This is a genomic window from Streptomyces sp. NPDC087440 (genome assembly GCF_044744005.1).
GTDB lineage: Bacteria > Actinomycetota > Actinomycetes > Streptomycetales > Streptomycetaceae > Streptomyces.
The window spans coordinates 1-49,006 of sequence record NZ_JBIUXN010000030.1 but is presented as its reverse complement, the minus strand read 5'-3'; the positions used below and the strand labels follow the sequence as shown (position 1 = coordinate 49,006).

At 72.8% G+C, this 49,006-nt stretch carries 47 protein-coding genes, 2 pseudogenes and 1 riboswitch; of the genes and pseudogenes, 23 read left to right on the top strand and 26 right to left on the bottom strand.

Translation table 11 applies throughout. The features are described from left to right. Positions 1-144 precede the first annotated feature (144 nt). Positions 145-420: a GlsB/YeaQ/YmgE family stress response membrane protein gene (locus tag ACIO3O_RS38750; protein WP_401754334.1), complete on the bottom strand. Its 276-nt coding sequence runs from the start codon at positions 418-420 to the stop codon at positions 145-147. 210 nt (positions 421-630) lie between these two features. Here ACIO3O_RS38750 and ACIO3O_RS38745 point away from each other — a divergent pair, with 210 nt between their 5' ends. Both ACIO3O_RS38745 and ACIO3O_RS38740 read left to right on the top strand, forming a co-directional pair. Further along, positions 631-1,035 carry a DUF3099 domain-containing protein gene (locus tag ACIO3O_RS38745; RefSeq protein WP_401754331.1) on the top strand — a complete coding sequence of 135 codons (405 nt, stop codon included), beginning with the start codon at positions 631-633 and terminating at the stop codon, positions 1,033-1,035. Between the two features lie 175 nt (positions 1,036-1,210). Further along, positions 1,211-1,432: a hypothetical protein gene (locus ACIO3O_RS38740; RefSeq protein WP_401754328.1), complete on the top strand. Its 222-nt coding sequence runs from the start codon at positions 1,211-1,213 to the stop codon at positions 1,430-1,432. A 19-nt stretch (positions 1,433-1,451) separates the two neighbouring features. On the opposite strand, the gene moaA is transcribed toward ACIO3O_RS38740, so the two are convergent. From moaA to ACIO3O_RS38725, 3 genes are all read right to left on the bottom strand, one after another. Next, on the bottom strand, positions 1,452-2,441 hold the full coding sequence (moaA, locus tag ACIO3O_RS38735) for a GTP 3',8-cyclase MoaA (protein WP_401754325.1): 990 nt from the start codon (positions 2,439-2,441) through the stop codon (positions 1,452-1,454). A 156-nt stretch (positions 2,442-2,597) separates the two neighbouring features. Beyond that, entirely contained in the window at positions 2,598-4,232 is a 1,635-nt protein-coding gene (locus ACIO3O_RS38730; RefSeq protein ID WP_401754322.1) for a cation acetate symporter, read from the bottom strand. After that, positions 4,229-4,594 (bottom strand): DUF485 domain-containing protein, encoded by a 366-nt coding sequence (locus tag ACIO3O_RS38725; RefSeq protein ID WP_401754319.1) that lies wholly within the window; start codon positions 4,592-4,594, stop codon positions 4,229-4,231. Before ACIO3O_RS38725 ends, ACIO3O_RS38730 begins: the two co-directional genes overlap by 4 nt. Before the next feature lie 240 nt (positions 4,595-4,834). On the opposite strand from ACIO3O_RS38725, the gene ACIO3O_RS38720 reads away from it, so the two are divergent. Next, positions 4,835-6,376 (top strand): S8 family peptidase, encoded by a 1,542-nt coding sequence (locus ACIO3O_RS38720; RefSeq protein ID WP_401754316.1) that lies wholly within the window; start codon positions 4,835-4,837, stop codon positions 6,374-6,376. Positions 6,377-6,450: 74 nt separating this feature from the next. On the opposite strand, the gene ACIO3O_RS38715 is transcribed toward ACIO3O_RS38720, so the two are convergent. The 9 genes and pseudogenes from ACIO3O_RS38715 to ACIO3O_RS38675 all read right to left on the bottom strand — a co-directional run bounded on the left by ACIO3O_RS38715 (position 6,451) and on the right by ACIO3O_RS38675 (position 14,800). Then, positions 6,451-7,494 (bottom strand): zinc-dependent alcohol dehydrogenase family protein, encoded by a 1,044-nt coding sequence (locus tag ACIO3O_RS38715; protein ID WP_401754313.1) that lies wholly within the window; start codon positions 7,492-7,494, stop codon positions 6,451-6,453. Between the two features lie 20 nt (positions 7,495-7,514). Next, complete coding sequence (locus tag ACIO3O_RS38710) at positions 7,515-8,198, bottom strand: lysoplasmalogenase (protein WP_401754310.1); 684 nt, start codon at positions 8,196-8,198, stop codon at positions 7,515-7,517. 209 nt (positions 8,199-8,407) lie between these two features. After that, a pseudogene (locus ACIO3O_RS38705) lies at positions 8,408-9,358 on the bottom strand (sterol desaturase family protein); the annotation flags it as partial. A gap of 92 nt (positions 9,359-9,450) precedes the next feature. Next, positions 9,451-9,711 (bottom strand): Clp protease N-terminal domain-containing protein, encoded by a 261-nt coding sequence (locus ACIO3O_RS38700; RefSeq protein WP_401754307.1) that lies wholly within the window; start codon positions 9,709-9,711, stop codon positions 9,451-9,453. Positions 9,712-9,782: 71 nt separating this feature from the next. Further along, the gene (locus ACIO3O_RS38695; protein ID WP_401754305.1) at positions 9,783-10,496 is read right to left on the bottom strand and encodes a VIT family protein; all 714 of its coding nucleotides are present in this window, start codon (positions 10,494-10,496) and stop codon (positions 9,783-9,785) included. A 25-nt stretch (positions 10,497-10,521) separates the two neighbouring features. Further along, positions 10,522-11,760, bottom strand: coding sequence for an amidohydrolase family protein (locus ACIO3O_RS38690; RefSeq protein ID WP_401754302.1), 1,239 nt, complete (start codon positions 11,758-11,760; stop codon positions 10,522-10,524). Further along, entirely contained in the window at positions 11,760-13,040 is a 1,281-nt protein-coding gene (locus tag ACIO3O_RS38685; RefSeq protein ID WP_401754300.1) for an amidohydrolase family protein, read from the bottom strand. The genes ACIO3O_RS38690 and ACIO3O_RS38685 overlap by 1 nt, the downstream gene beginning before the upstream one ends. Positions 13,041-13,118: 78 nt before the next feature. Next, positions 13,119-14,003 carry an SDR family NAD(P)-dependent oxidoreductase gene (locus ACIO3O_RS38680; RefSeq protein WP_401754297.1) on the bottom strand — a complete coding sequence of 295 codons (885 nt, stop codon included), beginning with the start codon at positions 14,001-14,003 and terminating at the stop codon, positions 13,119-13,121. Beyond that, positions 14,003-14,800, bottom strand: a complete 798-nt coding sequence (locus ACIO3O_RS38675) for an acetoacetate decarboxylase family protein (RefSeq protein ID WP_401754294.1) — start codon at positions 14,798-14,800, stop codon at positions 14,003-14,005. The genes ACIO3O_RS38680 and ACIO3O_RS38675 overlap by 1 nt, the downstream gene beginning before the upstream one ends. A 109-nt stretch (positions 14,801-14,909) precedes the next feature. On the opposite strand from ACIO3O_RS38675, the gene ACIO3O_RS38670 reads away from it, so the two are divergent. From ACIO3O_RS38670 to ACIO3O_RS38640, 7 genes are all read left to right on the top strand, one after another. Further along, positions 14,910-15,563 (top strand): TetR/AcrR family transcriptional regulator, encoded by a 654-nt coding sequence (locus ACIO3O_RS38670; RefSeq protein ID WP_401754291.1) that lies wholly within the window; start codon positions 14,910-14,912, stop codon positions 15,561-15,563. Positions 15,564-15,797: 234 nt separating this feature from the next. Continuing rightward, positions 15,798-18,458 (top strand): MXAN_6230/SCO0854 family RING domain-containing protein, encoded by a 2,661-nt coding sequence (locus tag ACIO3O_RS38665; protein ID WP_401754288.1) that lies wholly within the window; start codon positions 15,798-15,800, stop codon positions 18,456-18,458. A 29-nt stretch (positions 18,459-18,487) separates the two neighbouring features. Beyond that, positions 18,488-19,486 carry a DEDDh family exonuclease gene (locus ACIO3O_RS38660; RefSeq protein ID WP_401754285.1) on the top strand — a complete coding sequence of 333 codons (999 nt, stop codon included), beginning with the start codon at positions 18,488-18,490 and terminating at the stop codon, positions 19,484-19,486. A gap of 122 nt (positions 19,487-19,608) precedes the next feature. Continuing rightward, positions 19,609-19,842, top strand: coding sequence for a hypothetical protein (locus ACIO3O_RS38655; RefSeq protein WP_189821454.1), 234 nt, complete (start codon positions 19,609-19,611; stop codon positions 19,840-19,842). A 111-nt stretch (positions 19,843-19,953) separates the two neighbouring features. Beyond that, the gene (locus ACIO3O_RS38650; protein WP_401754281.1) at positions 19,954-20,778 is read left to right on the top strand and encodes an SURF1 family protein; all 825 of its coding nucleotides are present in this window, start codon (positions 19,954-19,956) and stop codon (positions 20,776-20,778) included. Between the two features lie 111 nt (positions 20,779-20,889). Then, the gene (locus ACIO3O_RS38645) at positions 20,890-22,737 is read left to right on the top strand and encodes a glycoside hydrolase family 15 protein (protein WP_401754278.1); all 1,848 of its coding nucleotides are present in this window, start codon (positions 20,890-20,892) and stop codon (positions 22,735-22,737) included. 4 nt (positions 22,738-22,741) lie between these two features. Then, positions 22,742-23,497 carry an SDR family oxidoreductase gene (locus ACIO3O_RS38640; protein ID WP_401754275.1) on the top strand — a complete coding sequence of 252 codons (756 nt, stop codon included), beginning with the start codon at positions 22,742-22,744 and terminating at the stop codon, positions 23,495-23,497. 215 nt (positions 23,498-23,712) lie between these two features. On the opposite strand, the gene amaP is transcribed toward ACIO3O_RS38640, so the two are convergent. From amaP to ACIO3O_RS38615, 5 genes are all read right to left on the bottom strand, one after another. Continuing rightward, positions 23,713-24,285 (bottom strand): alkaline shock response membrane anchor protein AmaP, encoded by a 573-nt coding sequence (gene amaP / locus ACIO3O_RS38635; protein ID WP_401754272.1) that lies wholly within the window; start codon positions 24,283-24,285, stop codon positions 23,713-23,715. Between the two features lie 7 nt (positions 24,286-24,292). Beyond that, positions 24,293-24,883: a DUF6286 domain-containing protein gene (locus ACIO3O_RS38630; protein WP_401754270.1), complete on the bottom strand. Its 591-nt coding sequence runs from the start codon at positions 24,881-24,883 to the stop codon at positions 24,293-24,295. After that, a complete protein-coding gene (locus ACIO3O_RS38625; RefSeq protein ID WP_401754267.1) occupies positions 24,880-25,242 on the bottom strand; it encodes a hypothetical protein in 363 nt (120 codons plus the stop codon). The genes ACIO3O_RS38630 and ACIO3O_RS38625 overlap by 4 nt, the downstream gene beginning before the upstream one ends. Further along, a complete protein-coding gene (locus ACIO3O_RS38620; RefSeq protein WP_401754264.1) occupies positions 25,239-25,460 on the bottom strand; it encodes a hypothetical protein in 222 nt (73 codons plus the stop codon). Before ACIO3O_RS38620 ends, ACIO3O_RS38625 begins: the two co-directional genes overlap by 4 nt. Positions 25,461-25,611: 151 nt before the next feature. Beyond that, positions 25,612-26,103, bottom strand: coding sequence for an Asp23/Gls24 family envelope stress response protein (locus ACIO3O_RS38615; RefSeq protein ID WP_401754261.1), 492 nt, complete (start codon positions 26,101-26,103; stop codon positions 25,612-25,614). A 172-nt stretch (positions 26,104-26,275) separates the two neighbouring features. On the opposite strand from ACIO3O_RS38615, the gene ACIO3O_RS38610 reads away from it, so the two are divergent. Next, entirely contained in the window at positions 26,276-27,016 is a 741-nt protein-coding gene (locus ACIO3O_RS38610) for a nucleopolyhedrovirus P10 family protein (protein WP_401754258.1), read from the top strand. 93 nt (positions 27,017-27,109) lie between these two features. Here ACIO3O_RS38610 and ACIO3O_RS38605 read toward each other — a convergent pair whose 3' ends face one another. The 4 genes from ACIO3O_RS38605 to ACIO3O_RS38590 all read right to left on the bottom strand — a co-directional run bounded on the left by ACIO3O_RS38605 (position 27,110) and on the right by ACIO3O_RS38590 (position 31,340). After that, the gene (locus ACIO3O_RS38605; protein WP_401754255.1) at positions 27,110-27,901 is read right to left on the bottom strand and encodes an enoyl-CoA hydratase/isomerase family protein; all 792 of its coding nucleotides are present in this window, start codon (positions 27,899-27,901) and stop codon (positions 27,110-27,112) included. Between the two features lie 129 nt (positions 27,902-28,030). Then, on the bottom strand, positions 28,031-28,249 hold the full coding sequence (locus ACIO3O_RS38600) for a helix-turn-helix domain-containing protein (RefSeq protein WP_185035675.1): 219 nt from the start codon (positions 28,247-28,249) through the stop codon (positions 28,031-28,033). Positions 28,250-28,673: 424 nt separating this feature from the next. Beyond that, complete coding sequence (locus tag ACIO3O_RS38595; RefSeq protein ID WP_401754252.1) at positions 28,674-30,272, bottom strand: ABC-F family ATP-binding cassette domain-containing protein; 1,599 nt, start codon at positions 30,270-30,272, stop codon at positions 28,674-28,676. A 186-nt stretch (positions 30,273-30,458) separates the two neighbouring features. Continuing rightward, on the bottom strand, positions 30,459-31,340 hold the full coding sequence (locus ACIO3O_RS38590; protein ID WP_401754249.1) for a hypothetical protein: 882 nt from the start codon (positions 31,338-31,340) through the stop codon (positions 30,459-30,461). A 321-nt stretch (positions 31,341-31,661) separates the two neighbouring features. Between ACIO3O_RS38590 and ACIO3O_RS38585 the strand changes: the two genes are divergently transcribed. Together ACIO3O_RS38585 and ACIO3O_RS38580 are read left to right on the top strand one after the other, a co-directional pair. Continuing rightward, positions 31,662-32,552: a neutral zinc metallopeptidase gene (locus ACIO3O_RS38585; RefSeq protein ID WP_401754246.1), complete on the top strand. Its 891-nt coding sequence runs from the start codon at positions 31,662-31,664 to the stop codon at positions 32,550-32,552. A 108-nt stretch (positions 32,553-32,660) separates the two neighbouring features. Continuing rightward, a complete protein-coding gene (locus ACIO3O_RS38580) occupies positions 32,661-33,086 on the top strand; it encodes a VOC family protein (protein WP_401754243.1) in 426 nt (141 codons plus the stop codon). A gap of 53 nt (positions 33,087-33,139) precedes the next feature. On the opposite strand, the gene ACIO3O_RS38575 is transcribed toward ACIO3O_RS38580, so the two are convergent. The 3 genes from ACIO3O_RS38575 to ACIO3O_RS38565 form a co-directional block, all read right to left on the bottom strand. Continuing rightward, positions 33,140-34,537 (bottom strand): hypothetical protein, encoded by a 1,398-nt coding sequence (locus ACIO3O_RS38575; protein WP_401754240.1) that lies wholly within the window; start codon positions 34,535-34,537, stop codon positions 33,140-33,142. A gap of 112 nt (positions 34,538-34,649) precedes the next feature. Beyond that, a complete protein-coding gene (locus tag ACIO3O_RS38570) occupies positions 34,650-35,780 on the bottom strand; it encodes an alpha/beta hydrolase (protein ID WP_401754237.1) in 1,131 nt (376 codons plus the stop codon). Positions 35,781-35,978: 198 nt separating this feature from the next. Beyond that, positions 35,979-36,641, bottom strand: a complete 663-nt coding sequence (locus ACIO3O_RS38565) for a class II aldolase/adducin family protein (protein WP_401754234.1) — start codon at positions 36,639-36,641, stop codon at positions 35,979-35,981. A gap of 170 nt (positions 36,642-36,811) precedes the next feature. Between ACIO3O_RS38565 and ACIO3O_RS38560 the strand changes: the two genes are divergently transcribed. The 8 genes and pseudogenes from ACIO3O_RS38560 (at position 36,812) to ACIO3O_RS38525 (ending at position 46,540) form a co-directional block, all read left to right on the top strand. After that, positions 36,812-37,624 (top strand): lysozyme, encoded by an 813-nt coding sequence (locus ACIO3O_RS38560; RefSeq protein WP_401754231.1) that lies wholly within the window; start codon positions 36,812-36,814, stop codon positions 37,622-37,624. 167 nt (positions 37,625-37,791) lie between these two features. Further along, the gene (locus ACIO3O_RS38555) at positions 37,792-39,057 is read left to right on the top strand and encodes an anion permease (protein ID WP_401754228.1); all 1,266 of its coding nucleotides are present in this window, start codon (positions 37,792-37,794) and stop codon (positions 39,055-39,057) included. A gap of 13 nt (positions 39,058-39,070) precedes the next feature. Further along, entirely contained in the window at positions 39,071-39,292 is a 222-nt protein-coding gene (locus ACIO3O_RS38550) for a hypothetical protein (RefSeq protein WP_401754225.1), read from the top strand. Between the two features lie 152 nt (positions 39,293-39,444). Beyond that, a riboswitch (cobalamin riboswitch) is annotated at positions 39,445-39,584 on the top strand. Positions 39,585-39,653: 69 nt separating this feature from the next. Beyond that, entirely contained in the window at positions 39,654-40,604 is a 951-nt protein-coding gene (locus ACIO3O_RS38545; protein WP_401754222.1) for a cobalamin biosynthesis protein, read from the top strand. Then, positions 40,601-42,369: pseudogene (locus tag ACIO3O_RS38540) on the top strand (cobyric acid synthase). Before ACIO3O_RS38545 ends, ACIO3O_RS38540 begins: the two are co-directional and overlap by 4 nt. Before the next feature lie 141 nt (positions 42,370-42,510). Beyond that, the gene (locus ACIO3O_RS38535) at positions 42,511-44,583 is read left to right on the top strand and encodes a putative cobaltochelatase (RefSeq protein ID WP_401754219.1); all 2,073 of its coding nucleotides are present in this window, start codon (positions 42,511-42,513) and stop codon (positions 44,581-44,583) included. Positions 44,584-44,585: 2 nt separating this feature from the next. After that, positions 44,586-45,185 carry a cob(I)yrinic acid a,c-diamide adenosyltransferase gene (cobO, locus tag ACIO3O_RS38530; protein WP_401754216.1) on the top strand — a complete coding sequence of 200 codons (600 nt, stop codon included), beginning with the start codon at positions 44,586-44,588 and terminating at the stop codon, positions 45,183-45,185. Then, positions 45,179-46,540: a cobyrinate a,c-diamide synthase gene (locus ACIO3O_RS38525; protein ID WP_401754213.1), complete on the top strand. Its 1,362-nt coding sequence runs from the start codon at positions 45,179-45,181 to the stop codon at positions 46,538-46,540. Before cobO ends, ACIO3O_RS38525 begins: the two co-directional genes overlap by 7 nt. Positions 46,541-46,572: 32 nt before the next feature. On the opposite strand, the gene ACIO3O_RS38520 is transcribed toward ACIO3O_RS38525, so the two are convergent. Further along, entirely contained in the window at positions 46,573-47,316 is a 744-nt protein-coding gene (locus ACIO3O_RS38520; protein ID WP_401754438.1) for a ZIP family metal transporter, read from the bottom strand. 83 nt (positions 47,317-47,399) lie between these two features. On the opposite strand from ACIO3O_RS38520, the gene ACIO3O_RS38515 reads away from it, so the two are divergent. Together ACIO3O_RS38515 and cobC are read left to right on the top strand one after the other, a co-directional pair. Further along, positions 47,400-47,825, top strand: a complete 426-nt coding sequence (locus ACIO3O_RS38515; protein WP_401754211.1) for a cobalamin biosynthesis protein — start codon at positions 47,400-47,402, stop codon at positions 47,823-47,825. Further along, positions 47,815-48,858 carry an Rv2231c family pyridoxal phosphate-dependent protein CobC gene (gene cobC, locus ACIO3O_RS38510; RefSeq protein ID WP_401754208.1) on the top strand — a complete coding sequence of 348 codons (1,044 nt, stop codon included), beginning with the start codon at positions 47,815-47,817 and terminating at the stop codon, positions 48,856-48,858. The genes ACIO3O_RS38515 and cobC overlap by 11 nt, the downstream gene beginning before the upstream one ends. Positions 48,859-49,006 lie beyond the last annotated feature (148 nt).

The window sequence follows — 49,006 nt, the reverse complement described above, 5'->3', positions numbered from 1 at the left end:
GGGGGTTTTGCCCTCCCACTCACAATCACCCCCGGGGGGGGGCTCTCGCGGTGGCCCGGGCGCCCCCGCCCCCCCCCCCCCCCCCGGGGGGCCCCCCCCCCCCCCCCCGGGGGGGGGGGCCCCCGCCGCCGTTGTACGCGCCGCTCAGGCGCGGCTTCTGTTGCCCCGGAGCATGACGTACAGCCAGTCCCCCACGCCGACCACGGCCACCGCGCCGATCAGCTGGAAGATGTGCCGGCCCCAGTCGACGCCCCGGGTCTCGTTGATCCCGAAACGGGCGGCGATCCAGTTGCCGACCACGGCTCCGATCATGCCGAAGATCGTCGTCAGCCAGAGCGGGATCTGCTGCTTGCCCGGGATGATCGCCTTCGCGATCAGACCGAGCACCAGTCCCACGATGATTGCCCACAACCAACTCATGTCGCCTCCTCGTACGGGCGCGGATGTGCGCTGCGATCAAGTCTGGGCGGATACCCCGTACGGCGCATGTCGGACACCGCCGTACGGGGGAGGCATGGTCGGCTTTGCCCAGACTGTACGGGCCCCGCTCTGCCGCCTGTCGGAGGGCGGGCGTACCGTGGAGGAATCCGGGCCGGGGAGCGCCCGGCGCAGGAATCGGGTGGTGGAATCGTGGTGCGGAAGCTGCGCGGGGCCGAGGTCGTACGGATCACCGGAGCCCGCCAGGGCCTCGCGGAGGACGTGCGGGGCAGGCAGCGTCGGTACGTCATCTCGATGTCGGTCAGGACGGTCGCGGTCATCCTCGCTGCCGTGCTGTGGAACGTGGAACGTCATGTGGCGATCGTGGCGCTGGCGCTGGGCGTGCTGCTGCCGTACGTCGCCGTGGTGATCGCCAACGGCGGCCGGGAGAACGCGAAGCCCCTGCCCAGCACCTTCGTGCCCGCCCCGGTGCGGCCCGCGATCGGGCCGCCGCTGGAGGGCACCGTGATGGGGCCCGACGAGGGCCCGTTCCGGGGCACGGGGAGCGCTTCGGAGGCCGCGGGTTCGGTCAACGAGCCCCGGGGACGGACTACTTAGCTCCACCCAAGCTCAAGAAAAGCTCAGATCAATCATGACGTTCCGGTGCACCGCACCCCGTACCCCGTGACATACTTCGTAGGCGCTCCGCATCCCCCGTCGGAGCGACGGACCGACGCCGGGCAGCTCCCCCCGTGGCTGCTCGGCGTCGCCTTTTTGTTTTGGGAATGTTTTTGTGAGCGAAGAGAACCCCGTCTGTTCCGCCAAGGGCTGCCGTGTCGACGCGGTCTGGGTGCTGGCCTGGAACAACCCGAAGCTGCACACTCCGGAGCGCCGCAAGACGTGGCTGGCCTGCGAGGAGCACCGGGAGCACCTGTCGCAGTTCCTCGGGGTACGGGGATTCCTGAAGGACGTCGTGCCGCTGGCCGACTGGGAAGCCCCCGAGCAGCAGGCGTAGCCCCTGTCCGGCGGGCCGCTCAGCCGCCGATCGCCGACATCGGGCGGTCCGGCTGGAGGAAGGTCGGGTCGTCGAGGCCCGAGCCCGCCTTCTTGCCCCACATGGCGACCTTCCACAGCTCCGCGATCTCCTGGTCCGTGGCGTCCGAGCGCAGGGCGGAGCGCAGGTCGGACTCCTCACGGGCGAAGAGGCAGGTGCGGACCTGGCCGTCGGCGGTGAGCCGGGTGCGGTCGCAGGCGCCGCAGAACGGGCGGGTGACGGAGGCGATGACGCCGACCCGGTGCGGGCCGCCGTCGACCGTCCAGCGCTCGGCGGGCGCGGAGCCGCGCTCGGTGTCGCCCTCCTCGGTGAGGGTGAAGCGGGTGCGCAGGGACTGCAGGATGTCCCCGGCGGTGATCATGCCGTCGCGCTTCCAGCCGTGCTGGGCATCGAGCGGCATCTGCTCGATGAAGCGCAGCTCGTAGTCGTTGGCCACGGCCCAGGCGAGGAGGTCGGGGGCCTCGTCGTCATTGAGGCCGGGCATCAGGACGGCGTTGACCTTGACCGGGGTGAGTCCGGCTTCGCGGGCGGCGGCCATGCCGTCCAGGACGTCCTGGTGGCGGTCGCGGCGGGTGAGGGTCTTGAAGACGTCGGGGCGCAGCGTGTCCAAAGAGACGTTGACCCGGTCGAGCCCGGCGGCCTTGAGGGCGGTGGCGGTGCGCTTGAGGCCGATGCCGTTGGTGGTCAGCGACATCTTGGGGCGGGGCGTGAGGGCGGCGCAGCGCTCGACGATCCCGACCAGGCCGGGGCGGAGCAGCGGTTCGCCGCCGGTGAAGCGGATCTCGGTGATGCCCAGTTCGGTGACGGCGATGCGGATCAGCCGGACGATCTCGTCGTCGGAGAGCAGCTCCTGCTTGCCGAGCCACTGGAGGCCCTCTTCCGGCATGCAGTAGGTGCAGCGCAGATTGCACTTGTCCGTCAGTGAGACGCGCAGGTCGGTGGCGACCCGGCCAAAGGTGTCGATGAGCACTGTGGGCCCCCTCCCCGATGGGTGACTGGTGCCTTCGACACTACGCGACGGCACTGACAACGCCTGAGGGCCGATTGCCACGAGTCGCGGCAGGGCCGCGTCGTAGAGTCCTACGACGCGGCCCTGGAGGTTCGTACGGGTACGGACCGTGACCGGTCAGTGGGCTCCGGTGCCGGTGAGGGACTTGACCTCCAGCTCGGCGTACTTGCCCTTGTTCGGCTCCTCCTTGGAGAGGAGCGAGCCGAGCCAGCCGAGCAGGAAGCCCAGCGGGATCGAGATCAGGCCGGGGTTCTCCAGCGGGAACCAGGCGAAGTCGACGCCCTTGAACATCGAGGTCGGCTTGCCGGAGACGACCGGCGAGAACAGCACCAGGAAGACCGCCGCGAACAGGCCGCCGTAGATCGACCACAGGGCGCCCTGGGTGGTGAAGCGCTTCCAGAAGAGGCTGTAGAGGATCGTCGGCAGGTTGGCGGACGCGGCGACCGCGAAGGCGAGGGCGACGAGACCGGCGACGTTGAGGTCGCGGGCGAGGGCGCCGAGCGCGATGGAGACGATGCCGATGAGGACGGTGGCCCAGCGGGCGGCCCGCATCTCCTCCTTCTCGGTCGCCTTGCCGCGCCGGATGACGTTCGCGTAGATGTCGTGCGCGAACGAGGACGACGAGGCGAGGGTGAGGCCCGCGACGACCGCGAGGATTGTGGCGAAGGCGACGGCGGAGATGACGGCGAGGAGGATCGCGCCGCCGGTGGAGCCGGAGCCGCCGCCGATTTCGAGGGCGGCGAGCGGGGCCGCGGTGTTGCCCGCCTTGTTGGAGGCGGTGATGTCGCCCGGCTTGAGGAGGGCGGCGGCGCCGAAGCCCAGGACGATCGTCATCAGGTAGAAGGCGCCGATGATGCCGATGGCCCAGTTGACGGACTTCCGGGCGGCCTGCGCGGTGGGGACGGTGTAGAAGCGGATCAGGATGTGCGGCAGTCCGGCCGTGCCGAGCACCAGGGCGATGCCCAGGGAGAGGAAGTCCAGCTTGGACATCGCGCTGGCGCCGTACTTGAGGCCGGGCTCCAGGAAGCCCTCCTTGCCGCTGTTGGTGGCGGCCGCACCGAGCAGTTCGGAGACGTTGAAGTTGAACTTCAGCAGGATCAGGAAGGTGATCAGCAGGGTGCCCGCGATGAGCAGGACGGCCTTGACCATCTGCACCCAGGTGGTGCCCTTCATGCCGCCGATGGTGACGTACACGATCATCAGGACGCCGACCAGGGCGACGATGGCGATCTTGCCGCCGTCGCTGGTGATACCGAGCAGCAGGGAGACCAGCACACCGGCGCCGGCCATCTGCGCGAGCAGGTAGAAGATCGACACGACGATCGTCGAGGTGCCCGCCGCGGTGCGCACCGGGCGCTGCTTCATGCGGTACGCCAGGACGTCGCCCATCGTGTACCGGCCGGAGTTGCGCAGCGGTTCGGCGACCAGCAGCAGGGCGACCAGCCAGGCGACCAGGAAGCCGATGGAGTACAGGAAGCCGTCGTAGCCGAAGAGGGCGATGGACCCGGCGATGCCCAGGAAGGAGGCGGCGGACATGTAGTCGCCGGAGATCGCCAGGCCGTTCTGGAAGCCGGTGAACTGGCGGCCGCCCGCGTAGAAGTCGGCGGCGCTCTTGGTCTGCCGTCCGGCCCAGACGGTGATGCCGAGGGTGGCGACGACGAACAGGGCGAAGAGGGTGATGATCAGCGTGCGGTGCTCGCTCGCACCCTCGCCCGCGGCGAACTGCCAGCCAAGGTTGTCGAGAGTGGTCATTCTCCGGCCTCCAGGCGGGACTTGATCGCTGCGGCCTTCGGGTCCAGCTTGGTCGCCGCGTGCCGCGAGTAGAACCACGCGATGAGGAAGGTGGTCAGGAACTGGGCGAGTCCGAAGACGAGGGCGACGTTGATGTTGCCGAAGAGCTTGGTGCCCATGAAGCCGCCGGCGTAGTTCGACATCAGTACGTACAGCAGGTACCAGGCGATGAAGGCGACGGTCAGGGGGAAGGCGAACGAGCGATGGGCCCGGCGCAGTTCGCCGAATTCCGCGCTCTCCTGCACCGCGACGAACTGCTCCGTCGTGGGCCCGGGGGGCTGGGTTTCCGGGCCGCCCTGGGGCGGTGGTGCATCGGTGGTCACGGAATCTCCTCGCGACGCGGTCGGAATGGAGGGGGTCAAGGGGACCTCACTGGACGGGGGCGGACGGCTTGCCTCCCCCTGTCAACGGCACGGCGCGCGGGGCGTCTCGGTTCAACGGACGCGTTTTCTTTTCCGAACTCATTGATTGCACCCGTTGATCAGCGATAGCTTCGCTGGTCATGTACCCGTCCAACCGCGGTTCTGCGGTAGGACGTTCGGCACGGATGATGTGGAGATCCCATGGCTCATCTGGGAAGCAGACGGTCTCGCGTACTGGCCCTGCCCGTCGGGCTGGCCCTGACCGCCTCTCTCGGAGTGCTCCCGCTGGCTTCGGCCAACGCGGCGCCCCTGGAGGCCGCGCCCGCGGCAGCCCCCGCGGCGGACGGCCCCAAGCTGTCGTACGTCGTCAACATCGAGGGCGGCAAGTCGACGGCCTCGTCGGTCAAGAAGGCGATAGCCAAGGCCGGCGGCACCGTCGTGATCTCGTACGACAAGATAGGCGTCATCGTCGTCACCTCCCAGAACCCCGAGTTCGGGAAGCAGATCCGCAAGGTGCGCGGTGTCGAGTCGGCCGGTGCCACCCGCACCGCGCCGATCAAGTCGGCGTCGACCACCGACGTCGGCGGCACGAAGGTGCTGACCGAGGCCGAGGCGAAGACCGCGGCGAGCCTGGCCAAGAAGGCCGACGTCGCCCAGGACCCGCTGGAGCCGCTGCTCTGGGGCCTCCCGGCGATCCGCGCCGACAAGGCGCACCAGAAGACCCTGGGTTCCAAGAAGGTCAACGTCACCGTCATCGACACGGGCGTGGACGACACCCACCCGGACCTGGCGCCCAACTTCGACGCGGCGGGCTCCGCCAACTGCGTCGGCGGCGTGGCGAACACGACGCCGGGCACCTGGCGTCCGCAGGCCGGCGAGTCCGACCACGGCACCCACGTGGCGGGCACCATCGCCGCTGCGAAGAACGGCGTCGGCGTCACCGGTGTCGCGCCGAACGTCCGGGTCTCCGGCATCAAGGTCGCCGACGCCAGCGGCGAGTTCTACACCGAGGCCGTCGTCTGCGCCTTCGTGTACGCCGCCGACCACGGCGCGGACATCACGAACAACAGCTACTTCACCGACCCGTGGATGTTCAACTGCAAGGACGACCCGGACCAGGGCGCCCTCGTGGAGGCCGTCGACCGCGCCAGCCGGTACGCCTGGAACAAGGGCACGATCTCCGTGGCCTCGGCGGGCAACTCGAACTACGACCTGGACTCCAAGGAGATCCAGGACGCGTCGAGCCCCAACGACGGGACGCCGGTGCCGCGCACCATCGACCCGAAGAAGTGCCTCGACATCCCGATGCAGCTGGACGACGTGATCACGGTCTCCGCCACCGGTGCGAAGAACCTGAAGTCCTCGTACTCCAGCTACGGCAAGGGCGTCGTGGACGTGGCGGCTCCCGGCGGCGACTCCACCGCCTACCAGGAGCCGGAGGGCCCGGCGGTCAGCGGCGGCATCCTCTCGACGCTGCCGGGCGGCAAGTACGGCTACAAGAACGGCACCTCGATGGCGTCCCCGCACGTCTCGGGCGTCCTCGCGCTGCTGAAGTCGACGCACCCGAAGGCCACTCCGGCGCAGCTGGAGCGGCTGCTGACGTCGCAGGCGGAGTCCACCGCGTGCGGTGAGCCGTACGACATCAACAAGGACGGCAAGATCGACGCCGTCTGCAAGGGCGGGGTGAACGACAACGGCTTCTACGGGGCCGGGATCATCGACGCCCTGCGTGCTGTGCGCTAGGTGACGCTGCGCTTCAGGTGAAACGGTGAGGGGTGCGGGGCCGTCGGTACGGTCCCGCACCCCTCACGCATGTCCTACGGCTTGACCAGGACCTTCAGGGCCGTGCGGGCGTCCATGGCCTTGTAGCCGTCGGGGACCTCGTCGAGCGGGACGGTCATGTCGAAGACCGGGGACGGGTCGATGGTGCCGTTCAGGACGTCGGTGAGGAGTTCCGGGAGGTACGCCCGGACCGGGGCCACTCCCCCGCGCACCCCGATGTTGCGGCCGAACATCACGCCCAGGTCGAGTCCGCCGGCGCTGCCGTGCGGGACGCCCACGTAGCCGATCGCACCGCCGTCGCGGGCGATGGAGACGGCCGTGCGCATGGACTGCTCGGTACCGACCGCCTCGATGACGCAGTGCGCGCCCTGGCCGCCGGTCATCTCCCGTACGGCGTCCACCGCTTCCTCGCCGCGTGCGGCGACGACGTCCGTCGCGCCGAAGGTGCGGGCGATGTCGGTACGGGCCGTGTGCCGCCCCATCGCGATGATCCGCTCCGCGCCGAGCCGCCGGGCGGCCAGCACCCCGCACAGACCGACCGCGCCGTCCCCGACCACCGCCACGGTCGCACCGGGCCGCACACCGGCCCCCACGGCCGCGTGGTGGCCGGTGCCCATCACGTCGGAGAGCGCCAGCAGGGCGGTGAGCAGCCGGTCGTCGGAGGCTGCGTCGGCGGGCAGCTTGACCAGGGTCGCGTCGGCGAAGGGCACGCGCACCGCTTCGCCCTGGCCGCCGTCGGAGCCGACCGAGCCCCAGAAGCCGCCCTCGGGGCAGGACGTCATCAGGCCCTCGGCGCAGAAGTCGCAGGTGCCGTCGGACCACACGAAGGGGGCGACGACCAGATCGCCGGTCCGGAAGGCGCGCACCTCGGGGCCGGTCTCCTCGACGACGCCGAGGAACTCGTGCCCGATGCGCTGGCCCGGCTTGCGGGCCGACTCCCCCCGGTAGGCCCACAGGTCGCTGCCGCAGACGCAGGCGCGCAGGACGCGTACCACCACGTCGGTGGAGTGCTGGACGACCGGGTCCGGGACTTCTTCGACGCGGATGTCACGGGGGGCGTGGATGACGGTGGCGCGCATGGGGGGGGCGTCCTTGCTGGTCAGAGGGCAGTACGCCTTTCACCGTACGTCGCAGTCGCCGCCTCTTCTCGGTGGGGCGCCACAGCCCGCGCCGGTGCGCGCAGAACACCGAGGGCCAGCAGGCACTGGGCCGCCGCGTAGGTGGCCATCACCCAGAAGTCCGGTGCGGGCAGTTGCGGCCACTGGGCCACCCCGGTGGCGATCAGGGTGTCGGACAGCAGGAAGAGCGCGCCGCCGAGACCGGCGTACAGGCCGAGGCCGCTCGCCCGGAAGGCCATGACGGTGAGCAGCAGGCTGTATCCGGCGACCGGGATGCGCAGGTCGGCGGGGAGGTCGGCCCACAGCAGCGCGACCGTGCCGACGAGCGCGAGGGCGTACAGCGCGCCCAGCGGGCGGCGCATCGGTGCGCCTTTGAAGAGCAGCAGGTAGCAGACGTGGCCGAGGGCGAAGGAGCCCATGCCGAGCATGAAGGCGGGGTCCGCGTCGAAGAGCAGCGCGACGTCTCCGCCCCAGCCGAAGAGGAGTGCCGCCACCAGGAGGCGCGGGCCGCCGCGTACCGCGACGTATCCGGCGAGCAGCGGCATCAGCAGCGGCTTGGCGACGGCGTGCACCGTCCAGACGCCCGCCAGGAGACCGCCGAGGTCGACGACGGTGGCGAGGAGGAACGCCGTGAGGAGGGCTCGGGCGAGCCGGTCACGGCTCACGCGGCGGGCTCGGGCTGCTGGGCGGGGGCAGTCCCGGCGGCGGGGACGTCACCGGCGCTGGTGCTCGCGGCGGCAGGAGTGTCACCGGGCCTGCTGCTCGCGACCGCAAGAGTGTCACCGGCACTGGTGCCCGCGACAGCAGGAGTGTCACCGGCACTGGTGCCCGCCACGGAGAAGCTGTCACCAGCACCAGCACCGGCGCTCGCCACGGGCACGCTCGCACCGGCGCTGGTGCTCCCGGCCCTGTCGCCGGTGCCGGTCGCGGCGGCAGCGGTGCCGGTCGCAGCGGCAGCGGCGACGGGGGCCATGTCACCGGCACCGGCGAGAGCCGTCTTCGGTTGCCAGCCCGGGCCGGCGAAGACGCGGCCGGCGCGTTCGCGCCAGGTGCGGGCCGCGCGCACGTCGCGGGCGATGGCCGCGTACTCGTGGGTGGCCACGCGCAGGGGGTTGAAGGTTTCGATGTTCTTCGTCAGGCCGTAGACGGGGCGGTCCGTCTCGGACACGAAGGAGCGGAAGATCCGGTCCCAGATGATCAGGATGCCGCCGAAGTTGCGGTCCAGGTAGCCGCCCTGGGAGGCGTGGTGCACCCGGTGGTGGGAGGGCGTGTTGAGGACGTACTCGAAGGGGCGCGGCAGCTTGCCGACCCGCTCGGTGTGCACCCAGAACTGGTAGACGAGGTTGGCGGAGGAGCAGAAGGCCAGGGCCGCCGGGTGCACCCCGCAGGCGATCAGCGGCAGGTAGAACGGCCACACGGTGAGCGTCGTCCAGGGCTGGCGCAGCGCGGTGGTGAAGTTGAACTTCCGGCTGGAGTGGTGGACGACGTGGCAGGCCCACAGGATGCGCACGACGTGGTGGCCGCGGTGCGACCAGTAGTAGAAGAAGTCCTGCGCGAGCAGCATCAGCGGGATCGTCCACCAGAGCACGGGGATGCGCGCGGGCGTCAGTTCGTAGACCGCCGTGTAGATCGCGACGATCGGGATCTTCCACAGGAAGTCGAAGCCGATGCTGCCGAGCCCCATGGTGATGCTGGTGGCGGCGTCCTTGGTCTCGTACCCCTCGGCCTCGTCGTCGGGGTGCAGGCGGTAGCTGACGATTTCGAGCACGGTGAGCAGGACGAAGGCCGGGATGGACCACAGCACGACATCGGGCAGGTTCGGCATTCCCGCACGATAGGACGGCGGACCGGGGCCCGACTAGGGGTTGTTACCCACAAGTATGTAAGAACTTCCGTCAGGAACCCGGGCGGTCCGGTTCAGGAGTGCGGGCGGTCCGTGTGCCGGTTCTCGTGGTACGTCGGGGACGTGACCAGCGTCAGCAGCCGCTTGTCGATCTCGACGGGGTCGACGAGCTCGGCCAGCACCTGCGTGGGCACGGCGTCGGGGTCGCGCAGGAGCGCCATCAAGAGGTGCTCGGCACCGGTGTGCCGGTGCCCGAGCCCCACGGCGATCCGCCCGGCCTCCGCGACGAGGGCGTCGAATCGGGGCGTGGCAGGGGGAGTTCGCTCTTCTCGCATACGTGCCATGGTGGCCGACCCGCGCCCGGGACGGAACCGTGCGAACCGGCCCGATACGGCGCGCGCGGGGGCTAGGCGCCCGTCGCGCCCAGCAGGGTGCCGACCAGATACGTCACTCCCATCGCCAGCGCCCCTCCGGCCATCGTCCGCACCACGGCCGGTCCCGGCGGCGCCGCGCCGAGCCGGGCGCTCCCCCAGCCGGTGCAGGCGAGCGCCAGCAGGACGGAGACGACCGTCACCGGCAGCCGCCAGGACTGGGGCGGCAGGATGATCGCCAGCAGTGGCAGCAGGGCGCCCACGGTGAAGGCGATGAAGCTGGCCCAGGCGGCGTGCCAGGGGTTGGCCAGCTGGTCGGGGTCGATGTTGAGTTCCATGCTGGTGTGCGCGCGCAGGGCGTCGCGCTCGGTGAGCTGGTGCGCGGCCTGCCGGGCGACGTCGGCGGTGAGGCCGCTGTTCTGGAGGATCTGGGCGAGTTCGGCGAGTTCCTCCTCGGGCTGTTCGCTCAGTTCCTTCTTCTCCAGCTCGACGGCCGCCTTCTCCGAGTCGCGCTGCGTCGACACCGAGACGTACTCGCCCGCCGCCATCGACAGGGAGCCCGCGAGGAGTCCGGCCAGACCGGCCGTCAGGAGGGTGGTCCGGGAGTCGGTGGCCCCGGCGACGCCGACGACGAGGCCCGCCGTGGAGACGATGCCGTCGTTCGCGCCGAGGACCCCGGCCCGCAGCCAGTTGAGGCGGGAGCCGAGGTCCTGGTGGTGCGGCTGATAGGTGTCCGTTTCGTCTGTCATGTCGCGGAGGATGCCACCCGGGCGCTCACCAGACGCGTACCGACCCGCCCGGTGCGAAGGCGGGGCTGGTGGCGTCCGCGGGCACCTCGTCGAGCGGTCGCGCGATCTCCTCGACGCTGGGCCCGACCTTGGCGGCGATCGCGTCGAGGAGCTCCAGGTCGAAGCCGTACACCCGGGCGGCGTTCCCACCGACCATGGCGGCGACCTCCTCCCGCGGCAGTCCGGCGTAGGCAATGCGCAGGCCCTCGCGGGAGTAGGGGGCGGTGCCCTCGTCGTGCGGGTAGTCGCTGCCCCACATGATCTTGTCCAGGCCGACGCGGTCGCGCAGCGGCACCTCGTGGGGGCGCATGAAGCTGGCCCCGACGAAGCAGTTGTCGCGCCAGACCTCGCTGGGGCTGTTGCCCATCGAGGCGGCGAGCCCCGCCCCGAACTTGGATTCCGCGGTCGCCGCCTTCGTCGCCGCCGCGACGAGCCGGGAGTGGTAGTAGTCCAGCATGTCCACGACGCCGGGAATCCACCCGGAGCCCTGTTCGGTGAGGACCAGCTTGAGGTCCGGGTGCCGATTGAACGCGCCGCCGAAGATCAGGTGCCAGAGCGCCCGGTGCGAGAACCACGTCGTCTCGACCATGAACACCGCGCGGGCCGCGGGCTCCTCCCCCAGCGGCGGCGACGCCGACCCGCCGTGGTGGTTGACCGGCACACCCAGCTCCGCGCAGACGGCCCAGATGGGGTCGTACGTCGCCGAGTAGAGCTCCGGGATGCCGGAGCCCGGCGGGGCGCCCGGGAGGAGCACACCGCCCGTCAGGCCCGCTTCGTGGGTGCGGCGGATCTCCCGTACCGCCTCGTCGACGTCGTTGAGGAGGATCTGCGCGACGCCCGCCCTGCGCCCGGGGGCGTCCGCGCAGAAGTCGGCGAGCCACCGGTTGTGGGCGCGCAGTCCGGCCCACCGCTGCTCGTACTCCTCCTTGGTGGGCGCGGGGGCCATCAGGGAGGCGGTGGGGAAGAACGGCGGGATGGTGTTGGGGAAGACGACCTCGGCGACGATGCCGTCGGCCTCCAGCTCGGCGAGACGGCGGGAGGAGTTCCAGTTGCGGTCGGCGGTGTCGGCGAGGAGGTCCTCGTAGGGGTTGGTGTAGGTGGCCGCCCAGGCGTCGAAGTCGGCGTGGTGCTTCTTCTCCAGGTACGGCCTGTAGTCGAGGAGGTCGGCTCCGGCGTGGCAGTCGGCCGAAATCACCGTGTAGTGAGACGGCACAGCCCGGTCCATCACATGACTCCGATCTGCGGGAAGTCGTGCTCGGTGAGCCAGTGGCGGCCCACTTCGCGGGACTTTGCCCACGACTGCTCCACGGCCGCCTGGTCCGCCGGCTGCCCCAGTTCGTCGGGCGTCGGCCCGATCCGCCGGGCCAGCGGCGCCAGCTTCCCGGTGTCGAAGCCGAAGACGTCGGCCGCCGCGAGGCCGAGGATGCGGCGGGTCTCGGTGACGGGGATGTCGTGGAAGGTGTTCTTCAGCCACTCGCGGGTCTTGGGCCAGGTGCCCTCCGGGTGCGGGAAGTCGCTGCCCCAGAGGATGTTGTCGACCCCGATCTCGTACCGCTGGGCCAGCTCGCGCCTCTTGGTGTTCGTCGCGCAAATGAACACCTGGCGGTCGAGGTATTCGCTCGGCGGCCGCTTCAGCTCCTCGAACGGGGAGAGCTTCTTGCCGCCGTGCGCACCGAGGTAGAGGCGGTCCATGAACCACAGCTGGTTCGGCAGCCACCAGCAGCCGGACTCGGCGACGCCGAACTTCAGGCCCGGGTGCCGCTCGAAGGCCCCCGACCAGAGCAGGAACCACAGGGGGCGGGCGGGCCACCAGGTGACCTCGCTGACGTAGATGCCCAGGTGGTCGCCGTACTCGTGGCGGGGCGCTGCGCCGGAGTGGGTGACGACCGGCATGCCGGTCTCGGCGGCGGCCGCCCACACCGGGTCGTAACGCCGGTCGTGGTACGGGGCCTTGTCGACCCACATCGAGGGGATCATCAGCGCGCCGAGCCCGGACTCCTTGGCGCGGTGCACCTCGGCGACGACCTTGTCGACCTCGCCGGTGATCGGCAGCAGGGCGACGCCGCAGTGACGTTCGGGGTTCTCGCCGACGAACTCGGCGAGCCAGCGGTTGTGCGCCTGTGCGCCCGCCATGCCGAGTTCGGGGTCCTGGTCGCCGGAGAGGCCGAGGCCCACGCCGAAGGGGGCGGCGGTCTGGCTGTCGACGGCGTCGGCGTCCGGGAAGACGACCTCGGCGGCCACGCCGTCGCCGTCGAGTTCCTTCAGGCGCTGGGCGGAGTCCCAGCCGCCGCGCAGGCCCTCCTCGTTGTCGTGGAACCACTTGGCGGCGAAGGCTTCGTTGCGGACGCCGAGGCGGGTCATCGCCTCGCGGCGGGCGTCGCGCTGGCCGAGGAAGTCGTCGAAGGCGCGGTGGAAGGCGCTGTCCAGGTAGGGCCGGTACTGCTCGGTGGGCAGTCCGGCGTGACAGTCGGAGGAAATGATCAGGTAGGGGTCTCGTTCGGTCACGTTCGATCACGCTCCTGGGGGCGGAACCGGTCGGAGGGGGTCTCGGAGGAGGTCTCAGTCGAGGTCTCAGAGGGGGTCTCAGTCGAGGATGAATTTTTCGAGGTACGCGGGGTTGGCCCGGTCGAGCATCGACTGCGACCGTGCCCGGATCTGCCGGTCGCTGTGCTCGCTCGCCGGGAGCATCCAGAAGCGGTCCGCCCTGATGCCGTCGACGACGACCCCGGCGACCTCCTCGACCGGGGTGAACTCGATCTCGTGCCCGGCCTCCTTCATCGCCGCCTCCCACTGGTCGAGGCTGCGGTAGGGCGACGTGCGCGGGCGCTCCTTGGCGTACCGCCGGGGGCGGTTGCGGTGCGACTCCCACAGGCCGGTGCGCAGCATGTGCGGACCCGGGAAGAGCACGGAGGCGCCCACCTGTGCCTGCTCCGCCTTCAGGTGCGCGTACAGCGACTCGGTCATCGTCACCACGGCCGCCTTGGTGACGGCGTACACCGAGGCCGTCGGCAGCGGCGCGATGCCGCCGTCGCCGGAGGAGGTGTTGACCACGTGCCCGGGTTCGCCGCCCGCGAGCATCCGGGGCAGGAAGGCCTGGACGCCGTGGAAGACGCCCCAGACGTTGACGGAGAACGCCCACTTCCAGTCGTTGGGCTCGTGCTCCCACATGCGGCCCTCGGCCCCGGACCCGACCCCGGCGTTGTTGCACAGGACGTGCACCGTGCCGAAGGCGTCGTACGCCGCGTCCGCCAACTCCCGTACGGAAGCGGCCTCGCTGACGTCCACGACGCGCGCCAGCACCTGCGCGCCGCCCTCGCGCAGCTCCGTGGCGGCCTTGTCGAGCGCGCCCTCCTCGACGTCCGCGAGGACGACCTTGAGCCCCTCGTCGGCGAACCGCCGGGCCATCGCGAGGCCGATGCCGCTCGCCGCGCCCGTGACGACGGCGACCTGCCCCTGGCGCAGTTCCATCAGGCGCTCCCTTCCGGCGGGCCGTCGAGGATCTGCTGCGGGTCGTCGTAGCGCTGGTGGATGTACGGCAGCAGGGCCTGCGCGCTCACCCGGTCCACGACCCTGCCGCTCTGGTCGCTGGTCTTCTCGCCGAGGGTGATCTCGACCAGGCGGCGCACGGGGAGGTCGGCGACGGGGTCGTACATCGACTCGCGCAGCACGACGTCGCCGGTCACCTGCTCCAGCTTGCGGACCTTCTCGTGCCGGGTGCACTGGACGAGCACCGGGTCGGCGTCGAAGCCGCGACCGTCCACGGCGGGCAGGAACTTGAAGTAGAAGTCGTACTTCTCCACCGGCTCCGGCAAGGGCAGCGGCCCGGAGACCGCGCCGCGCACCTCCACGAAGGCGATGCCGTGCCGGGCGAGGGCGGCGCGCACGGTGAGCCCGTCCCGTTCGACCGTGACCTCGCCGAGCTTCTTGGGCTCGCCGAAGACCTCGCGGCCGCCGATCAGGGCGCGCTCGTGGGTCATCGGCATGACGAGCGGGTACCAGCCCTCGCGCCCGCCGTACTCGGCGGCGACCGCCACCGAGCCCGCGCCCAGCGGATAGCCGGGCAGGTCCACCTTGCTGATGTTGGCGCGCACCAGGGGCCGCCCGGTGGGCTTCAGCGGCGGCGGCAGGACGGCCGCCACCGCGTCGGGGTCGCTCTCCCAGACGGCCACCACACCGGTGGACCAGATGTCGGGGAGCTGGGAGTTCTTGGTGCGGGCCGCCTCGATCTCGGCCTCGGTGCGCGGTCCGTACCGTACGCGTGCCATGTCGTACCACCCTTCGTCGGTCGTGCCGTTCGTGGGGGACGCTGCTGTAACACTGTTACAGCAGCGTCGATGAAGGGTAAAGAGACGTGCACCGACGGAAGTTGAGGCCATGCCGAGAGCGCAGCTCACCCGCGAGGACGTACTGGACGCCGCCACCCGGTACGTCAGGCAGCACGGCCCCGACGCGCTCACCATGCGCAAGCTGGCGGCCGAACTGGGCACGGCGGTCACCTCGATCTACTGGCACGTCGGCAACCGGGAGCAGCTGCTGGACGCGCTCGTGGAGCGGACGGTGCGGGAGATGGGCGCGCTGGTGCCGCGCGGGCGGACCCCGGTGGACCGGGTGGTCTCGGTGGCCCGGTCGCTGCGCCGCGAACTGCGGGCCCGCCCGCACCTGATCGCGATGGTGCACGAACGCGGGCTGACCGAGCGGATGTTCCTGCCCGCCCAGCAGGCCCTGGTGCACGAGGTGCACGCGGCGGGGCTGCGGGGGGCGCGGGCGGCGGCGGTGGTGCGGGCGGTGCAGTTCCAGGTGGTGGGGCACGTCCTGGTGGAGCGGAACCGCGAGCGCGCCCCCGCGCAGTCCCCCGCCGAGGCCGACCTGTGGTCGTCCACGGCCGAGGTACGGTCCCCCGACCCCGCCGAGGACGATCCGGCCCTCGCGAGGGCCCTGGCCCGCCCGGCGGACCCGGAGCGGATCTTCACACTGTCGGTCCGGGCGCTGGTGGGGGCCCTGCTGGAGGCTGAGGGAAAAACCGGCTGAGGGAAAACCGGCTGAGGAAAAACCGGTAGAGGGAAAAACCGGTTGAGGGCATCCGGCCGCCCGCCTAGGATCGGCGGCGCGGGGGCGGCTCCGCGCGTGCTTCCTTCTCACTCACCCTGAATCCGTAGCGTGCCCACTCTCCGCCCCCCTCAAGAGACTTCGCCGCGCCCTCGCGCCGCACTCCGTGCGCGCCCCGGGCCGCGCGCCCCCCGTGCCCCTTCGCGGAAGGCCCCCTTGCCCTCACCCCAGTCCGTGCTGCTGCGCCGCACCCAGACCGTGCACCTCGACTCCGTCCCCTCGGCCGACCCGCGCACCGCGCCCCGGCTTGTCGTACTGGAGGCGGAACTCCTCGACCGGGGCTACGCGTTGACCGCCCCCCTGCATGCCGCGTTCGCCGCCCTCGACCACCTGGACCTGGCCCGCGAGGGCCGCCTCCTGCTGGCCGGCGTCGACGAGCTGCTGGGTTCGCACCGCACGCACACCCCGCTGTACGAGCGCTTCCCGCTGACCGTGCCCAAGGACACCGGGCAGCTCTACGTGAACCGGGTCTTCGCCCTGCTCCTCCAGCGCCCCGACCAGCCCTGCGTGCTGTGCGGCACGGCCGCCACGGTGCACCCCGTCTCGCCCTGCGCGCACCTGGTCTGCCGCTCCTGCTGGGACGGCGCCACCTACGCGGCCTGCCCGATCTGCCACCGCCGCGTCGATCCGGCCGACCCGTTCCTGGTCCCGGCCGCGCCCGCGCCCACGAAGGCGGTACGCAGGGCCTCCCGCCGTGCCGCCTTCGCGGGCGAGGTGCGGCTGCTCTCCCTCGGGACCGACCTCGTCGCCGCCTCGGCCCACGAGGCGCGCGGGCTGATGGCGCGGCAGACCCCGCTCTCGGGGCAGGAGTACGCGGATCTCGCCGCCCTCCTGCCCGTGCTCCCCGCCGACCTCTCGACGCTGCCCGACGACCTTCCCGTACGCGAGACCAAGGCCCTGGTCCTGGGCACCCTGCTGCGCGAGCCGCGCACCGCCGACGCGGCGCGGGCGCAGCTGGGCGAGCGGCTGACCACCGCCACCGACGTGCTGCGCCTGCTGAGCGTGCACTCCGGGGGCAACGCCGCCCTGCTCAAACCGCCGCGCCTGCGGAGCCTGCCGCGCGCCCTGCGCCGGGAACTGCTGTCCGTACTGGACGGGTTGCACCTGGGCTCGCTCATCGAGGACCTGCACCGCCACCCGGGCCCGTGGAAGCGGGCGGCCGAGAGCCTGCACCCGTTCGAGCAGTACGCACGCCACCCCCGGGCCGCGCTCGCCTTCGCGGTGCTGCGCCAGACCGACGCCCACGCCTTCCCCGCGCTGCGGGAACTCGCCGCGCAGCACCGCGCGTGGGTGACCGTCGAGGACGGCCGGGTGCGGGCCGTCACCTGGAGGGGCCAGGTCGAGACGGCTCTCGCCGCCCATGAACTCCCGCGCGCCACCGCACTGTTGCGCCAGCGCCCGGGAGAGCTGCTGCGCCGCCTCGATCACCTGCTGCGGCTGCACGGTGCCCAGGAAGCGGCCGACGACGCCGCTCCGCTCACCGAGGCGCTGACGCACACGCTCCCCCGCGCCGGGGTCGGCGCGCTGCTCTCCGCGTACGGAGCCCTGCGTGCACGCCACCGCACCGGCCCGCGGGCGCGCCGGGTGTTCTTCCCCCGTGGCGAGGTCACGCGTGCCTTCGCGCGGGCGGAGGACCGGGCCCCGCTGCCCGCCGCGCTCACCGCCCGGGTCTGCGGCCTGCTGGAGGCCGAGGTGCTGCGCAGGCTCGCGGCCCGGGAGTCGTACGAGCACGCCGTGCTCGACGAGGCGCTGGAGGACCTCAACGTGCCCTTCGCGGAGCACGCGTCCGCCGCATCGCTGGTCGCGGTGCCCCGCGGCAGCCGCCAGCCGCTGCCGCCGGGCGACGTGCTGCGTCTGTTCCTGCACTGGACCGAACCTGCCGACACCCGGGTGGACCTCGATCTGTCGGTGGCGTTCTACAGCCGCGACCTGACCTTCGTGGGGCTGTGCGACTACACCGCGCTGCGGCACCTCGGGGGTGCGGCCGTGCACTCCGGCGACCTGACGTCGGCGCCCGCGCCCGACGGGGCGACCGAGTACGTCGACCTGGAGCTTCCGCTGCTCGCGCACGCGGACGTCGCGTACGCCCTGCCCGTCGTCTTCTCCTTCAACAACATCGCGTTCGAGACGATGACCGACGCCTTCGCGGGCTTCATGGAGATCGACGGCGGCCGCCCCCGCGACTCCTCCTACGACCCGCGCACCGTCCGCCAGCGCTTCGACCTCGCGGGCGACTCGCAGGTCTGCGTCCCCCTGCTGGTGGACCTGTACCGCCGCGAGGCGCTGTGGACGGACCTGCATCTGCCGCCTGCGGCGGGCTTCCAGAGCATCGCCTCGCACACCGCCGACCTCGGCCGGATCGCCCGCGACCTCACCTCGTACTTCGCCTCGGGAAGCCGTACGACCCTGGGCGACCTCGCCCGCTGGCACGCGGCGGCCCGCGCACCGGAGGTGACCGTGGTGCGCCGGGACGGGGCGCTGTGGACGTACCGGAGCGACGGCAGCGAGAGCGTCGCCGCCTTCGCGGCACGGCTGGCTGCGCTCGAAGTGCCGCAGGAGTACGGGACGTCGGCGGACCTGGAGGGGCTGATCGCCGGGAAGCGGGTGCTGGTGGCCCGGGTGCACGGGGAACCCGTACCGGAGAAGGCGAGCGGCACGGTCTACCGGTTGTTCCCCGGACCGGTCGACGGGCACGAGCACGTGACGCGGGTCACGGCCGGGGACCTCGTCGCGGAACTCGGGCCGCAGCAGCCGGAGGTGACGGGCGAGGGGGCCCCGGGGCCGGGGCCGGAACCGGGCTCCGTGCTGGGCGAATAGGGGACTGTCAGTGTCGGCCCGTATTCTCTGTGACCATGCTCGATGACCAGACCACAGCGGCAGCAACCTGGCCGACCGCCTACCCGAAGGGGTACGCGGTCGTCGACGTGGAGACCACCGGTCTCTCTCGCGACGACCGGATAATCTCCGCCGCCGTCTACCGCCTGGACGCGCACGGCGACGTGGTCGACCACTGGTACACCCTGGTCAACCCCGAGCGGGACCCCGGTCCCACGTGGATCCACGGGCTGACGACCGACGTGCTGGAGGGGGCTCCGCTCTTCCCGGAGATCGCGGCCGAGCTGTCCGAGCGTCTCGACGGCCGGGTCCTGGTCGCGCACAACGCGATGTTCGACTGGTCGATGCTGGCCCGGGAGTACGCACGGGCCGGGCACACCGCCCCGGTGCGGCAGCGGCTGTGCACGATCGCGCTCGCCAAGGAGCTGGCGCTGCCCCTGCCCAACCACAAGCTGGCCACGCTCGCCGCCCACTTCGGCGTCGTCCAGCAGCGCGCGCACCACGCCCTGGACGACGCGCGCGTCCTCGCGGAGGCGTTCCGGCCGAGCCTGCACGCGGCGGCGCAGGGCAACGTACGCCTGCCGCTGCTGGAGTGCCGTCCGCTCACCGAGTGGTCGGACGCGCCCGCCCAGCCCCGGATCGGCTACCAGGCGTCGTACGGGGGCAGCGGCGGCGGGCAGGGCAGTTGGCGTCCCTCCAAGAAGCGGCCCGCCTGCCCGTACCCGAACCCGGGCCGGTACCAGGCGGACAAGCCGCTGATGCAGGGGATGCGGGTGGCGTTCTCCGGCGACACCTCGGTCGACCGCGACCTGCTGGAGGACCGTACGGTCGAGGCGGGGCTGCACGTCGCGACGAGCGTGTCCCGGCTGACCAGCCTGCTGGTGACCAACGACCCGGACTCGGCGACGTCCAAGACCGTCAAGGCGAAGTCCTTCGGCACACCGGTCGTCGACGAGGCCGCGTACACACATCTGCTGCGGGACGTGGCACCGGCGCGGACGGACACGTGACGTCGGACGGACCCTTGGCCTCGGGCAGACCCGTGGCCCCGGACGGACACATGACGTCGGACGGGTGAGTGCCGGGCGTGCCCTGCGCGCCCAGCGCTCCCCCGCACCGCACCCTGTGCCTCATGGCACGATGCGAGGTTTGCGGAAACGACTACGGCATGTCCTTCGAGGTGCACGCACAGGGTGCGGTGCACGTCTTCGACTGCTTCTCCTGCGCCATCCACCGGATGGCCCCGATCTGCGAGCACTGCCGGTGCCGCATCATCGGCCAGGGCGTCGAGGTCGAGGGCCACTGGTACTGCGGTGCGCACTGCTCCCGGGCGGAGGGGAAGGTGGGCATCGTCGACAAGGTCTGAGGCGACACGGTCCGAGGCCACGCCCCCCTCGGCTCCCCCCGACTCCCCCGGCTCCCCCGGCTCGGGCAACCCGCCCACCGGGGGACTTCTCCCGCCAGGTACCGTCAAAGCGTGTACCGCTTCCTGTTGTCCCGGCAGTGGGTGATCCTCACCCTCCTGGCGCTCGTCCTCATCCCCGTGATGGTCGAGCTCGGCTTCTGGCAGTTCCACCGCCACGAGCACAAGGTCGCGCAGAACCAGTTGATCGCCGGGAACCTCAAGGCGAAGCCGCGGCCCGTCGGCGAGCTGACCTCCCCCGGGCACACGGTCCCCGAGAAGGACTTCTGGCGCACGGCGACCGCCACCGGCACCTTCGACACTGCGCACGAGGTCGTCGTACGCCGCCGCACCTCCACCGACGACCAGGTCGGCTTCCACGTCCTGACCCCGCTGAACCTCACGGGCGGCGGCACGGTCCTGGTCAACCGGGGCTGGGTGCCCTTCGCCACCGATCAGCAGGCGTTCCCGCACATCCCGGCCCCGCCCCACGGCGAGGTCACCGTCACCGGTCGGCTCAAGGCCGACGAGACGACGTCCGGCAGCGGCATCAAGGACCTCGAAGGCCTCCCGCCGAAGCACGTCATGCTGATCAACAGCGCGCAGCAGTCCAAGCTGCTGGGCCGCCCGGTGCTCGGCGGCTACCTGGAGCTGACCGCTCCGGTTCCGCCCGGCGGCAGCCCCGAGGTGATCGCCGCCCCCGAGTCCGACTCGATCGGCCCGCACATGGCGTACGCCGTGCAGTGGTGGCTGTTCGCGGCCGCGGTGCCGGTCGGCTGGGTCATTCTCGTACGACGGGAGAAGCGCGAGCGGGACGCGGCGGCGGCCGGGACGGCACAGGACGCCGAGGAGGCCGCCGAGGCCGCCGAGGCCGACGCGCAGGCGCCCGCGTCCGCCTGACCCTCCGCCGGGCGCGCACCGTTGTCCCGTCGGCTGCGCCCCCTGTGACCAGTGTGAACACGTGACCGACCTGACGGATTGGCGCGGCACCCCGCCGGGAACACGCCCTGCGTGACCCAACGCATCGAGGACTACGCGCTCATCGGGGACCTCCAGACCGCGGCCCTGGTCGGCCGCGACGGTTCCCTCGACTGGCTCTGCCTGCCCCGCTTCGACTCCGCCGCGTGCTTCGCGGCGCTGCTCGGCGATCAGGAGAACGGCCACTGGCGGCTGGCCCCCGAGGGCTCGACGACCTGCTCCTCCCGCTCGTACGCGGGCGATTCGCTGGTCCTGGAGACCGTGTGGGAGACCCGCTCCGGCAGCGTCAAGGTCACCGACTTCATGCCGCAGCGCGACCAGGCCCCCGACGTCGTACGCATTGTGGAGGGCCTGTCCGGCGAGGTCACCGTGCACTCCACGCTGCGGCTGCGCTTCGACTACGGGCACGTCGTGCCGTGGGTGCGGCGCACCGACGGGCACCGGGTGGCGGTCGCGGGCCCCGACGCGATCTGGCTGCGGGACGTGTCCCGGGGGGCGGACGGCGGCGCGGGTCCCCGGGTGAAGACCTGGGGTCAGCAGTACAGCACCCGTTCCTCCTTCACCGTGCAGCCCGGCGAGCAGGTCGCGTTCGTGATGACCTGGCACCCCTCGCACGAGCCGAGGCCCGACCTCATCGACCCGTACGAGTCCCTGGCGCACAGCCTGGAGGACTGGGAGGAGTGGGTGGCTCAGTGCACGTACGAGGGCCCGCACCGGGACGCGGTCGTCCGCTCGCTCATCACCCTCAAGGCCCTCACGTACGCGCCCACCGGCGGCATCGTCGCCGCGCCGACGACCTCGCTGCCGGAGGAACTCGGCGGCGTACGGAACTGGGACTACCGCTACTGCTGGCTGCGCGACTCCACGCTGACCCTGGGCGCGCTGCTGTCCGCCGGATATCTCGACGAGGCCGCGCAGTGGCGGGACTGGCTGCTGCGCGCGGTCGCCGGGGACCCCGCCGACCTGAAGATCATGTACGGGATCTCCGGCGAACGGCGGCTTCCGGAGCTGGAGCTTCCGTGGCTGCGCGGGTACGAGAACTCCGCCCCGGTGCGGATCGGCAACGACGCCGCCGACCAGCTCCAGTTGGACGTGTACGGAGAGGTCATCGACTCCCTGTACCTGGCCCGGGAGTCCGGTCTCGCGCCCAAACCGCACGCCTGGAAGCTCCAGCTGAGCCTGCTCGGCTTCCTGGAGACGATGTGGCGCGAGCCCGACGACGGATTGTGGGAGGTGCGCGGGCCACGCCGCCACTTCGTGCACTCCAAGGTGATGGCGTGGGTGGCCGCCGACCGGGCCGTCCGGACTCTGGAGGCCGACCCCTCGCTGCCGGGCGACGCCGCGCGCTGGCGGGCGATGCGCGACGAGGTGCACCGCGAGGTCTGCGAGAAGGGGTACGACCCCGAGCGCAACACCTTCACCCAGTCGTACGGATCGGCGGAGCTCGATGCCGCGACGCTGCTGATTCCGCAGGTGGGGTTCCTGCCGCCGGACGACCCCCGGGTGGTGGGGACGGTGGAGGCGGTACGGGCCGAACTCGGCCGGGACGGCGACTTCATCCGGCGCTACAGCAGCGACGAGGCGGACGCGACGGAGGGCAACCGGGTCGACGGACTGCCGGGCGGCGAGGGCGCCTTCCTGGTCTGCTCGTTCTGGCTGGCGGACGCGCTGCTGCTGACCGGGCGGGTCAAGGAGGCCCGCGAACTCTTCGACAAGCTGCTCGGGCTGTGCAACGACGTCGGGCTGCTCGCCGAGGAGTACGACACGGTGGCGAAGCGGCAGATCGGCAACTTCCCGCAGGCCTTCAGCCACGTCGGGCTGGTGGGCACGGCGCAGGCGCTGGCCAGGGAGGAGGCCCGCGCCGAGAAGGGTGCAGGATAGGCCCATGGATCTTGGACTGAAGGACCGGGTGTACGTCGTCACGGGTGCGAGCCGGGGGCTGGGCTTCGCGGCGGCGAAGGAGTTGGTGGCCGACGGGGCGAAGGTCGTCCTGACGGCCCGCGACGAGAAGGCCCTGGCGGACGCGGCCGGTGAACTCGGCCCGAACGCGGTGGCGTTCGCCGCCGACAACGCCGATCCCGCGACGGCGGCGCGGCTCGTCGAGGAGGCGAGGTCCCGCTTCGGAGGGTTCGACGGGATTCTGATCAGTGTGGGTGGGCCTGCGGCGGGGAGCACGGCCGCGAACACCGACGACCAGTGGCGGGATGCGTTCGAGTCGGTGTTCCTGGGGGCGGTGCGGCTGGCACGGACCGCTGCGGCGGAGCTGGGCGAGGGGGGTGTGATCGGCTTCGTGCTGTCGGCGTCGGTGCACGAACCGATCCCGGGGCTGGCCATCTCCAACGGGCTGCGGCCGGGGCTCGCGGGGTTCGCGAAGACCCTCGCGGAGGAGGTCGGGCCGCGGGGCATCCGGGTGATCGGGCTGCTTCCGGCCCGGATCGACACCGACCGGGTGCGGTACCTGGACTCGCTGGCCGACGATCCGGAGGCGGTGCGGCGGGCGCACTCGGAGCGGATTCCGCTGCGGAGGTACGGGACGCCGGAGGAGTTCGGGCGGACGGCGGCGTTCCTGCTGTCGCCGGCGGCGTCGTACCTGACGGGGATCATGCTGCCGGTGGACGGCGGGGCGCGGCACGGGTTCTGAGGGCCTGTCCGTGCGGCGGGGTGGGTGGTTGCTCGCGCAGTTCCCCGCGCCCCTGACGGCATGCCCTCCGGGCAGCCAAAGACCTGGCGGCGAAGCCGCCCCCTTCCCCCAGCCCCCTTGGGCGGCGGGGCCGCCCCCCGGGGGTGGAACGGGCGGGCAAGGGGGCGGCCCCTCCCGCTCCCGGCCCACCCCGGGAGCCCCCACCCCAACACCGGCTACCGCACCCTCCGCCCCCGCCCACGCCCCCTCACCCGCACCGCCCCCGCCAGCCCCGGCCTCCCGATCGACTCACCCGCCCTCGCCAGCGCAACCTCCTCGACCTCCGTCACCACCTCCGCCGGTACGGCCGTCGGCGTCACCGTCAAAGAGATACGGGCCCGCGGGTCCGTCCGACGCCCCGTCAGCGAGACCGTCGCACGGTCCACGCCGGGGACGGACTCGACCTCCTCCCCCAGGACCCGCTCCAGCGCCCGCCCCCGCAGCAGAACCGACTCCTCCGGTTCCCCGACCCGCACCTCGCCCAGCCTCTTGCGCCGCAGCTGCGCCAGGAACCACCACAGTGCCAGCACCGCTCCCACCGCGAGGGCCGCGATCACCACCGGCCACCACCAGCCCTCGTCCCGCCACCGGGTCCGCCCGGCCGCGCTCAGCAGCACGTCGTCGCGGCCCGAGAAGGGCCACCAGGAGGGGACGGAGATCCCGAGCCCCGCCGTCAGCGCCGTGCCGCCGAGGCCGATCAGGGCCAGGCCGATCAGGCCCAGCAGCACCCTGTTCACCGGGTTGCGCATCCGGTCCTCACCCCCGTTCCACCTTCACCGCGATCGACGGCTCCCGGGCCAGACCCAGGTCGCTCACGCCGACCCGCATCGCCTCACCCACGTCCTCGCGTACGTCGTCCAGTTCGCGGAAGTGGGCGACCGCGCGCACCGTCACCCGGCCCCTGCCCACCCGCACCCGCGCCGCCTGCACCCCCGGCACCTCCATCGCCCGCTCGCGCAGGACCATTGCCGCGGCGCCCCGGTGGAGCCCCGCCCGCACCTGTCCTTCGCCGCGCATCGGCAGCAGCGCGCGCAGGCCCGGTGTCACCGCCAGCACCACCAGCCACAGGCCCAGCGCCACGACCAGGCCCGCGCCGACCTGCACCCACACCTGGCCCAGCGGGCGTTCCGCGAGTGCCTCGGCGAGTTCGCGGCGCCAGCGCATGCCGGGGCGTCCGGAACGTACCGCGATGACGTCGTACAGGAGGAGGCCCGAGCCCGCCAGGAGGGCCGCGGCGGCCACGGCGGCCGGGACGCGCCGGGCGGACCAGAAGCGGGCGCGGGCCGTGGGTCCGCCCCGTACGGCCGGTTCGCGTGCGGCCTCCAGTGTCGGCACGTGCTCGCTCACCGCGTCCTCCCGCTCTCCGGGGCCACCCGGTGCAGCCGCTCGACCAGCACTGTCACCTCGGGAACCTCCATGCCCGCCAACTCGCTTACCCTGCTTGCCACTTGGTGACGCACCGAGGCGCACTGGGCGCCGATGTCGCCGGGGTAGGCGAGTTCCATGCCGATACGGACCCGGGCCGACATGTCCCGTACGTCGACGGTGACGTGCGGCGCCCCGCCGTCCTGCGGCGGCTGCGCGAGGGCCTCCCGTGCGGCCCGGGCGGCGATCTTCGCGACGACCCGGTCGGCGATCCGGGTGGCACCGCGTTCACCCGCGGGGATCGCTCCGGCCGCCGTGGTGGCCGCCGTCGTCCGCGTCACCGCGGCCGGGGCCTGGTCCGCGGCCGGTCCTCGTGGTCGCGGCCCCGGTCGCGCGGGCGAAGGAAGTCGCCCGGGTCCAGGTCGCCGTCGAGGTAGCGGCCCACCATGAGGCCGATCAGCCCCAGCGCCGCGACCACCACGAACGCGCCGAACCCGCCGAAGTACCCGGCGAAGCCGAGTGCGATGCCGACCGCCAGGCCGACCAGGGACCAACTCATCGAACCGTCCTCACTGCCGTGTACCGAACCGCCGTGTACCGAATCGCTGTGTACCGAATCGCTGTGTACGGAACTGCCATGAACGGAACTGCCGCGTGCGGAGGGGTGTCCGCCCGTGTCGTGGCCCCGCGTGCGGCGCCTCCGCGTGCGTTCACTGGAGCCGCTGTTCCGGCTCGTCCTCTTCCTCGTCGGGGAGTTTCACGTCGCCGACCGCGATGTTGACCTCGACCACTTCGAGGCCCGTCATCCGCTCGACCGCCGCGATCACGTTCTCCCGCACCGCCTTGGCCACGTCCGCGATGGAGACGCCGTACTCGACCACGATGTCCAGGTCGAGGGCCGTCTGCACCTCTCCGACCTCGGCCTTCACACCCCGGCTGACCGACTTCGCACTGCCGCCCGGAACCCGGTCGCGGACCGCGCCGAAGGTGCGGGAGAAACCGCCGCCCATCGCGTGCACGCCCACCACGTCGCGGGCGGCGAGTCCGGCGATCTTCTCGACGACGCCGTCGGCGATCGTGGTGCGGCCCCGGGTCGCCGGGTCGCCGCCGCCGCGCTGGGGGGTGTTGGCCCTGGAGGCACTGGAGGGGAGTTCCTTCTCCAGGCCCGCGGGCCTGATGCTGCGCTCTTCGGTGTCAGCCATCGCCGTTTGTCCCTTTCCGGGGGTTACGCGCTCCTGGACTCCGTTGCCACACTAAGTCCGCCTGCCCGATGTCGCGCCTGCGATGCGGCAGGCTGAACCCATGGCAGACCCAGCAGTAGGCCCGGCAGCAGACACAGCACGTGCGGCGTCCGAAGGCGGCTGGCCGCGGGCCGTGCGCAGACGCCTGGGGCTGGGGCGACTGCTCCCGCTCGGCGCGCCCGAAGACGGCTCCTGGCTGGCGGAGAGCGCGGCCGACGCCGTCCTGCGACGGGCCGCCGGACGCCTCGCGGGCGTGGCGCTCGGGACGCTCCGGGTGGGGCTCGCCGACCCGGACGGCCCGCCGCCCGCACCGGCCGTGCCACCGCCTCCGGGGGCGCTGCCGCCGGGACCGCTGCGGGTGGAGGCCGAGTTCGAGGCCTCGGCGACGGAGCCGATCCCGTACGCCGCCCGGCAGTTGCGGGACGCCCTGGCCGATGCGGCGCGGGAGCGGCTGGGGCTCGCGGTGACGGATGTGGACCTGCGGGTCACGGGGCTGCTGGCGGCGACGGGGCGGCAGGCCGTGCCGGACGCGCCCGGCGACGTATCGGATGTACCGGAGGCACCGGGGGAAGCCCCGGCGGAAGACGCTCCGGAAAAGGATGCCCCGGATGCTCCGTCCGGGCGACAGGACTCCCCCGAGGCGGCGGCCGCGCGGGCGGCGGCGGCCGTGCCCGGGGTGCTGCGGCTGACCGGGGTGCTCGGTGCGCCGGTGCACTACGACGGCACGGCGCTGCCCGTGGCCCACGTCCGGGTGGAGCTGGCGGTGGGCGGGGAGCGCCGTGCGGTCGAGGTGGCCCGCGAGGTCCGTGCGGCCGTCGCGGACGCGGTGCCGGGGCGGCCGTCGGTGACCGTGCTGGTCACCGAGGTGGCATAGCGGGTCCCCGGGGCGGCTTAGCAGGTCCCCGGGGCCGCAGGTCACCGAGGTGGGTCGGCGCACCCCGAGGGGGATCAGTCCGAAGGCCCGCGATCAGTCCGAGAGGCCCGCCAGGTCGCGCAGGCGGCGGGCCTGGGCCGCGCGCTCGGCGGTGCGCTGGTCCTCGTACGAACGGTTGGACGCGCCCTGGAGCAGCGCCTTGGTCTCCACGGTGGCGTCCCGGGGCGCGGCGAGGAGGGCGGCGGTCAAGTCCCGTACCGCGCCGTCGAGTTCGTCGTTCGGCACGACGAGGTTGGCCAGGCCCGTGCGCTCGGCCTCGGCGGCGTGCACGAAGCGGCCCGTGGCGCAGATTTCGAGCGCGCGGGCGTACCCGACGAGGCCCACCAGGGGGTGGGTTCCGGTCAGGTCGGGCACCAGGCCGAGGCTGGTCTCGCGCATGGCGAACTGCACGTCCTCGGCGACGACCCGCAGGTCGCAGGCGAGGGCGAGCTGGAAACCGGCACCGATCGCATGCCCCTGGACTGCGGCAATGCTGATGATGTCGGGGCGGCGCCACCAGGTGAAAGCCTCCTGGTAGCGCGCGATCTCGGCGTCGAGGTCCGCGTCGGAACCCCGCGCGAGGTCGAGGAAGGACGGCTCACCGTCGAAGCCTTCCGGGGTGAACGCCTGCCGGTCGAGGCCCGCGGAGAAGGATTTGCCCTCTCCGCGCAGCACGACCACCCGGACGGTCCCGGGCAATGCCCTCCCGGCCTCCGTCAACGCCCGCCACAGAGCGGGAGATTGGGCGTTGCGCTTGGCCGGGTTGGCCAGGGTCACCGTGGCTACGGCGTCCTCGACGGTGAGTTGCACGCCGTCTTTGTCGAGTACGGGGTCGAGAGAAGCCATGGGGTGCCTCCGGGGTCGGTACGGTGCCGTCACCTGTTAAGTGACTGCACAGTAACCACCCGGAGAACCCGGTCGGCCACCGGCCCCGCAGGAGCGGGAAACCGGCCCCGTACGAACGGGAAACGACGGTCAGGCCGTGGCCTTCTTGCCGCGTGTCGCTCCGCCGCGTCCCCGCAGCGTCACTCCGGACTCACTCAGCATCCGGTGCACGAATCCGTAGGAGCGGCCGGTCTCTTCGGCCAACGCCCGGATGCTCGCACCGGAGTCGTACTTCTTCTTCAGGTCTGCCGCGAGCTTGTCGCGCGCGGCGCCGGTAACCCGGCTGCCCTTCTTCAGAGTCTCGGCCACCCGTGCCTCCTCAAGGAAGTGCGCTCTGGACTTCTCATGATCACCCCTCCCCGCGTTCCTGGCCACCCATTCGGCAAGGTCCGTACAACAAGGTTCGCCGTGGAGGAAGTGACGGCCGCCGACGGAATACGGAATTCCGCGTGTCTTTCGCCATACCGGAATCCGGTGACTCTCGGGAATGTCCAGGTCAGCGCCGCAAAACGATCAGTGGCGCGACGAAGGCCCGCCCCGGGGATGGACGGGCCTTCGGTTGCCAGGGGGCGCGCCGGGGTACGAGAGGCCCTCACTCAGATGAAGGATCACGCGTAGGCCGAATGATCCAGCCGAAGTGGATCAGGGCGGGCCCGCTGCCAGCGCTTTTGCCAGGGGGTTATGCCAGGGCCACGTCGCGCGGTCCCCGGTGGGAGCCCCCGGTGGGAGCCGGTCAGGCCAGGGCCACCAGGTCCGCGTAGTCGGGGCCCCACAGGTCCTCGACGCCGTCGGGGAGCAGGATGATCCGCTCCGGTTCCAGCGCGTGGACGGCGCCCTCGTCGTGCGTGACGAGGATGACCGCGCCCTTGTAGGTGCGCAGCGCGCCGAGGATCTCCTCGCGGCTGGCGGGGTCGAGGTTGTTGGTGGGCTCGTCGAGGAGCAGGACGTTGGCCGAGGAGACGACCAGGGTGGCGAGGGCCAGACGGGTCTTCTCGCCGCCGGAGAGGACGCCGGCCGGCTTGTCGACGTCGTCGCCGGAGAAGAGGAAGGAGCCGAGGGTCTTGCGGACCTCGACCAGGTCCAGGTCGGGGGCGGAGGAACGCATGTTCTCCAGGACCGTGCGCTCGGGGTCGAGCGTCTCGTGCTCCTGGGCGTAGTAGCCCATCTTCAGGCCGTGGCCCTCGATGACCTTGCCGGTGTCGGGCTTCTCGGCGCCCGCCAGCAGCTTCAGCAGCGTCGTCTTGCCGGCGCCGTTGAGGCCGAGGATGACGACGCGGGAGCCCTTGTCCACGGCCAGGTCGACGTCGGTGAAGATCTCCAGCGAGCCGTACGACTTGGACAGGCCCTCCGCCATGAGCGGGGTCTTGCCGCAGGGCGCGGGCTCGGGGAAGCGCAGCTTGGCGACCTTGTCGGAGACCCGGACGGCGTCCAGGCCCGCGAGCAGGCGGTCGGCGCGCTTGGCCATGTTCTGGGCGGCGACCGTCTTGGTGGCCTTGGCGCGCATCTTGTCGGCCTGCGCGTGGAGGACCTTGGCCGTCTTCTCGGCGTTCTGCCGCTCGCGCTTGCGCCGCTTCTCGTCGGCCTCGCGCTGCTGCTGGTAGAGCTTCCAGCCCATGTTGTAGACGTCGATGGCGGCGCGGTTGGCGTCCAGGTAGAAGACCTTGTTGACGACCGTCTCGACCAGCTCCACGTCGTGGGAGATGACGATGAAGCCGCCGCGGTAGGTCTTCAGGTAGTCGCGCAGCCAGACGATGGAGTCCGCGTCGAGGTGGTTGGTGGGCTCGTCGAGGAGCAGGGTGTCGGCGTCCGAGAAGAGGATGCGGGCCAGCTCCACGCGGCGGCGCTGACCGCCGGAGAGGGTGTGCAGGGGCTGGCCGAGCACACGGTCGGGCAGGCCCAGCGCTGCGGCGATGGTGGCGGCCTCGGCCTCGGCGGCGTACCCGCCCTTGGTGAGGAACTCCGTCTCCAGGCGCTCGTACTTCTTCATCGCCTTTTCGCGGGTGGCGCCCTGTCCGGTGGACATGCGCTCCTCGTTCTCGCGCATCTTGCGCAGGACGGAGTCCAGTCCGCGGGCGGAGAGGATGCGGTCCTTGGCGAGGACGTCGAGGTCGCCGGTGCGGGGGTCCTGCGGGAGGTAGCCGACCTCGCCGGAGCGGGTGATGGTGCCGCCCGCCGGGTTGCCCTCGCCCGCGAGGCACTTGGTGAGGGTGGTCTTGCCCGCGCCGTTGCGGCCGACGAGCCCGATGCGGTCGCCCTTGGCGATACGGAAGGACGCGTTCTCGATGAGGATGCGGGCGCCGGCGCGCAGCTCGATGCCGGAGGCGGTGATCACGGAAAAACTCCTGTGCGGGGTGTGACGGCGGAAGGTCGGACGGGCGGGCTCTGTGCTTCGACGCCGCTAATGCGCAAGGAGAGGTGCCATACGGCCCAGTCTAACGGGCGTTCGCAAGCTCTTTTCGGGGCCTCCCGGGGGCTCTCCCCGGGGCCTTGCGGGAGTTCCTTTCGGGCCTCGTGGACTTCAACCGCGTGGGCCGGGGGCTGATTCCCCGCGGCCCCCGCGGTCGGGTGTGCCGGGGTCCCGGTCGTGGGCGGTGCGGCCGTTGCCGAGGGGGTTGCGGCCTGGGGTGATGCGGCCGAGCGCGTCGACGGGGACGAGCTGGTCGGTCCAGGGGGCGGGCTCCGCACAGGGCTGGGCGACCAGCAGGACGTGGCCCCGGCGGACTGTGCGGGAGGGCACGAAGTGGCAGCCGCGCTGGGCGGGGAGCACCCAGCGCAGGTCGCCGTCGACGGTGCGGTACGCCGCGATGTGGTGCGGCGTGAGCACCGCGAGCATCTCGGCGGCCGGGTCCAGGGGCTGGAGGACCCCGGCGGGGCGGCCGTCGAAGGCGGGGATCGCGCGGTGCCAGCGGACGGCGCGCCCGTCGCCGCGCACGGTGTCGGTGACCAGGCCGTCGCTCCAGAGGGCGAAGAGGTGGCCGGGCGCCGCGTGCACGGTCAGCGGTCGGTGACCCGTGCGGGTGTACGTCCAGCGGGTGCGCCCGGAGGTCGTGTCGTACGCCTGGACCTGGGCGCCCCGGATGCGTACGGCGGGATCGGGGGCGACCGGGGCGCGGGGGCTCTCGGGCGCGACGAGGCGGTCGCCGTAGGGGGCGGGGCGGGTCTGGTGGGCGGCGGTGAGCAGGGGCACGGCCAGGAGGGCGGCGAGGACGGGGAGCAGCAGCCGGGCGGGGCGGGTGCGCAGGGCGGCGGCCAGGTGGGCGAGGCGGCGGCGGGCGCGGAGGCGGGCGGTGCGCAGAGGGGTGGGGCCGCCGGTGAGGGCGCGGCGGGGGCGGCGGGGGCCCCTGCCTTGTCCGGGGGCTCGTCCGTGGGCTTGTCCGGGGCCTTGTCGAGGGTCGGTCATGGGTGTCGGGTTCCCCCTTGTGCCGCGGTGCCCCGGGGGTGGGCCCGGCTTGGCTCAGAACGTATCGGCGTGGGCGGCGGCGCGGGGCCCGCTCCGGCGGCGACACGTCGGGGCGCGGGGGCGGTGGTCCCCCGTTCGGCGGTGCCTCCGTGGCGCACACAAAGGGGCAGAAGGGGGTGAATGGGCTGATACTCGGCGCAAGGTGGCGGAGCGCCGTCACCGGGCCGGTCGGGACGAGAACCGGTCAGGCAACGGCCGGCAGGACGCCGGTCAGGGCAGCGGCCGGTCCAGGCAGCACAAAGCAGAGGGTGGTGTGGCCCCGTGCAGTTCGACGACGACGCCAATCTGGACAGCTCGGAGGTCCGGGACGTGCGCGGCAGTCGCATTCCCGGCGGAAAGGCCACGATCGGCGGAGGCATCGTCGGTTTCATCGCCCTGATCATGGGCGTGCTGTTCGGGGTGGGCCCGGACCAGCTGGGACTGTCGTCCGGCGAGCAGCAGCCCGGCGGCTCGGCGTCCGCGCAGGCGCAGGTGCAGGAGGGCTGCAAGACGGGCCGGGACGCGAACACCAGGGAGGACTGCCGGATTCTGGGTGTGGTCAACAGCGTCCAGGACTTCTGGCGGGCGGAGTTCGCGCGGCGCAATGCCCGGTACTCCGACGCGAAGACGGTGTTCTTCTCGCACCGGGTGCCCACGGCGTGCGGCACGGCCTCCTCGGCGGTCGGCCCGTTCTACTGCCCGGGCGACCGGCAGGTCTATCTGGACCTGGGCTTCTTCGACGAGCTGCGGACGAAGTTCGGCTCCACCGGCGGCCCGTTCGCGCAGGCGTACGTGGTGGCGCACGAGTACGGGCACCACATCCAGAACACGATGGGCACCCTCAGCCGCTCCCAGGACGGCCGCCAGGGCGCGAACAGCAACGCGGTGCGCGTGGAGCTCCAGGCGGACTGCTACGCCGGGGTGTGGGCGCACCACGCGACCCGGACGCCGGACGAGAAGTCCGGGAAGCCGCTGATCACGAAGCTGACCGACGTCGACATCCGGGACGGGCTCGACGCGGCGGCCGCGGTCGGCGACGACCGCATCCAGGAGAAGTTCCAGGGCCGGGTGACGCCGGAGAGCTGGACGCACGGGTCGGCGGCGCAGCGGCAGCAGTGGTTCTACAACGGCTTCCGGACGGGCGACATGGCGCAGTGCAACACCTTCCGCTAAGTCGCCGAATGTGGCGTTTTTGCTGGTCGGGGCCGATTGTCAGACCCCCCTGCAAGACTGTGTCACAGGTCACAGAACGTGGCCCGACCGGATCGAGGGGTGAGAGGCATGTCTGAGGCAACGACCGGCGTACCGAGCGTGTACCCGACCCTGCTGTACCGGGACGCGAAGGCCGCCATCACCGTGCTCACCGAGGCCTTCGGCTTCACCAGGGGCTCGGTGTACGAGGGCGAGGGCGGCGTCGTCGAGCACGCCGAGCTGAGTCTGGGCAACGGCTCGGTGCTGCTGGGCAGCACGGGCCGGGGCGGCCCGTTCGACGCGGCGATGAAGGACGCGGGCCCGTCCGGGGTGTACGTCGTGGTGGCGGACGTGGACGCGCACCACCGGCACGCCGTGGAGCACGGGGCGGCGCTCGGGGTGGAGATCCTGATGCCGCCCACCGACCAGGACTACGGCGGCCGGGACTACATGGCCCGGGACCCCGAGGGCACCATCTGGTCCTTCGGGACGTACGTGCCGGGAGCCCACGGCTGAGCCCCCGGCAGGGGTGAGGCGGGTCGCGCCGCCGCCTCACCCGCTCCGGTCTCCTACGCGCCGCCGGTGTGCACCTGGAACGCCGCCCGGCGCACGGCCTTCGCGAGGGCCGGGTCGGGGTGGGCGGCGGCGAGCGCGACCAGGACCTGCACGGTGCGCGGGTGCCCGACGGCACGGACCGCGTCGAGCAGGGCGGGGACGGTGCCCTGGACCGCCGATTCGAGGTGGCGGACCAGCAGTTCGCTCTCGCCGTGGTCGGCGACGGCCGCGGCGGTGTCCACCCACAGCCAGGTGGACTCCTCGCGGGTGAGCCGGTCGTGGGCGTCCTCGGGGTCGACGCCCTCGTGCTCCGCCAGCCACAGCAGGGCGTACGGGCGCAGGGCGACCTCTTCGGCGGCGGCACGGACCTCGGCCTCGGCGGGGGCGCCGACGACTCTGAGCGCCTCGAAGGCGAGGCCGCGCAGGAGGGCGTCCTCGCCGCGGGCGACTTCGAGGAGTTCCAGGACGGCGGTGCCGACCGTGCGGGCGGCCAGCCAGGCCCGGTACTCGGCGCGGGCCGGTCCTGGGGTGAGCCGGGCGCAGCCGCTGAGCATGGCGTCGGCGGACTGCTCGATGTTCCCGGCGGGGCTCTGCGCGGCGACGCAGATCTGCTCCAGCTTGACCCAGACGGCCCAGCTGCCGAGCGGGGTCAGGGTCGCCTGGCCCTCGCCGAGGGTCAGGGCGCCGACGGCGGCGAGCCCTTCGAGGGCCCAGTCGAGGAGGAGGGAGAGGGGTACGGGCACGGAGTGCGTCGTGGACTGGGCGGGGATGCCGTGCAGGTGCGGCGGGACCTCGCAGCGTTCCTCGTGCAGTTCGGCGACGCGCTGCTCCAGCAGGTCGAGCAGGGCCGGGACCAGGACGGGTCCGGCGGAGAGCTGAAGGAGGGAGAGCACCTGGGGTACGGACTCGACGACTTCCGCGACGGTGACGGGCGCGATGTCCTTCGGCGCGGGGTGGACGATCGACCAGGCGTCGAAGAGGGCGACCCAGCCGCGCAGCACGGCGGCGTCGTCGCGGTCCCAGGCACGCAGCCGCCAGCCGGGGCGGGCGTTGCTGCCGTGGATCTCGACGAGGCCCGCGAGGCGGGCCCGGTCCCAGCCGGCCCGGACCTGAGTCTCGGTCAGGCGCAGTGCCTCCGCGGCGCGTTCGGCGGACGCGTCACAGAGGCGTCCGGCCTGGTCGGGGCGGGGGGCGGCGCCGCGGGAGCGCTCGGTGTCGGCCCAGCGCGCCACCCGGGTGGCGTCGGCGAGCACTTCCCGTGCGTGACGGGCCAGCTCCGCCTGGGCGGGGGTTCCCTCGGGGGGCCGGGGGGCCGGGCGGGTACGCCGGTTCGTCACGGCCCGTCGGGCTGTGGCGAGGGGTCGCGGGCGGACAAGTCGGAGCCTGGAGTCGCGCGGTGTACGGGACGTCACGTGGAGCAGTGTCTCCGCTGACTGCCCGAAAGCCCAAACGGAATCCTTCTCACCGCCCACGCGGCGCCGTGAAATCTGCTACGTGGGCGGGCCCGGGGAGGGCTCGGCGGGGTTACAGGAGGGGGGTGAGGAAGCGGCGCAGGGCCTCTTCGTAGGCGGCCGGGTCGGCGTTCCACATGGCGGCGTGCGGGGCGTCCCGCACGGTGTGCAGGGTGACCAGGTCGGGGCGGGCGTCGGCCAGGGCGCGGGACGGGCCCCAGGGGGCGACGGTGTCGGCCGGGCCGTGGAAGATCAGCGCCGGGACGCGCAGGCCGTCGGGGTCGGCGGCCTCGCGGAGCCGGTCGCCGTGCGGTCCTGTGCTGCCCTGGGCGGCACGTACGGCAAGCGGAAGGAGGGCGGCGGGGGTGCGGCGGGCGGTGGCCAGGGAGCGGACGGTCGCCTCCCAGTCCAGCACCGGGGAGTCGAGGACGAGTCCGGCGACGTGGTGGCGCAGGGCGGAGGAGGTCGCGGCGTGCAGGGCCATGGCGCCGCCGGTGGACCAGCCGTACAGGATGATCCGCCGGGCGCCCTCGCGGACGGCGTGCCGGATCGCGGCGTCCAGGTCGCGCCACTCGGAATCGCCGAGGTGGCCGAGGCCGTCCGGGGAGCGGGGTGCGCCCGGGTCGCCCCGGTAGGCGAGGTCGAGCACGGGCAGCCGGAAGCGGTGCAGGAGGTCCATGACGTTCAGCGGGTGCTCGCGGGTGGCGCCCAGGCCGTGCACGGTGATCACCCAGGTGCCGGTCCGGGCGCCGGGGACGAACCAGGCGGGCAGGGAGCCGAGCTCGCCCATGACGTCGACGTGCGCGAAGTCGAGGCCCAGTGCCGTGCCGGGGTCGCCGCTGTGCACGTACGGGGTGAGGTGGAGGCGGGCGCCGGGCTCCAGGGAGCCCCGGGTGACCCGCTCCAGGCGGCGCACCACGGTGTCCGGCTCGTGCGGGGCGGCCTCCAGGACGGGGCCGACGACGGCGTGCACGCCCGCGCCCTCCAGGCCGTACACCCCCGGCCTGAGCGTGGCGAGCCCCCTGGTCAGGGTGACCTGTCCGGGTGCCGTGGCGTGCACGGTCACGCGGGGGTCGCCGGGCAGGGGGTGGCCGGGGGACGCCTTCAGTGCGGCGTCGCCGGCGTACCGGGCGGCGGCGACGGCGGCCGCGCCGATGCCTATGAGTGTGGTGACGGCTGCTGCCGTTGCTTTGGCCGGGTGCACGGTTATCAGTGTCGGGAGTGGTGGCCGGTAGTGCCAGTGGGCGGGGGCCTTCGGTGGCGGGGCCGTGCCCCGTGCGGGTGCGTCGTGGTCCGGGTCCCGTGCGGATTCGTCGTGGCTGGTCGCACCCGCGCGGCGGAGCCGCAGATCGAGCACGGCCCCGCGCCCCTGGACGGCAGGCCCTTCGGGCAGCCGTCCCCCTCAGCCGGGCTGGCCGTAGCCCCGCAGCCGGGCGGCGGCCGTGTCCACTTCCGCCTCGGTGAGGAGGCTCGGGGAGCGGCCGGGCACGGAGGACGCGGTCAGCCAGACGCGGCACATCCATTCCAGCTGGGCGGTGCGGTCGTAGGCCTGGGAGAGCGTCGATCCGTACGTGAGCATCCCGTGGTTGCGGAGCAGGCACCCGGTGCGGTCGCGCAGGGCGAGGAGGGCGTTCTCGGCCAACTCCCGTGTCCCGTACGCCGCATAGGCCGCCGTCCGCACCTGGCCCCCCAGCGCCCCCGCCATGTAGTGCACCAGGGGCAGCCGGTCCACGAGCGTCGAGACGGCGGTGGCGTGCACCGCGTGGGTGTGCACGATCGCCCGGGCGTCGGTGGCGCCGTACACCGCGAGGTGCAGGGGCAGCTCGCTGGTGGGGACGAGGGTGCCGAGCACCTGGCGGCCCGAGGGGTCGACCCCGGTCACGTCGTCGGGGGTGAGCCGGTCGTACGGCACACCGCTCGGGGTGAGCAGGACCAGGTCCGCGCCGACCCGCACCGAGACGTTCCCCGAGGTCCCGACGACCAGCCCGTCGGTGACCGACCGGCGGGCCGTGTCCACCAGGTCCCGCCAGGCCGCCGCCACCTCGTCCGTCACCCGTGTTGTCATGTCCCGCATCCTGCCAGCCGGGCGGCGGCGCACTGTAGCCCGGAGGCCGTGGCTCCGTAAGACCGCGTGGTCGTAGCCCGTCGTATTGGCCGGAGATCGACAGGCTCGCCCGGATCTTCCAGTAGCCTCTGCCCAGATTTGTCATGCACGTAGCCATTCCGGGGGGAATCATGGCCCGTGATCACAAACCGTCCCTGCGCCGCGCCCGAAACCGCGCGACACGCCGCGCCCGCAACCGGGCGTCGCACCGCGTCCGAACCCTCTCCGCCGCCGCGGCCGCCACCGCCGCCCTCACCCTGGGTACGACCGTCCTGCTGACCGGCCCGGCCCGGGCCGCCTCCGCACCGCGCGGTCACGACGTCTCCGGGCACCAGAAGAACGTGGACTGGAGGAAGGCCAGGAAGAAGGGGGCGACCTTCGTCTACGTCAAGGCCACCGAGTCCCACACCTACCGCAACCCCTATTTCTCCCAGCAGTACAACGGCTCCCGCGCGGCCGACATCAAGCGCGGGGCGTATCACTTCGCCCTGCCGCACCAGTCCTCGGGCCGGGTCCAGGCCGCCCACTTCGTACGCAACGGAGGGGGTTGGCGGAACGACGGGAAGACGCTGCCGCCCGCCGTCGACCTGGAGAACAACCCGTACAAGAAGATCAACAAGAAGAACAAGTGCTACGGCCTCACCCCCGCCCAGATGCGGCGGTGGATCGCGTCCTTCAGCGACGAGGTGCGCCGCAGGACCGGCCGCCGCCCAGTGATCTACACGACCACGCTCTGGTGGAACGACTGCACCGGCCGCAGCACCGCCTTCGGCCGGAACCACGCGCTGTGGCTGGCGCGCTACAGCACCTCGCCGGGTCCGCTGCCCGCGGGCTGGTCGTACTGGACGATCTGGCAGTTCGACAACGGCCGGGGTTCACTTCCGGGTGACCAGAATCTCTTCAACGGGTCGCACGGCAGGCTGAGCGCCTTCACCCGGCGTTGACGCCCCGGGCGCCCCTAGGGAGAACCCGCCCGCACCGCCGTTCCGGTGAAAAGCGGAACGGCGGTGCGGCGTTTCGGGTCACCGTGATGCCCCATCCAGTTCATCTTCCGTTCACTCAGGTTGCTTACGTTCCAACGGCCACTGACCTCAAACGATTGCCTGGGTAAATGGAACACATCACGCTCCTTCTCGGAATCGTGATCGTGACCGCTCTCGTGTTCGATTTCACGAACGGTTTCCACGACACTGCCAACGCGATGGCGACCACCATCTCGACCGGCGCACTCAAGCCCAAGACGGCGGTGGCCATGTCCGCCGTGCTCAACCTCGTTGGTGCCTTCCTCTCCGTGGAGGTCGCCAAGACGATCTCCGGCGGGCTCATCAACGAGAGCGGCATCACGACAGAAGTGATCTTCGCGGCGCTGGTCGGCGCGATCCTCTGGAACCTGTTGACCTGGCTGATCGGCCTGCCGTCCAGTTCCTCCCACGCACTCTTCGGCGGCCTCATCGGCGCCACCCTGATGTCGGTGGGCGCCTCCGGCGTCAACGGCAGCGTCGTCATCACCAAGGTGCTGCTGCCCGCGATCGCCGCGCCGATCGTCGCCGGCATCGCCGCGTACCTCGCCACGAAGCTCACCTTCAAGCTGGCGAGCAAGACCGACGAGAAGGCCACCGCCAAGGGCTACCGGGCGGGCCAGATCGCCTCCGCCGGTCTCGTCTCGCTGGCGCACGGCACCAACGACGCGCAGAAGACCATGGGTGTCATCACCCTGGCCCTGGTCACCGGCAACGTGCTGGCCCCCGGCGCCAACCCCCCGATGTGGGTCATCGTCTCGGCCGGTGTCGCCATCGCGCTCGGCACCTACCTCGGCGGCTGGCGCATCATCCGCACCATGGGCAAGGGCCTCACGGACCTGCGTCCGCCGCAGGGCTTCGCCGCCCAGACCGGCGCCGCGACGGTCATCCTGGCCTCCTCGCACCTCGGTTTCTCCCTCTCCACCACGCAGGTCTGCTCCGGCTCCGTGATGGGCGCGGGCCTGGGCCGCAAGGGCGGCGTGGTCCGCTGGTCGACCGCGACCCGGATGTTCGTGGCGTGGGGTCTGACCCTGCCCGCCGCGGGCGCGGTCGCCGCGGCCGCCGAGTTCCTCACCGGTCAGGGCACGTGGGGCGTCACCGTCGTCGCGATCCTGCTGGTGGCCGGGTCCGCCGCGATCTGGGCGCTGTCGCGCCGCAAGCCGGTCACCGCCGACGACCTCGACGAGACGGCTGCCGCCGCCGAGCCCGCGGGCGTCGTCACCACGGCCATCGCCGCGGTCACCCCGCCCCCGGCCGGTGTCTTCCCGAGCGAGGCCACGTACTCGGCCACCGGTGATCTGAAGACCACCCTCCACTCCCCCACCGCCGACCCGGTCCGCCCGGCCGCATCGGTCTAAGGACACACGCGACATGAACATCGACTGGGCAGCTCTCGGCACCGTCTTCGGTGTCAGCCTCGTGGCCACCGTCGCCCTGGTGGGCCTGTTCACCCTGGGCATCGTGGGCCTCTCCAAGCAGACCGCGGCCGCCGCCTCGGGCGGCTCCGCCCCGATGGCCCGCACCGGCGCGTACGCCTGCTTCGCGCTGTGCGCGGCGGCGGTGGCGTACGGGATCTTCCTGATCGTCGCCTGACGCGCACACCCGCCCGTCACCCGACCCGCACCCCCTTCGAACCGCCCCGCGCCCCGTGCGCGGGGCGGTTTCGCGTGCGCCCCCTGCCCGCCCCGTGTGGGCCTCCGCACACCGGACTGCCGCAGGTCAACCCCAGGTTGACGGGTGTTCGCGGGGCGTGGTGGACTGCCGGAGCCAATACGGCGGCATGGAGAGGAAGCCGGTGCGAATCCGGCGCGGTCCCGCCACTGTCACGGTCGATCCGAGAAGGGTCGCGCCGAAGCCAGGAACTCCCAGCCGCTCGTCACCTCGAACCAGGGCGCGGACCCTGAGTTAAGGACACGTCGCCATGCCCGGCTGCGGTACACGCGGTTCCGTTGTCATGCCCCCGTACGCGTTCGCGGTCGGCGCCGCCCTCGGGATGGCCTGCGACGCCGTGTTCGGGGACCCGCGCCGGGGACATCCGGTCGCCCTCTTCGGACGTGCCGCCTCCACCGTCGAGAAGGCCCTGTGGCAGGACGACCGGGCGCGCGGCGCACTGCACACCCTGCTCTGCGTGGGCGGGGCCGCCGGAGCCGCCGCCGTCGCCTCCCGTCTCCTGCGCCGCTCCCCCGCCGCCTCCGTCGCGTTGACCGGTGCCGTCACCTGGTCCGTCGTCGGGGGTACGTCGCTGGGGCGCGAGGCCCGGGCGATCGGCGGGGCGCTGGCCGCCGGTGACCTGGAACTGGCCCGCGAACGCCTCCCCCACCTGTGCGGGCGCGACCCGCAGGCGCTGGACGGGCAGCAGATGGCGCGGGCCGTGGTCGAGTCGGTCGCCGAGAACACGTCGGACGCCGTGGTGGGCGCGCTGGTGTGGGGTGCGGTCGGGGGCGTGCCCGGGCTGGTCGCGTTCCGGGCGGTGAACACGCTGGACGCGATGGTCGGGCACAAGTCGGCGCGCTATCGCCGGTACGGGTGGGCCTCGGCCCGTCTCGACGACGTCGCGGGCTGGCCCGGCGCACGGCTCACCGCGGCGCTCGCGGTGCTGGCCGGGGACGACTCACGGGGCGCTCTGGCCGCCTGGCGCGCCGACGCCGCCGCGCACCCGAGCCCCAACGCGGGCCCCGTCGAGGCGTCCTTCGCGGGCGCGCTGGGCGTGCGGCTCGGCGGCACGCTGTCGTACGCGGGGCGGGTGGAGCACCGGGCGGTGCTGAACGGGGAGACGGGGCGTCCGGTGGACGTGCCCGACATCGAACGTGCGGTGCGGCTGTCGCGCCGGGTGGGTGTGCTGGCGCTGGCCGCGTGTGCGGCGGGGCGGCTGGCGTTTTCGTACGCGAAAGGACGTAACGCATGAGCGGCGGCGGACTGCTGGTCGCGGGGACCACTTCGGACGCGGGCAAGAGCGTCGTCACGGCGGGGATCTGCCGGTGGCTGGTGCGCCAGGGGGTGAAGGTCGCCCCGTTCAAGGCGCAGAACATGTCCCTGAACTCCTTCGTGACGCGTGAGGGCGCGGAGATCGGCCGCGCCCAGGCCATGCAGGCGCAGGCCGCACGCGTCGAGCCGACCGCGCTCATGAACCCGGTCCTCCTCAAGCCCGGCAGCGACAAGTCCAGCCAGGTGGTGCTGCTCGGCAAGCCGGTGGGCGAGATGAGCGCGCGCGGCTTCTTCGGCACGGCGGGCGGGAAGACGTACGGGAAGGGTGTTCAGGGCGGGCACCGGGAGGCGCTGCTCGGGACGGTCACGGAGTGCCTGGCGGAGCTGCGGAGCCAGTACGACGCGGTGATCTGCGAGGGGGCCGGCAGCCCCGCCGAGATCAACCTCCGCCGCACGGACATCGTCAACATGGGCATCGCGCGGGCCGCCGACTTCCCGGTGGTCGTGGTCGGCGACATCGACCGGGGCGGGGTCTTCGCCTCCTTCTTCGGCACGACGGCGCTGCTGGCGGAGGAGGACCAGCGGCTGGTCGCGGGGTACGTGGTGAACAAGTTCCGGGGTGATGTGTCGCTGTTGGAGCCCGGCCTCGACATGCTGGAGGACCTGACCGGCCGCAAGACGTACGGCGTGCTGCCCTTCGCGCACGGCCTGGGCATCGACGAGGAGGACGGCCTGCGGGTGTCCCTGCGGGGTGCGGTCCGCGAGTCGGTGGTGGCGCCGCCGGTGGGCGAGGACGTGCTGCGGGTCGCGGTGTGCGCGGTGCCGCTGATGTCGAACTTCACGGATGTGGACGCACTGGCCGCCGAGCCGGGTGTGGTCGTGCGCTTCGTGGACCGGGCCGAGGAGCTGGCCGACGCGGACCTGGTGGTCGTGCCGGGGACGCGGGGGACGGTCCGCGCGCTGGAGTGGCTGCGGGAGCGCGGCCTGGCCGACGCGCTGGCGCGGCGGGCCGCTGCCGGTCTCCCGGTGCTGGGCATCTGCGGCGGCTTCCAGCTGCTGGGCGAGCTGATCGAGGACGAGGTCGAGTCGAGGGCCGGGCTGGTCGAGGGGCTGGGCCTGCTGCCGGTACGGGTGCGGTTCGCCCGCGAGAAGACCCTGGCCCGGCCGGTGGGGTCGGCGCTCGGGGAGACCGTCGAGGGCTACGAGATCCACCACGGGGTGGCGGAGGTCCTGGGCGGGGAAGCCTTCCTGGACGGGTGCCGGGTGGGCGCGGTCTGGGGCACCCATTGGCACGGGTCGCTGGAGAGCGACGGTTTCCGGCGGGCCTTCCTGCGGGAGGTGGCCGTCGCCTCCGGGCGGCGGTTCGTGCCCGCTCCGGACACGAGCTTCGAGGGGTTGCGCGAGGAGCAGCTGGACCGGCTGGGCGATCTGATCGAGGAGCATGCGGACACGGAGGGGCTGTGGCGGCTCATCGAGTCGGGCGCGCCGGTGGGGCTGCCCTTTGTCCCGCCGGGGGTGCGGGCCCTGTGAGGGGTGCGGCCGGGGCTGCGGCTGGGCCAGGGGCGGCACCGGGCTGGGCCGGGAGCGGGAGGGGCCGCCCCCTTGCCCGCCCGTCCCGCCCCCGGGGGGCGGCCCCGCCGCCCAAGGGGGCTGGGGGGATGGCTGCCCGGAGGGCATGCCATCAGGGGCGCGGGGAACTGCGCGAGCAACCACCCACAAGCCGCGCGGCCAAGCGCTTTAGGTGAAGGGGCGGGACTGGGGCAGCGCCGCAGGCAACCGAGGTGCCGGGCACGGCACAGAACGAGGCCCAGCCGCAGCAAGCCGAGCGGCCCCCAGCGGGACGGGACCGGAATGACGATGAGGATCACGATGACGATGGAGACCGTATGAGTACGCCTTACCCCTTTACCGCGATCGTCGGCCAGGACGACCTCCGCCTCGGCCTGCTCCTCAACGCCGTGTCCCCCGCCGTCGGCGGCGTCCTCGTCCGCGGCGAGAAGGGAACGGCCAAGTCCACCGCCGTCCGCGCGCTCGCGGCCCTGATGCCGCAGGTGCACGTGGTGGAGGGCTGCCGGTTCTCCTGCGACCCGACAGCCCCCGACCCGGCGTGTCCCGACGCCCCCCACGAGCCCGGCGACGGCGTGCCGCGCGACGCGCGCATGGTGGAGCTGCCCGTCGGGGCCTCCGAGGACCGCCTCGTCGGGGCGCTCGACATCGAGCGGGCGCTCAGCGAGGGCGTGAAGGCCTTCGAGCCGGGCCTGCTGGCCGACGCCCACCGGGGCATCCTCTACGTCGACGAGGTCAACCTCCTCCACGACCACCTGGTCGACCTCCTCCTCGACGCCGCCGCCATGGGCGCGTCGTACGTCGAGCGCGAAGGCGTCTCCGTGCGGCACGCCGCACGGTTCCTGCTGGTCGGGACCATGAACCCGGAAGAGGGCGAGCTGCGCCCCCAGTTGCTCGACCGCTTCGGGCTGACCGTGGAGGTGGCGGCCTCCCGCGACACCGACCAGCGGGTCGAGGTCGTCCGGCGCAGGCTCGCCCACGACGACGACCCGGCGGCGTTCGCCGCGAAGTGGGCGGGCGAGGAGGCCGACCTCCGCGAGCGCATCGTGGCGGCCCGCGCCCTGCTCCCCCAGGTCCGTCTCGGCGACGACGCGCTGCGCCAGATCGCCGCGACCTGCGCCGCGTTCGAGGTCGACGGCATGCGGGCCGACATCGTGATGGCGCGCACCGCGACCGCGCTGGCCGCGTGGGCGGGCCGGGAGGACGTACAGGAGGAGGACGTACGGCAGGCCGCGCTGCTCGCGCTGCCGCACCGGCGCCGCCGCAACCCCTTCGACGCGCCCGGCCTCGACGAGGACAAGCTCGACGAGACGCTGGAGCAGAACAGCCCCCCGGAACCCCCGGAGGGCGACGACGACCCCGACGGCCCCGGTGGCGGCGGTGGCCTGCCCCCGCAGAACGACGGCGCGCAGAACGACGGCCCGCAGGACGCCGGCCCCGACACGCCCGAGACCGGCGAGTCGGAACAGGGCGACACGCCCGAGCAGCCGCAGCCCGAAGATCAGCAACCCGAAGAACAGCAGCACCCCGCCCCCTCCCGGCAGGCCGCCCCCGAACAGCCCGCCGCCAAGCCCGCCGACCCGTTCCGCACCCAGATGCTGAGCGTGCCGGGCCTGGGCGAGGGCGCGGCGGGCCGCAGGTCCCGCGCCCGCACCGAGCACGGCCGCACGACCGGTGCCGTACGCCCCCGAGGCGCCCTCACCAAGCTGCACCTGGCGGCGACCGTGCAGGCCGCCGCCCCGCACCAGCACGCGCGCGGACGCTCCGGGCGCGGTCTGGTCGTACGACGCGACGATCTGCGGCAGGCCACCCGGGAGGGCCGCGAGGGCAACCTGGTCCTCTTCGTGGTGGACGCGTCCGGATCGATGGCGGCACGGCAGCGGATGAGCGCGGTGAAGGGCGCGGTGCTGTCGCTGCTGCTCGACGCCTACCAGCGGCGGGACAAGGTCGGCCTGGTCACCTTCCGGGGCAAGGACGCCGAGGTGGCGCTGCCCCCGACCTCGTCCGTGGACGCGGCGGCGGCCCGGCTGGAGCTCCTGCCGACCGGCGGACGCACCCCCCTCGCCGCCGGACTGCTCACGGCGCACGAGGTGCTGCGGGTGGAGCGGCTGCGCGACCCCTCGCGGCGGCCGCTGCTCGTCGTGGTGACGGACGGCCGGGCGACCGGCGGCCCGGAGCCCGTCGCGCTCGCGGGCCGTGCCGCGCGGCTGCACGAGGCGGAGGGCATCGCCTCGGTGGTCGTGGACTGCGAGTCGGGGATGGTCCGGCTCGGGCTCGCGGCCGAACTGGCCCGGGAGCTGGGCGGCACCGCCGTCACGCTGGACGAGCTGCGCGCGGACTCCATCGCCGGGCTCGTCAAGGACGTCACTGGAACTTCGAGGAAGGCCGCGTAACGATGCCGCAGGGACAGCCGGAAACCGTACCGAACGACGGGCTCACCACCCGCCAGCGCCGCAACCGGCCGCTGCTCATGGTGCACACGGGCATCGGCAAGGGGAAGTCGACGGCCGCCTTCGGGATGGCGCTGCGCGCCTGGAACCAGGGCTGGCCGATCGGGGTGTTCCAGTTCGTGAAGTCGGCGAAGTGGAAGGTCGGCGAGGAGAACGCGCTCAAGGCGCTCGGCGCGACCGGCGAGGGCGGCACGGTCGCCTGGCACAAGATGGGCGAGGGCTGGTCGTGGGTCCAGCGGGACGACCAGGCCGACAACGAGGACAAGGCCCGCGAGGGCTGGGAGCAGGTCAAGCGGGACCTCGCCGCCGAGACCTACAAGTTCTACGTACTCGACGAGTTCGCGTACCCCCTGCACTGGGGCTGGATCGACGTGGCGGAGGTCGTGCAGGTGCTGCGCGACCGGCCGGGCACGCAGCACGTGGTGATCACGGGCCGCAACGCGCCGCAGGCCCTGCTGGACGCCGCCGACCTGGTCACGGACATGTCGAAGGTGAAGCACCCGATGGACGCGGGTCAGAAGGGCCAGCGAGGCATCGAGTGGTAGCACGGATCGTCATCGCCGCGCCGTCGTCGGGCAGCGGGAAGACCACGGTCGCGACGGGGCTCATGGCCGCCTTCACGGAGCGCGGGCTCGCCGTGTCGCCGCACAAGGTGGGGCCGGACTACATCGACCCCGGGTACCACGCGCTGGCGACGGGACGGCCGGGGCGCAACCTCGACGCGTACCTGTGCGGGCCGCAGTTGGTGGGCCCGCTGTTCGAGCACGGGGCCGCCGGGTGCGACCTGGCGGTCGTCGAGGGCGTGATGGGCCTGTACGACGGGGCCGCCGGGCAGGGCGAGTTGGCGTCCACGGCGCAGATCGCGAAGCTGCTGCGGGCGCCGGTGGTGCTGGTGGTGGACGGGTCGTCGCAGTCCCGGTCGGTGGCGGCGCTGGTGCACGGGTTCGCGTCGTGGGACCCGGAGGTGCGGATCGGCGGCGTCATCCTGAACAAGGTGGGCTCCGACCGGCACGAGGAGCTGCTGCGGGAGGCGCTGGACGGGTCGGGCGTGCCCGTGCTCGGTGTCCTGCGGCGGGCCCGGCAGGTGCGGACGCCGTCGCGGCACCTCGGGCTGGTGCCCGTCGCCGAGCGGCAGGCGGAGGCGGTCGAGGCAGTCTCCGCGCTGGCGGAGCAGGTGCGGGCCGGGGTGGACCTGGAGGCGGTGCTGGCGCTGGCGCGCAGCGCCGGTACTACCGGGGACGCGGCGTGGGAGCCGACCGGGGGGACGGCGGCTCCGGTGGGCACCGCTGTGCCGACGGCTCCGGTGGTCGCCGTGGCGGCGGGTCCCGCGTTCACCTTCTCGTACGCCGAGCACGCGGAGCTGTTGAGCGCGGCGGGGGCGCAGGTCGTCCCCTTCGACCCGCTCCGGGACGAGCAACTGCCGGACGGGACACGGGGGTTGGTCATCGGGGGCGGATTCCCCGAGGTGTACGCGCCCGAGCTGTCCGCGAACCAACCGCTGCGCAAGGCCGTCGCTGAACTGGCCGCATCGGGCGCGCCGGTGGCGGCCGAGTGCGCGGGGCTCCTCTACCTCGCACGCTCCCTCGACGGGCAGCCCATGTGCGGGGTGCTGGACGCCGAGGCGCGGATGTCGGAGAAGCTGACGCTCGGGTACCGGGAGGCCGTGGCCGTCGGGGACAGCGCGCTGGCCGCCGCCGGGACGCGGCTGCGCGGGCACGAGTTCCACCGCACGGTGATCGAGCCGGGGGCCGGGGCCGCGCCCGCGTGGGGGTTCACGCATCCGCAGCGCCGGGTGGAGGGCTTCGTACAGGGCAATGTGCATGCCAGTTACCTGCACACGCACTGGGCTGCCGCGCCCCAGATGGCGTACCGGTTCGTCGAACGGTGCGCCCAGCCGTGAACCGTACGCACACGCCCCCGCCCCGCGCGGGCTCACTCCGCCGCGATGCCCACCACCAGCCAGATGAAGCCCGCGCCCGCCACCGTGCACAGCAGGGTGGAGCGGGCCGGGTGGCCGTGGTGGGCCTCGGGGAGGATCTCGGCGGCGGCCAGGTAGAGCAGCACGCCGCCGAAGAAGCCCAGGTAGCAGCCGAGGAGTTCGGCCGGGAGGGTGAACAGCAGCGTGGAGGCCGCGCCCACCACCGGGGCGGCCGCGTCCGCGAACAGCATCGCGAGGGCCTTGCGGCGGGCGTTGCCGTAGAGGCTGGTCAGTGTGTACGTGTTGAAGCCGTCGGCGAAGTCGTGCGCGACGACCGCGAGGGCGACGGCGACGCCCATGCCCCCGCCGACCTGGAAGGCCGCGCCGAGGGCGATGCCGTCCATCAGGCTGTGGCCGACCATCGCGGAGGCGGCGGTGAGCCCGACCTCGGGGATGCGTTCCGGGGTGGCGGCGCCGCCCTCCTCTCCCCCGTGCGCGGCGTGTCGTCCGGCGAGCACGTGCTCGCCGATGTGCGCGGCGAGGAAGCCGCCGACGAACAGCAGCAGGGCGACGGGCACGCCGAACACCTCGCTGTCGGCGGCCTCCAGCGCCTCCGGCAGCAGGTCGAGTCCGACCACGCCGAGCATCAGCCCGCCGGCCAGGCCCAGCACGAGGTGCCGCCGGTCGGTGACGCGCTGGGCGACCCAGCCACCGAACAGCGTCATCAGGAACGCGCCGAGCGCGACGAGGACCGCCATGTACGCCATGAGCCCTTGCTAGCCGATGGGCGCGGTGCGGCGCATGTCGGGCTGGGCCGATTCGCCGCGCGAAAGGATGTCCGGTGCGTGCTGCCACAAGGGTGACGGTGGGGGTCGGGGCGTGCGAGGACGCGCCCGTAGAGGAGTTGTACGCGCTGGTGGTGGACGCCCTCGGCGCGGCCGGACTGCCGCTGGGCGCGGTGGGCGCGCTCGCCACCGTCGACGTGAAGGCGCACGAGCGGGCGATCGTGGAGTGCGGGCGACGGCTCGGGGTGCCGGTGCTGTCGTACGGGGCGGACGTGCTGGCCGCTGTCACGGTGCCGAACCCGTCCGGGCGGGCGCTGAGCGCGGTGGGGACGCCGTCGGTGGCGGAGGCGGCGGCGCTCGCGGCGTCCGGTGCGGGGGGCGAACTCCTCGTACCGAAGAGGAAGTCGAGCCCTGCGGGGCGTCCGGCCATGGCGACGTGCGCGGTGGCCCGTACCGGGATGGGTGTTGTTGATGACGTCTGACGGCCATGACCTGCGGCATCACGGCGATGCGGAGGTGCGGGGCGCGGCCTCCGGTCTGGTGGACCTCGCGGTCAACGTACGGTCCGACACGCCGCCGCAATGGCTGAAGGCGCGGCTGGCCGCCTCGCTGGACACCCTCGCCGCGTACCCGGACGGGCGGGCGGCGCGGGCGGCGGTGGCCGCGCATCACGGGCTGCCGGTGGAGCGGGTGCTGCTGACGGCGGGGGCGGCGGAGGCGTTCGTGCTGCTCGCGCGGGCGCTGAAGGTGCGGCGGCCGGTGGTGGTGCACCCGCAGTTCACGGAGCCGGAGGCGGCGCTGCGGGACGCGGGGCACGAGGTGGGGCGGGTGCTGCTGCGGGAGTCGGAGGGGTTCCGGCTGGATGCGGCGGCGGTGCCCGAGGACGCGGACCTGGTGGTGATCGGCAATCCGACGAACCCGACGTCGGTGCTGCACCCGGCGTCGGAGATCGTCCGGCTGGCCCGTCCCGGGCGGGTGCTGGTGGTCGACGAGGCGTTCATGGACGCGGTGCCGGGGGAACCGGAGGCGCTGGTGGGGCGGACGGACGTGCCGGGGCTTGTGGTGCTGCGGAGTCTGACGAAGACGTGGGGGCTGGCGGGGCTGCGGGTGGGGTACGTGACGGCTGCGCCGGAGGTGATTGCGCTGCTGGAGCGGGCGCAGCCGTTGTGGCCGGTGTCGACGCCGGCGTTGGTGGCGGCGGAGGGGTGTGTGTCGCCCCGGGCACAGGAGGAGGCGTCTGCCGCGGCTGTGCGGATCGCGGCGGACCGGGCCCATCTGGTGGCCGGACTGGCCGAGTTGGCTCCGATCCGGGTGGTGGAGGGGGCTCGGGCTCCCTTTGTGCTGGTGCGGGTGCCGGTGGAGGTGCGGGGGCGGTTGCGGGAGCGGGGGTTCGCGGTGCGGCGGGGGGATACGTTTCCGGGGTTGGGGGAGGGGTGGGTGCGGGTGGCGGTGCGGGACCGGGGGACGACGGATCGGTTCCTGGCGGAGCTGGGGGAGGTTGTGGCGGAGGGGTGAGGGGGTGGTTGCTGTTCATGGGGGGGGGGGGGCCCCCCCCCCCCCCCCTTTTTCCCCCCCCCCCCCCCCCTCCCCAAAAACCTAGCCCCCCCGCGGGGGGTGTGGGGGGGGGTTTTGGGGATTGCCCCCCCCCCCCAAAAGGGCGCGG

Excerpts from the sequence above, each read along its gene's own strand:
- ACIO3O_RS38750 (WP_401754334.1), bottom strand. The coding sequence starts at position 420 with ATGAGTTGGTTGTGGGCAATCATCGTGGGACTGGTGCTCGGTCTGATC.
- ACIO3O_RS38730 (WP_401754322.1), bottom strand. The coding sequence starts at position 4,232 with ATGACCACTCTCGACAACCTTGGCTGGCAGTTCGCCGCGGGCGAGGGT.
- ACIO3O_RS38720 (WP_401754316.1), top strand. The coding sequence starts at position 4,835 with ATGGCTCATCTGGGAAGCAGACGGTCTCGCGTACTGGCCCTGCCCGTC.
- ACIO3O_RS38715 (WP_401754313.1), bottom strand. The coding sequence starts at position 7,494 with ATGCGCGCCACCGTCATCCACGCCCCCCGTGACATCCGCGTCGAAGAA.
- ACIO3O_RS38700 (WP_401754307.1), bottom strand. The coding sequence starts at position 9,711 with ATGCGAGAAGAGCGAACTCCCCCTGCCACGCCCCGATTCGACGCCCTC.
- ACIO3O_RS38695 (WP_401754305.1), bottom strand. The coding sequence starts at position 10,496 with ATGACAGACGAAACGGACACCTATCAGCCGCACCACCAGGACCTCGGC.
- ACIO3O_RS38690 (WP_401754302.1), bottom strand. The coding sequence starts at position 11,760 with ATGGACCGGGCTGTGCCGTCTCACTACACGGTGATTTCGGCCGACTGC.
- ACIO3O_RS38680 (WP_401754297.1), bottom strand. The coding sequence starts at position 14,003 with ATGGAACTGCGCCAGGGGCAGGTCGCCGTCGTCACGGGCGCGGCGAGC.
- ACIO3O_RS38675 (WP_401754294.1), bottom strand. The coding sequence starts at position 14,800 with ATGGCACGCGTACGGTACGGACCGCGCACCGAGGCCGAGATCGAGGCG.
- ACIO3O_RS38670 (WP_401754291.1), top strand. The coding sequence starts at position 14,910 with ATGCCGAGAGCGCAGCTCACCCGCGAGGACGTACTGGACGCCGCCACC.
- ACIO3O_RS38655 (WP_189821454.1), top strand. The coding sequence starts at position 19,609 with ATGGCACGATGCGAGGTTTGCGGAAACGACTACGGCATGTCCTTCGAG.
- ACIO3O_RS38640 (WP_401754275.1), top strand. The coding sequence starts at position 22,742 with ATGGATCTTGGACTGAAGGACCGGGTGTACGTCGTCACGGGTGCGAGC.
- amaP (WP_401754272.1), bottom strand. The coding sequence starts at position 24,285 with ATGCGCAACCCGGTGAACAGGGTGCTGCTGGGCCTGATCGGCCTGGCC.
- ACIO3O_RS38620 (WP_401754264.1), bottom strand. The coding sequence starts at position 25,460 with ATGAGTTGGTCCCTGGTCGGCCTGGCGGTCGGCATCGCACTCGGCTTC.
- ACIO3O_RS38615 (WP_401754261.1), bottom strand. The coding sequence starts at position 26,103 with ATGGCTGACACCGAAGAGCGCAGCATCAGGCCCGCGGGCCTGGAGAAG.
- ACIO3O_RS38605 (WP_401754255.1), bottom strand. The coding sequence starts at position 27,901 with ATGGCTTCTCTCGACCCCGTACTCGACAAAGACGGCGTGCAACTCACC.
- ACIO3O_RS38590 (WP_401754249.1), bottom strand. The coding sequence starts at position 31,340 with ATGACCGACCCTCGACAAGGCCCCGGACAAGCCCACGGACGAGCCCCC.
- ACIO3O_RS38580 (WP_401754243.1), top strand. The coding sequence starts at position 32,661 with ATGTCTGAGGCAACGACCGGCGTACCGAGCGTGTACCCGACCCTGCTG.
- ACIO3O_RS38565 (WP_401754234.1), bottom strand. The coding sequence starts at position 36,641 with ATGACAACACGGGTGACGGACGAGGTGGCGGCGGCCTGGCGGGACCTG.
- ACIO3O_RS38560 (WP_401754231.1), top strand. The coding sequence starts at position 36,812 with ATGGCCCGTGATCACAAACCGTCCCTGCGCCGCGCCCGAAACCGCGCG.
- ACIO3O_RS38555 (WP_401754228.1), top strand. The coding sequence starts at position 37,792 with ATGGAACACATCACGCTCCTTCTCGGAATCGTGATCGTGACCGCTCTC.
- ACIO3O_RS38550 (WP_401754225.1), top strand. The coding sequence starts at position 39,071 with ATGAACATCGACTGGGCAGCTCTCGGCACCGTCTTCGGTGTCAGCCTC.
- ACIO3O_RS38545 (WP_401754222.1), top strand. The coding sequence starts at position 39,654 with ATGCCCCCGTACGCGTTCGCGGTCGGCGCCGCCCTCGGGATGGCCTGC.
- ACIO3O_RS38535 (WP_401754219.1), top strand. The coding sequence starts at position 42,511 with ATGAGTACGCCTTACCCCTTTACCGCGATCGTCGGCCAGGACGACCTC.
- cobO (WP_401754216.1), top strand. The coding sequence starts at position 44,586 with ATGCCGCAGGGACAGCCGGAAACCGTACCGAACGACGGGCTCACCACC.
- ACIO3O_RS38520 (WP_401754438.1), bottom strand. The coding sequence starts at position 47,316 with ATGGCGGTCCTCGTCGCGCTCGGCGCGTTCCTGATGACGCTGTTCGGT.
- cobC (WP_401754208.1), top strand. The coding sequence starts at position 47,815 with ATGACGTCTGACGGCCATGACCTGCGGCATCACGGCGATGCGGAGGTG.